The organism is Escherichia sp. KS167_9B (genome assembly GCF_030295215.1).
Taxonomy (GTDB): domain Bacteria; phylum Pseudomonadota; class Gammaproteobacteria; order Enterobacterales; family Enterobacteriaceae; genus Escherichia; species Escherichia coli_F.
On the sequence record NZ_AP025754.1, the window covers coordinates 1,721,823 to 1,775,773 of the forward strand.

69 protein-coding genes and 4 pseudogenes (2 of these 73 cut by a window edge) are annotated in these 53,951 nt (G+C 48.2%); 54 read left to right on the top strand and 19 right to left on the bottom strand.

Going from position 1 to position 53,951, the window contains the following annotated elements; genetic code table 11:
• The 3 genes in view from abgT to abgA are tightly spaced (at most 36 nt apart) and all read right to left on the bottom strand, a layout consistent with a single transcriptional unit that may run on beyond the window.
• Nucleotides 1-80, bottom strand: partial view of a p-aminobenzoyl-glutamate transporter gene (gene abgT, locus QUE34_RS08660; RefSeq protein ID WP_000062976.1) — the start only. Its footprint begins 1,447 nt before the window's first position; the window shows 80 of its 1,527 coding nt (coding positions 1-80); its start codon is at nucleotides 78-80; the stop codon falls past the left edge of the window.
• Between the two features lie 36 nt (nucleotides 81-116).
• On the bottom strand, nucleotides 117-1,562 hold the full coding sequence (abgB, locus tag QUE34_RS08665; RefSeq protein WP_032302957.1) for a p-aminobenzoyl-glutamate hydrolase subunit AbgB: 1,446 nt from the start codon (nucleotides 1,560-1,562) through the stop codon (nucleotides 117-119).
• Complete coding sequence (abgA, locus tag QUE34_RS08670) at nucleotides 1,562-2,872, bottom strand: p-aminobenzoyl-glutamate hydrolase subunit AbgA (RefSeq protein ID WP_032302958.1); 1,311 nt, start codon at nucleotides 2,870-2,872, stop codon at nucleotides 1,562-1,564. The genes abgB and abgA overlap by 1 nt, the downstream gene beginning before the upstream one ends.
• A 175-nt stretch (nucleotides 2,873-3,047) precedes the next feature.
• Here abgA and QUE34_RS08675 point away from each other — a divergent pair, with 175 nt between their 5' ends.
• Both QUE34_RS08675 and smrA read left to right on the top strand, forming a co-directional pair.
• On the top strand, nucleotides 3,048-3,956 hold the full coding sequence (locus QUE34_RS08675) for a LysR family transcriptional regulator (RefSeq protein WP_000885454.1): 909 nt from the start codon (nucleotides 3,048-3,050) through the stop codon (nucleotides 3,954-3,956).
• 329 nt (nucleotides 3,957-4,285) lie between these two features.
• Entirely contained in the window at nucleotides 4,286-4,849 is a 564-nt protein-coding gene (gene smrA, locus QUE34_RS08680) for a DNA endonuclease SmrA (protein ID WP_032302959.1), read from the top strand.
• A 20-nt stretch (nucleotides 4,850-4,869) separates the two neighbouring features.
• Here smrA and dgcM read toward each other — a convergent pair whose 3' ends face one another.
• Entirely contained in the window at nucleotides 4,870-6,102 is a 1,233-nt protein-coding gene (dgcM, locus tag QUE34_RS08685; RefSeq protein WP_001355263.1) for a diguanylate cyclase DgcM, read from the bottom strand.
• A 193-nt stretch (nucleotides 6,103-6,295) separates the two neighbouring features.
• Between dgcM and ydaN the strand changes: the two genes are divergently transcribed.
• The 4 genes from ydaN (at nucleotide 6,296) to dbpA (ending at nucleotide 9,192) form a co-directional block, all read left to right on the top strand.
• A complete protein-coding gene (gene ydaN / locus QUE34_RS08690; protein WP_211180494.1) occupies nucleotides 6,296-6,343 on the top strand; it encodes a protein YnaN in 48 nt (15 codons plus the stop codon).
• 13 nt (nucleotides 6,344-6,356) lie between these two features.
• Complete coding sequence (gene zntB / locus QUE34_RS08695) at nucleotides 6,357-7,340, top strand: zinc transporter ZntB (protein WP_000387388.1); 984 nt, start codon at nucleotides 6,357-6,359, stop codon at nucleotides 7,338-7,340.
• A 274-nt stretch (nucleotides 7,341-7,614) separates the two neighbouring features.
• Nucleotides 7,615-7,788, top strand: a complete 174-nt coding sequence (gene ynaL, locus QUE34_RS08700) for a proline-rich small protein YnaL (RefSeq protein WP_001296046.1) — start codon at nucleotides 7,615-7,617, stop codon at nucleotides 7,786-7,788.
• 30 nt (nucleotides 7,789-7,818) lie between these two features.
• A complete protein-coding gene (gene dbpA, locus QUE34_RS08705; protein WP_000123713.1) occupies nucleotides 7,819-9,192 on the top strand; it encodes an ATP-dependent RNA helicase DbpA in 1,374 nt (457 codons plus the stop codon).
• Nucleotides 9,193-9,320: 128 nt separating this feature from the next.
• Here the strand turns inward: dbpA and ttcA are convergent, their stop codons facing one another.
• From ttcA to QUE34_RS08760, 11 genes are all read right to left on the bottom strand, one after another.
• A complete protein-coding gene (gene ttcA / locus QUE34_RS08710; RefSeq protein WP_105268606.1) occupies nucleotides 9,321-10,256 on the bottom strand; it encodes a tRNA 2-thiocytidine(32) synthetase TtcA in 936 nt (311 codons plus the stop codon).
• A gap of 51 nt (nucleotides 10,257-10,307) precedes the next feature.
• Entirely contained in the window at nucleotides 10,308-11,543 is a 1,236-nt protein-coding gene (locus tag QUE34_RS08715) for a tyrosine-type recombinase/integrase (protein WP_072034645.1), read from the bottom strand.
• A 1-nt stretch (nucleotide 11,544) separates the two neighbouring features.
• Complete coding sequence (gene xisR, locus QUE34_RS08720; protein WP_000079604.1) at nucleotides 11,545-11,760, bottom strand: excisionase XisR; 216 nt, start codon at nucleotides 11,758-11,760, stop codon at nucleotides 11,545-11,547.
• Nucleotides 11,761-11,859: 99 nt separating this feature from the next.
• Nucleotides 11,860-12,048: a DUF1187 family protein gene (locus QUE34_RS08725; RefSeq protein ID WP_001356607.1), complete on the bottom strand. Its 189-nt coding sequence runs from the start codon at nucleotides 12,046-12,048 to the stop codon at nucleotides 11,860-11,862.
• A complete protein-coding gene (gene ralR, locus QUE34_RS08730) occupies nucleotides 12,041-12,235 on the bottom strand; it encodes a type I toxin-antitoxin system endodeoxyribonuclease toxin RalR (RefSeq protein ID WP_042966159.1) in 195 nt (64 codons plus the stop codon). Before ralR ends, QUE34_RS08725 begins: the two co-directional genes overlap by 8 nt.
• Before the next feature lie 63 nt (nucleotides 12,236-12,298).
• The gene (locus QUE34_RS08735) at nucleotides 12,299-13,387 is read right to left on the bottom strand and encodes a RecT family recombinase (protein ID WP_042966158.1); all 1,089 of its coding nucleotides are present in this window, start codon (nucleotides 13,385-13,387) and stop codon (nucleotides 12,299-12,301) included.
• A 14-nt stretch (nucleotides 13,388-13,401) separates the two neighbouring features.
• A complete protein-coding gene (gene recE / locus QUE34_RS08740) occupies nucleotides 13,402-16,548 on the bottom strand; it encodes an exodeoxyribonuclease VIII (RefSeq protein WP_042966157.1) in 3,147 nt (1,048 codons plus the stop codon).
• Between the two features lie 101 nt (nucleotides 16,549-16,649).
• Nucleotides 16,650-16,925: a hypothetical protein gene (locus tag QUE34_RS08745; protein WP_001358843.1), complete on the bottom strand. Its 276-nt coding sequence runs from the start codon at nucleotides 16,923-16,925 to the stop codon at nucleotides 16,650-16,652.
• A gap of 74 nt (nucleotides 16,926-16,999) precedes the next feature.
• Nucleotides 17,000-17,176 carry a YdaE family protein gene (locus QUE34_RS08750; protein WP_000258918.1) on the bottom strand — a complete coding sequence of 59 codons (177 nt, stop codon included), beginning with the start codon at nucleotides 17,174-17,176 and terminating at the stop codon, nucleotides 17,000-17,002.
• Entirely contained in the window at nucleotides 17,170-17,391 is a 222-nt protein-coding gene (kilR, locus tag QUE34_RS08755) for a killing protein KilR (protein ID WP_000560228.1), read from the bottom strand. Before kilR ends, QUE34_RS08750 begins: the two co-directional genes overlap by 7 nt.
• Nucleotides 17,392-17,437: 46 nt before the next feature.
• Entirely contained in the window at nucleotides 17,438-18,286 is an 849-nt protein-coding gene (locus QUE34_RS08760) for a Rha family phage regulatory protein (RefSeq protein ID WP_000935601.1), read from the bottom strand.
• A gap of 400 nt (nucleotides 18,287-18,686) precedes the next feature.
• Between QUE34_RS08760 and QUE34_RS08765 the strand changes: the two genes are divergently transcribed.
• Complete coding sequence (locus QUE34_RS08765) at nucleotides 18,687-18,920, top strand: hypothetical protein (RefSeq protein ID WP_001559054.1); 234 nt, start codon at nucleotides 18,687-18,689, stop codon at nucleotides 18,918-18,920.
• On the opposite strand, the gene QUE34_RS08770 is transcribed toward QUE34_RS08765, so the two are convergent.
• Together QUE34_RS08770 and QUE34_RS08775 are read right to left on the bottom strand one after the other, a co-directional pair.
• Complete coding sequence (locus tag QUE34_RS08770; protein WP_000144718.1) at nucleotides 18,882-19,187, bottom strand: hypothetical protein; 306 nt, start codon at nucleotides 19,185-19,187, stop codon at nucleotides 18,882-18,884. The genes QUE34_RS08765 and QUE34_RS08770 overlap by 39 nt on opposite strands.
• 235 nt (nucleotides 19,188-19,422) lie before the next feature.
• Nucleotides 19,423-19,887, bottom strand: coding sequence for a helix-turn-helix domain-containing protein (locus tag QUE34_RS08775; RefSeq protein ID WP_001253183.1), 465 nt, complete (start codon nucleotides 19,885-19,887; stop codon nucleotides 19,423-19,425).
• A 104-nt stretch (nucleotides 19,888-19,991) separates the two neighbouring features.
• Between QUE34_RS08775 and QUE34_RS08780 the strand changes: the two genes are divergently transcribed.
• The 46 genes and pseudogenes from QUE34_RS08780 to QUE34_RS09000 all read left to right on the top strand — a co-directional run bounded on the left by QUE34_RS08780 (nucleotide 19,992) and on the right by QUE34_RS09000 (nucleotide 52,008).
• Entirely contained in the window at nucleotides 19,992-20,267 is a 276-nt protein-coding gene (locus QUE34_RS08780; protein ID WP_000171142.1) for a transcriptional regulator, read from the top strand.
• Complete coding sequence (locus QUE34_RS08785) at nucleotides 20,251-20,673, top strand: toxin YdaT family protein (protein WP_000702028.1); 423 nt, start codon at nucleotides 20,251-20,253, stop codon at nucleotides 20,671-20,673. Before QUE34_RS08780 ends, QUE34_RS08785 begins: the two co-directional genes overlap by 17 nt.
• A 19-nt stretch (nucleotides 20,674-20,692) precedes the next feature.
• Nucleotides 20,693-21,106 (top strand): hypothetical protein, encoded by a 414-nt coding sequence (locus QUE34_RS08790; protein WP_000695003.1) that lies wholly within the window; start codon nucleotides 20,693-20,695, stop codon nucleotides 21,104-21,106.
• Between the two features lie 509 nt (nucleotides 21,107-21,615).
• The gene (locus QUE34_RS08795) at nucleotides 21,616-22,530 is read left to right on the top strand and encodes a DnaT-like ssDNA-binding domain-containing protein (RefSeq protein ID WP_042970652.1); all 915 of its coding nucleotides are present in this window, start codon (nucleotides 21,616-21,618) and stop codon (nucleotides 22,528-22,530) included.
• A complete protein-coding gene (locus QUE34_RS08800; RefSeq protein WP_000139472.1) occupies nucleotides 22,523-22,984 on the top strand; it encodes a replication protein P in 462 nt (153 codons plus the stop codon). The genes QUE34_RS08795 and QUE34_RS08800 overlap by 8 nt, the downstream gene beginning before the upstream one ends.
• 34 nt (nucleotides 22,985-23,018) lie before the next feature.
• Nucleotides 23,019-23,765: pseudogene (locus tag QUE34_RS08805) on the top strand (DUF1627 domain-containing protein).
• The gene (locus tag QUE34_RS08810; protein ID WP_122368318.1) at nucleotides 23,762-23,926 is read left to right on the top strand and encodes a hypothetical protein; all 165 of its coding nucleotides are present in this window, start codon (nucleotides 23,762-23,764) and stop codon (nucleotides 23,924-23,926) included. Before QUE34_RS08805 ends, QUE34_RS08810 begins: the two are co-directional and overlap by 4 nt.
• 4 nt (nucleotides 23,927-23,930) lie before the next feature.
• A pseudogene (locus QUE34_RS08815) lies at nucleotides 23,931-24,464 on the top strand (fimbrial protein).
• Between the two features lie 160 nt (nucleotides 24,465-24,624).
• The gene (gene paa / locus QUE34_RS08820; RefSeq protein ID WP_001815900.1) at nucleotides 24,625-25,383 is read left to right on the top strand and encodes an AcfC family adhesin Paa; all 759 of its coding nucleotides are present in this window, start codon (nucleotides 24,625-24,627) and stop codon (nucleotides 25,381-25,383) included.
• A 320-nt stretch (nucleotides 25,384-25,703) separates the two neighbouring features.
• Entirely contained in the window at nucleotides 25,704-25,859 is a 156-nt protein-coding gene (gene hokD / locus QUE34_RS08825; RefSeq protein ID WP_000813254.1) for a type I toxin-antitoxin system toxin HokD, read from the top strand.
• 250 nt (nucleotides 25,860-26,109) lie between these two features.
• Nucleotides 26,110-26,187, top strand: a pseudogene (locus tag QUE34_RS08830) (hypothetical protein); the annotation flags it as partial.
• A gap of 155 nt (nucleotides 26,188-26,342) precedes the next feature.
• Nucleotides 26,343-26,942 carry a DUF1367 family protein gene (locus QUE34_RS08835; protein ID WP_000940302.1) on the top strand — a complete coding sequence of 200 codons (600 nt, stop codon included), beginning with the start codon at nucleotides 26,343-26,345 and terminating at the stop codon, nucleotides 26,940-26,942.
• On the top strand, nucleotides 26,942-27,232 hold the full coding sequence (locus tag QUE34_RS08840; RefSeq protein ID WP_000228027.1) for a DUF1364 domain-containing protein: 291 nt from the start codon (nucleotides 26,942-26,944) through the stop codon (nucleotides 27,230-27,232). Before QUE34_RS08835 ends, QUE34_RS08840 begins: the two co-directional genes overlap by 1 nt.
• Complete coding sequence (locus tag QUE34_RS08845) at nucleotides 27,229-27,771, top strand: DUF1133 family protein (RefSeq protein WP_000640112.1); 543 nt, start codon at nucleotides 27,229-27,231, stop codon at nucleotides 27,769-27,771. The genes QUE34_RS08840 and QUE34_RS08845 overlap by 4 nt, the downstream gene beginning before the upstream one ends.
• A gap of 387 nt (nucleotides 27,772-28,158) precedes the next feature.
• Entirely contained in the window at nucleotides 28,159-28,884 is a 726-nt protein-coding gene (locus QUE34_RS08850) for a scabin-related ADP-ribosyltransferase (RefSeq protein ID WP_001355271.1), read from the top strand.
• A 67-nt stretch (nucleotides 28,885-28,951) separates the two neighbouring features.
• Complete coding sequence (locus QUE34_RS08855; RefSeq protein ID WP_042966602.1) at nucleotides 28,952-29,377, top strand: subtilase family AB5 toxin binding subunit; 426 nt, start codon at nucleotides 28,952-28,954, stop codon at nucleotides 29,375-29,377.
• A gap of 57 nt (nucleotides 29,378-29,434) precedes the next feature.
• Entirely contained in the window at nucleotides 29,435-29,827 is a 393-nt protein-coding gene (locus tag QUE34_RS08860) for a putative holin (RefSeq protein ID WP_001294583.1), read from the top strand.
• A complete protein-coding gene (locus QUE34_RS08865) occupies nucleotides 29,817-30,095 on the top strand; it encodes a phage holin family protein (RefSeq protein ID WP_001355273.1) in 279 nt (92 codons plus the stop codon). The genes QUE34_RS08860 and QUE34_RS08865 overlap by 11 nt, the downstream gene beginning before the upstream one ends.
• Nucleotide 30,096: 1 nt before the next feature.
• Nucleotides 30,097-30,642 carry a glycoside hydrolase family 108 protein gene (locus QUE34_RS08870; RefSeq protein ID WP_000836752.1) on the top strand — a complete coding sequence of 182 codons (546 nt, stop codon included), beginning with the start codon at nucleotides 30,097-30,099 and terminating at the stop codon, nucleotides 30,640-30,642.
• A gap of 88 nt (nucleotides 30,643-30,730) precedes the next feature.
• Nucleotides 30,731-31,510: an enterotoxin A family protein gene (locus QUE34_RS08875; RefSeq protein WP_001355274.1), complete on the top strand. Its 780-nt coding sequence runs from the start codon at nucleotides 30,731-30,733 to the stop codon at nucleotides 31,508-31,510.
• On the top strand, nucleotides 31,500-31,871 hold the full coding sequence (locus QUE34_RS08880; protein ID WP_000095643.1) for an enterotoxin: 372 nt from the start codon (nucleotides 31,500-31,502) through the stop codon (nucleotides 31,869-31,871). Before QUE34_RS08875 ends, QUE34_RS08880 begins: the two co-directional genes overlap by 11 nt.
• 84 nt (nucleotides 31,872-31,955) lie before the next feature.
• The gene (locus QUE34_RS08885; RefSeq protein WP_042966600.1) at nucleotides 31,956-32,327 is read left to right on the top strand and encodes a M15 family metallopeptidase; all 372 of its coding nucleotides are present in this window, start codon (nucleotides 31,956-31,958) and stop codon (nucleotides 32,325-32,327) included.
• 70 nt (nucleotides 32,328-32,397) lie between these two features.
• Entirely contained in the window at nucleotides 32,398-32,679 is a 282-nt protein-coding gene (locus tag QUE34_RS08890) for a hypothetical protein (RefSeq protein WP_000271099.1), read from the top strand.
• 214 nt (nucleotides 32,680-32,893) lie between these two features.
• A complete protein-coding gene (locus QUE34_RS28570; RefSeq protein ID WP_042971175.1) occupies nucleotides 32,894-33,361 on the top strand; it encodes a lysis protein in 468 nt (155 codons plus the stop codon).
• 379 nt (nucleotides 33,362-33,740) lie between these two features.
• Nucleotides 33,741-33,880 (top strand): annotated as a pseudogene (locus QUE34_RS28575) (GREB1-related protein); the annotation flags it as partial.
• Nucleotides 33,816-34,067 carry a hypothetical protein gene (locus QUE34_RS08900; protein ID WP_170981744.1) on the top strand — a complete coding sequence of 84 codons (252 nt, stop codon included), beginning with the start codon at nucleotides 33,816-33,818 and terminating at the stop codon, nucleotides 34,065-34,067. The pseudogene QUE34_RS28575 and the gene QUE34_RS08900, both read left to right, overlap by 65 nt.
• Nucleotides 34,068-34,070: 3 nt before the next feature.
• Nucleotides 34,071-35,162, top strand: coding sequence for a terminase small subunit (locus tag QUE34_RS08905; RefSeq protein ID WP_047085276.1), 1,092 nt, complete (start codon nucleotides 34,071-34,073; stop codon nucleotides 35,160-35,162).
• Nucleotides 35,152-36,480 carry a terminase large subunit gene (locus tag QUE34_RS08910; protein ID WP_042966462.1) on the top strand — a complete coding sequence of 443 codons (1,329 nt, stop codon included), beginning with the start codon at nucleotides 35,152-35,154 and terminating at the stop codon, nucleotides 36,478-36,480. The genes QUE34_RS08905 and QUE34_RS08910 overlap by 11 nt, the downstream gene beginning before the upstream one ends.
• Before the next feature lie 17 nt (nucleotides 36,481-36,497).
• Nucleotides 36,498-37,934 carry an anti-CBASS protein Acb1 family protein gene (locus QUE34_RS08915; protein ID WP_042966460.1) on the top strand — a complete coding sequence of 479 codons (1,437 nt, stop codon included), beginning with the start codon at nucleotides 36,498-36,500 and terminating at the stop codon, nucleotides 37,932-37,934.
• Entirely contained in the window at nucleotides 37,879-38,712 is an 834-nt protein-coding gene (locus QUE34_RS08920) for a hypothetical protein (protein ID WP_001018384.1), read from the top strand. Before QUE34_RS08915 ends, QUE34_RS08920 begins: the two co-directional genes overlap by 56 nt.
• Entirely contained in the window at nucleotides 38,693-40,015 is a 1,323-nt protein-coding gene (locus QUE34_RS08925) for a DUF2213 domain-containing protein (RefSeq protein ID WP_042966458.1), read from the top strand. The genes QUE34_RS08920 and QUE34_RS08925 overlap by 20 nt, the downstream gene beginning before the upstream one ends.
• A complete protein-coding gene (locus QUE34_RS08930; protein WP_001349881.1) occupies nucleotides 40,008-40,625 on the top strand; it encodes a hypothetical protein in 618 nt (205 codons plus the stop codon). Before QUE34_RS08925 ends, QUE34_RS08930 begins: the two co-directional genes overlap by 8 nt.
• 14 nt (nucleotides 40,626-40,639) lie before the next feature.
• Nucleotides 40,640-41,668, top strand: a complete 1,029-nt coding sequence (locus tag QUE34_RS08935; RefSeq protein WP_001272372.1) for a hypothetical protein — start codon at nucleotides 40,640-40,642, stop codon at nucleotides 41,666-41,668.
• 57 nt (nucleotides 41,669-41,725) lie between these two features.
• Nucleotides 41,726-42,196 (top strand): hypothetical protein, encoded by a 471-nt coding sequence (locus QUE34_RS08940; RefSeq protein WP_000780863.1) that lies wholly within the window; start codon nucleotides 41,726-41,728, stop codon nucleotides 42,194-42,196.
• On the top strand, nucleotides 42,196-42,636 hold the full coding sequence (locus QUE34_RS08945; RefSeq protein WP_000175376.1) for a hypothetical protein: 441 nt from the start codon (nucleotides 42,196-42,198) through the stop codon (nucleotides 42,634-42,636). The genes QUE34_RS08940 and QUE34_RS08945 overlap by 1 nt, the downstream gene beginning before the upstream one ends.
• Nucleotides 42,633-43,073: a hypothetical protein gene (locus QUE34_RS08950; RefSeq protein WP_042966457.1), complete on the top strand. Its 441-nt coding sequence runs from the start codon at nucleotides 42,633-42,635 to the stop codon at nucleotides 43,071-43,073. The genes QUE34_RS08945 and QUE34_RS08950 overlap by 4 nt, the downstream gene beginning before the upstream one ends.
• Nucleotides 43,060-44,004 carry a hypothetical protein gene (locus tag QUE34_RS08955; protein ID WP_042966456.1) on the top strand — a complete coding sequence of 315 codons (945 nt, stop codon included), beginning with the start codon at nucleotides 43,060-43,062 and terminating at the stop codon, nucleotides 44,002-44,004. The genes QUE34_RS08950 and QUE34_RS08955 overlap by 14 nt, the downstream gene beginning before the upstream one ends.
• Nucleotides 44,004-45,341 (top strand): hypothetical protein, encoded by a 1,338-nt coding sequence (locus QUE34_RS08960; protein WP_042966454.1) that lies wholly within the window; start codon nucleotides 44,004-44,006, stop codon nucleotides 45,339-45,341. Before QUE34_RS08955 ends, QUE34_RS08960 begins: the two co-directional genes overlap by 1 nt.
• Before the next feature lie 23 nt (nucleotides 45,342-45,364).
• Entirely contained in the window at nucleotides 45,365-45,796 is a 432-nt protein-coding gene (locus QUE34_RS08965; protein WP_042966452.1) for a hypothetical protein, read from the top strand.
• Nucleotides 45,793-46,410: a hypothetical protein gene (locus QUE34_RS08970; protein WP_042966449.1), complete on the top strand. Its 618-nt coding sequence runs from the start codon at nucleotides 45,793-45,795 to the stop codon at nucleotides 46,408-46,410. The genes QUE34_RS08965 and QUE34_RS08970 overlap by 4 nt, the downstream gene beginning before the upstream one ends.
• 64 nt (nucleotides 46,411-46,474) lie before the next feature.
• Nucleotides 46,475-48,553, top strand: coding sequence for a transglycosylase SLT domain-containing protein (locus QUE34_RS08975; protein WP_286338949.1), 2,079 nt, complete (start codon nucleotides 46,475-46,477; stop codon nucleotides 48,551-48,553).
• Nucleotides 48,554-48,556: 3 nt separating this feature from the next.
• Nucleotides 48,557-49,225: a hypothetical protein gene (locus QUE34_RS08980; RefSeq protein WP_000056324.1), complete on the top strand. Its 669-nt coding sequence runs from the start codon at nucleotides 48,557-48,559 to the stop codon at nucleotides 49,223-49,225.
• Entirely contained in the window at nucleotides 49,222-49,488 is a 267-nt protein-coding gene (locus QUE34_RS08985; protein WP_000209261.1) for a hypothetical protein, read from the top strand. Before QUE34_RS08980 ends, QUE34_RS08985 begins: the two co-directional genes overlap by 4 nt.
• Entirely contained in the window at nucleotides 49,488-50,495 is a 1,008-nt protein-coding gene (locus tag QUE34_RS08990) for a hypothetical protein (RefSeq protein ID WP_047085281.1), read from the top strand. Before QUE34_RS08985 ends, QUE34_RS08990 begins: the two co-directional genes overlap by 1 nt.
• Complete coding sequence (locus tag QUE34_RS08995; RefSeq protein WP_042966856.1) at nucleotides 50,495-51,208, top strand: phage baseplate protein; 714 nt, start codon at nucleotides 50,495-50,497, stop codon at nucleotides 51,206-51,208. The genes QUE34_RS08990 and QUE34_RS08995 overlap by 1 nt, the downstream gene beginning before the upstream one ends.
• A gap of 452 nt (nucleotides 51,209-51,660) precedes the next feature.
• On the top strand, nucleotides 51,661-52,008 hold the full coding sequence (locus QUE34_RS09000) for a hypothetical protein (protein ID WP_001261328.1): 348 nt from the start codon (nucleotides 51,661-51,663) through the stop codon (nucleotides 52,006-52,008).
• On the opposite strand, the gene QUE34_RS09005 is transcribed toward QUE34_RS09000, so the two are convergent.
• Entirely contained in the window at nucleotides 51,984-52,541 is a 558-nt protein-coding gene (locus QUE34_RS09005; RefSeq protein WP_000203816.1) for a phage antirepressor Ant, read from the bottom strand. The genes QUE34_RS09000 and QUE34_RS09005 overlap by 25 nt on opposite strands.
• A gap of 264 nt (nucleotides 52,542-52,805) precedes the next feature.
• Entirely contained in the window at nucleotides 52,806-53,345 is a 540-nt protein-coding gene (locus QUE34_RS09010; RefSeq protein WP_000733801.1) for a hypothetical protein, read from the bottom strand.
• Between the two features lie 21 nt (nucleotides 53,346-53,366).
• Between QUE34_RS09010 and QUE34_RS09015 the strand changes: the two genes are divergently transcribed.
• A protein-coding gene (locus tag QUE34_RS09015; protein WP_071776729.1) for a baseplate J/gp47 family protein crosses the window boundary here: on the top strand, nucleotides 53,367-53,951 show its start. 642 nt of this gene lie beyond the right edge of the window; only the first 585 of its 1,227 coding nucleotides appear in the window; it begins with the start codon at nucleotides 53,367-53,369; its stop codon lies beyond the right edge, outside the window.

Here is a 53,951-nt window from a genome sequence, read left to right on the forward strand (position 1 = left end):
GGAACCTTGTTACCAATTCTTTCGACCCAGCCATAGAGCTTCCCGGATTGGGAGGATGACGGTATGGATGACATACTCATGGGCATTCCTCGATTGTTGTGTTTGCGTTGTTGTTGTTATTTTAAAGGTGACGGTGTCACGTTTTTCGGAATAGGGCAGTGATACGGTTGCGTGTCCGTAACTTGCTGATGCTCTTGTTGGCATTCTTGCAATAGCCCTGAAACATTGAAGAGATTGAGTGTGGTTGCTGCCATAGTTTTCGCCGCCAGCAGCATTCCTTTATGAGCAATAGACGTTCGCCCCTGGCTAACCAGTTGCCACGTATGTAGCGGTGTACCGACGGCGAAACAGGGGCTGAAACACTGGGCAACAGGCAGTTTCCAACTGACGTCGCCGACATCAGTCGATGCCGCAAGCACGTTATCGGTGGCGGCATATGGAGCGACTTCATTCGCCAGTACCGTTTCACGATGACGTATTGCAAAAGCCTTGCCGTTTTCTCCACCGGTTGCGGCAATATTATTCAGACTGTTTTGCCGATCGTTGGGGGTGAGCGTAGCCTGAATTTGTTTCGCAAAAGCCAGTTCTTCGGATTTCCATTCAGGGGTTCCAAAATGGGACAGAGCCTGGTACATGACCTTTTCTAAGGTGCGATTCGGGAGATAACTGGAACAGGCTTTGTCGAAGCGGCATTCAACCGTGGTTTCGGTCATCAATGCCGCACCTTCGGCGATTTTGGCTACCCGATCATAAATATGCTGCACGTCGGTCATTTCGGGGGCGCGGATAAGATAAAGCACTTCTGCCTGCGCCTGGACCACGTTGGGCGAGATCCCGCCGCTCTCTGTGATGGCATAGTGTACGCGCGCTTTTTCAATAATATGTTCGTTGAGGAAGTTGGTGCCAGTGGTCATCAACGTTACGGCATCAAGGGCGCTGCGTCCCAAATGAGGGGAATTTGCAGCATGTGCTGCGATCCCTTTAAAGCGCCATGATGCTTGAATATTTGCCAGCGTGCGGGTATTGAACATACCGGCAAAGGCTTCCGGGTGCCAGGTGAGTGCCGCATCCACATCATCAAATAACCCCTCGCGGACCATGAACGTTTTTCCCGAGCCGCCTTCTTCGCCAGGACAACCATAAAAGCGCACCGTGCCGCCTTGCCCATATTGTTCCAGCCATTTCTTGACGGCTATTGCTGCGGCAAAAGCGGCGGTTCCCAGCAAATTGTGTCCGCAACCGTGACCATTTTCACCGGGCGTCGTGGATGTAGGCTGCGCGCAACCTGCTTGCTGACTTAAACCTGCCAGGGCGTCATATTCCCCCAGCAAGGCGATAACCGGTTTGTCTTGACCAAACGAAGCAATAAAGGCATTTGGGATATTGCCTACGTTGCGAGTCACGGTGAAGCCTGCAGATTCCAGCGCCGAAGCCAGATGTTCCGCTGACCAGAACTCTTCAAAACGTGTTTCTGGATGATCCCAGATTTGATCAGCAATATCGGTATAACGTTGGCGATCGGCTTCAATCGCATCGTCGATAAAACGATAGATTTCCTGCATCAGATACCTCGCGTCCAGGGAAAATTAAGCGCGGTGCGCGCCAGCGTTTCGACGGCAATAGCGAGAACCTGCTCGTCAAAATCGAATTTTTCGTTGTGATGACCTGCCGCCAGCTGTGTGCCAAACACCATATAGGAGGCTTGCCCTTGATGTCGCTGCACGCGGGCCATCATTAATGTGGCATCTTCGGAACCCGCAGGCGCCTCAACACGTTCAATGGCCTGATTGACCCCCGCGACCTGAGCCGCCTGGCTTTGTAACCATGCGACCCATTGCGGCGAAGGAGAACTGGCGGTAGCTGCACCCATCAGCCGAGTTTCAACGCCGACACCATACATGGCTGCTGCGCCCTGAATCGCTTGTTGTGCACGGTCAAAAACATATTGATTAATGACATCGCTGGCCCCGCGTGTTTCCACTTTCAGCAACGCCGAGGCAGGAACCACATTACGACCGCTTCCTGCCTGCATAACGCCCACGTTTACTCTGGAAGCCCCTTCGCTGTGCGGGGCGATTCCATGCAGCGCAAGAGTTGCTTGTGCTGCCGCCAGTAAGGCATTGTGACCGTCTTCTGGTTTTGCGCCTGCGTGAGCGGCGGTCCCGGTGAAGTGCGCGTCAAATTTGGTGGTTGCCATAAAATTATCACTGCCGCACACTACTGTGCCCGCAGGTACACCAGTGCCAATGTGCACAGCAGTAAAATAATCAACATCATCCACTACTCCTGCATCGACCATCGCCCGCGCGCCACGCGTACCTTCTTCTGCAGGTTGAAAAATCAGTTTGATGATGCCATGTAGTCCGGACTCGAACTGTTTAAAGGTATGCGCCAGCCCAAGCCCAATGGCGGTATGTCCATCATGACCACAGGCATGCATCATTCCGGCGTTACATGACGCAAAACCGTCGCGATAGGGGCGATGGCTGACATCCCGTTCTTCACTGAGATCCAGCGCGTCCATATCGACACGGAAAGCCATCACTGGACCGGGGCGACCGGTATCCAGGGTAGCGACGATGCCAGTGAAACCGCCTTCAAAAGCCGCAATCCATTGTTCTAGCGCCCCCTGTTGACGAGCGCGCTCGAATTCGCGTTGTAGAGTGAATTCATCAGGTAATCCCATCCGGCTACTTTCATTAACGACTTCGCGGCCCAGCGCCAGTGAATAACCGAGCTGGTGCAATTCTTCCGCAACAAGGGTAGCAGTGCGGAATTCCACCCAGCCAGACTCTGCATAGTGGTGAAAATCACGTCGCCAGTGCGATAATTTTGGGGCAAGCGAATTAATAAATTGATTCAAAGACTCCATAACCTTTCCCGTCATCAGTAAAAAGTGTGACCCGGTTCACGTAGCGATAGTTTTTACTTATCACTAACTGATTTTTCACAGTTTTAACCGTTCATAAATTACCCTGACACAATCATCTGCATTAAAGTAGATGCCAGTTTCTTTGGTCTGATAAATAACGGTTATCGGTGGCGTCATGGCTTTTCAGGTAAAAATTCATCAAATTCGGGCTTTTGTTGAAGTGGCTCGTCAGGGCAGCATTCGCGGAGCGAGCCGCATGTTGAATATGTCGCAACCGGCACTGAGTAAATCTATTCAGGAGCTGGAAGAAGGGTTAGCGGCGCAACTCTTTTTTCGCCGTAGTAAAGGCGTGACGTTAACTGATGCCGGTGAAAGTTTTTATCAGCACGCCAGTCTTATTCTTGAAGAGCTGCGCGCAGCGCAAGAGGATATTCGCCAACGACAAGGGCAACTGGCAGGGCAAATTAATATCGGCATGGGGGCCAGTATTTCCCGCAGTCTGATGCCAGCTGTCATATCTCGTTTTCATCAGCAGCATCCGCAGGTAAAAGTACGCATTATGGAAGGGCAACTGGTGTCGATGATTAATGAATTGCGACAGGGAGAACTGGATTTCACCATCAATACCTATTATCAGGGACCCTACGACCACGAATTTACTTTTGAGAAATTACTGGAAAAGCAATTCGCGATCTTTTGCCGCCCGGGACATCCCGCCATTGGTGCCCGTTCGATCAAACAGTTACTGGACTACAGCTGGACAATGCCGACGCCACACGGCAGCTACTACAAACAGTTGAGTGAATTGCTTGACGATCAGGCGCAAACGCCACAGGTCGGCGTAGTCTGCGAGACGTTTTCAGCCTGTATCAGTCTGGTGGCAAAAAGCGATTTTCTCAGCATACTACCTGAAGAAATGGGCTGCGATCCCTTGCACGGACAGGGGCTGGTGATGTTGCCGGTTAGCGAAATTTTACCGAAAGCGGCCTATTATTTGATTCAGCGGCGTGATAGTCGCCAGACACCACTGACCGCGTCATTAATCACGCAATTTCGGCGAGAATGCGGCTATCTGCAAAGTTAAAACTGCATAAAAAAATAGAGTCTGTCGACATCCGCCAGACTCTACAGTACACACAGCAGTGCATCCGCGTCTTAAATCCGGCATGGTCTCCTCTGCGCCGGTGACTGTGTTATAACGGTTTTAACCTTTAGTTGCCAATTTTCTTCAGTGACAGATTTCACGAAAATATAAGTTACATTATTAATATCGTGAATGAATAATCATGCATAAGCATTTTGCTTAAAATATCGGCAATATTTGGAACTTATTACTGGAATTTTGGGTAATACGTTGTTGGACCGACCCGGTCTGGTTATCATATCGCGCTCTTAATTGCGGGAGGATGTAACATGAACCTTGACGACAAATCGCTGTTTCTTGACGCCATGGAAGATGTCCAGCCGCTGAAACGTGCTATAGATGTCCACTGGCATCCAACGCGTAACCAACGTGCGCCGCAGCGTATCGACACGCTGCAACTTGATAATTTCCTCACCACCGGATTTCTCGACATCATCCCGCTAAGCCAGCTGCTGGAGTTTCGGCGGGAAGGGTTGCAACATGGGGTGCTGGATAAGCTGCGCAGTGGTAAATATCCGCAACAGGCGAGCCTGAATCTTTTGCGCCAGCCGGTGGAAGAGTGCCGCAAAATGGTGTTCAGTTTCATTCAACAAGCCCTGGCGGATGGTTTGCGTAATGTGCTGATTATTCATGGTAAAGGGCGGGAAGATAAATCGCATGCCAATATTGTCCGCAGCTATGTGGCGCGCTGGTTGACCGAATTTGATGATGTCCAGGCATATTGTACCGCGCTACCGCATCATGGCGGCAGCGGGGCGTGTTACGTCGCACTACGTAAAACGGCGCAGGCAAAGCAAGAAAACTGGGAGCGCCACGCTAAGCGCAGTCGTTGATCTCGAGACGCATCCGCGGCTTATGCCGCCAGCACGCGGTTGCGTCCATCATTTTTCGCCCGATACAAAGCATCATCAACGCGTTTAAACAGTTCATCGATGCTTTCATTTCCTTCGTGATGCGCCACACCAATGCTGACGGTAAAGCGTGGTAAGCCCGAAATACTCACTTTTGTCACGCTTACGCGGATAGTTTCAGCCAGCGAAAGCGCGGTATCCAGTGGGGTTCTTGGTAGCAATAAGACAAACTCTTCGCCTCCCCAACGAAACACCAAATCGCCTTTGCGAGCGCAACTTTCGAGAGTGCGGGCGAGGGCGCATAACACCTCATCACCTTTAGAATGCCCATAGAGATCGTTAATGTGTTTAAAACGATCGGTGTCGATGAGCAATAAGCTGTAATCCTGAGCGATGGCGAGGTGCTGCATTTGGCCTGGCTCGGTAATGTGATAAAACTGGCGCCGATTCAGTAATCCGGTCATCGCGTCATGGTGGGCAGCATGTTCCAACTGCTCCTCCAGCCGTTTTTGCTCAGTAATATCATGCACAATACATAACATGAGCTTGTCGCCATAAATTTCAATCGGCCCAGCATAGGTCTGCACATGACGAGTCGAACCATCCGCCAGTTTATGAACAAAATTCAAAGGCTTATGACCACCGGGTAAATGCGAGATTTCATGCATGATAGGCATGACGCGACGCCCGAGCATATTAATTTCCCAGGTATGTTTCTGGCACATCGTTTCATGGTTATAACCATAGAAATTGAGCGCGGCGAGGTTAGCATCGACGATTTGGCCATCTCGTGAGGGGTCAATCAACAACATTGGTGCAGAGTTAGTCAGAAAAAAGCGCGCATAAAAACCTTGTTTTTTGCGCTGATAATTTGCCGAGCGACTGGCTTTTAAACCCAGCGTTGCCGGCGCTTCGATGCCTTCGAAAATAATCACCGGTTCTGCTTCTGTCAGCTCTCGCAAAACAAGCCGACAGCTTAATGCTGTTTCCTCTTCTTTACGTTGAACGGTGAGGATTTCGATAATATCGTGTTGGTTTTGCAGATCGGAGAGGTATTTCGGTAGTTCTTTTTGTGAGGAGACGGAATAGGGACCGGTTCGTAGCTGACTAAACGTGAGGTCTTGCATCAACAGTCGCGCCGCGCTGTTGGCATAAATTAACTGTTCCTCAAAGGGCGAAACGATCCAGACAGGACTGGTGAGTAAGTCCAGGGTATTGAAGTTGTGCGTAATCATTGAGATCCCGTTATTTTTATCAATTTTTGTTGCTATCCGATCGCAAAAAAGCCACGTCATATGATCAGATAATTCTGATAATGATAGACGCTATTTAACACTTCACACGGTTTGTATATGGAAAAGCATTTTGCTTTTTGTATTCAATTTAGACAGAATTTTATTAATCATTTCAGGGTAATGGGGTGATGAGATGTTGCGTAACAGGGCCAGAAGGCTAGACTACAAAATAATGCGTTGATGATGGAGGCACTGTGGAAGCGATTAAGGGATCGGACGTTAATGTCCCGGATGCAGTATTTGCCTGGATGCTGGATGGTAGAGGCGGCGTTAAACCGCTGGAAAATACAGATGTGATTGATGAAGCGCATCCCTGCTGGCTCCACCTTAATTATGTACACCATGATAGCGCCCAATGGCTGGCGACAACACCGCTGCTTCCCAATAACGTACGTGATGCGCTGGCGGGCGAGAGCACACGGCCCCGAGTCAGCCGTCTCGGTGAAGGTACGCTGATTACATTGCGCTGTATAAACGGCAGCACCGATGAACGCCCCGACCAACTGGTCGCCATGCGTGTATATATGGACGGGCGGTTAATTGTTTCGACCCGACAACGCAAAGTGCTGGCCCTGGACGATGTGGTAAGCGATCTGGAAGAAGGCACTGGTCCGACCGATTGCGGGGGATGGCTGGTGGATGTGTGCGATGCGTTGACCGATCATTCCAGTGAATTTATTGAGCAGCTGCACGATAAAATTATCGACCTTGAAGATAATCTCCTCGATCAACAAATTCCACCGCGTGGATTCCTGGCTCTGTTGCGCAAACAATTAATTGTGATGCGTCGCTATATGGCACCGCAACGTGATGTTTATGCTCGTCTTGCCAGTGAACGTTTGCCGTGGATGAGCGATGACCAACGCCGTCGTATGCAGGATATTGCCGATCGCCTTGGGCGCGGGCTTGACGAAATCGACGCCTGTATAGCACGGACTGGCGTGATGGCTGATGAAATCGCTCAGGTGATGCAGGAAAATTTAGCGCGTCGTACCTATACAATGTCGTTGATGGCAATGGTCTTTTTACCCAGTACGTTTCTGACAGGGTTATTTGGCGTCAACCTTGGTGGGATCCCAGGTGGCGGGTGGCAATTCGGATTTTCAATTTTTTGTATTCTGTTAGTCGTTCTTATTGGTGGTGTTGCTTTATGGTTGCATCGTAGTAAATGGTTGTAACAACAGCAATTTTCCCTACTATCTGTATACAAAAACGCCGCAAAGTTTGAGCGAAGTCAATAAACTCTCTACCCATTCAGGGCAATATCTCTCTCGCAGGTGAATGCAACGTCAAGCGATGGGCGTTGCGCTCCATATTGTCTTACTTCCTTTTTTGAATTACTGCATAGCACAATTGATTCGTACGACGCCGACTTTGATGAGTCGGCTTTTTTTTGCCTGTTATATATCAGCGTCTACCCTTTAAGAGTCCACCCAATGACCGGAGGGAAATATGACGACACTCATTTATTTGCAAATTCCTGTCCCTGAACCGATTCCTGGCGATCCTGTTCCAGTGCCCGATCCAATCCCTCGCCCGCAACCCATGCCTGACCCACCACCCGATGAAGAACCGATTAAATTGTCGCATCGTGAGCGTAGATCTGCGAGGATACGCGCTTGCTAATTTTTGCGTCGATGACCACGAGAACAGATTGTGACCGCTTTTTCTACCCTGAATGTTTTGCCTCCCGCCCAACTCACGAACCTTAATGAGTTGGGTTATTTAACTATGACGCCGGTGCAGGCCGCCGCGCTTCCGGCGATCCTTGCCGGAAAAGATGTTCGCGTGCAGGCGAAAACCGGCAGCGGCAAAACGGCGGCTTTTGGCCTCGGGCTGCTACAGAAAATTGATGCGTCGCTATTTCAGACCCAGGCTTTAGTGCTGTGTCCTACGCGTGAACTGGCGGATCAGGTGGCAGGTGAATTGCGTCGGCTGGCGCGTTTTCTGCCAAATACCAAAATTTTGACTTTGTGCGGTGGTCAACCGTTCGGTATGCAGCGTGATTCGTTGCAACATGCGCCGCATATTATCGTGGCAACCCCAGGTCGTTTGCTGGACCATCTGCAAAAAGGCACGGTATCACTGGATGCGTTGAATATGCTGGTGATGGATGAAGCCGATCGCATGCTGGATATGGGATTTAGCGATGCCATTGATGATGTTATCCGTTTTGCGCCAGCATCTCGACAGACGCTTCTGTTTTCGGCAACCTGGCCGGAAGCCATCACCGCAATCAGCGGACGAGTTCAACGCGATCCATTGGCGATTGAAATTGACTCAACAGATGCTCTGCCTCCCATTGAACAACAATTTTATGAGACATCCAGCAAAGGCAAAATTCCGCTGTTGCAACGGTTATTAAGTTTGCATCAGCCATCCTCTTGCGTGGTGTTTTGCAATACCAAAAAAGATTGTCAGGCTGTCTGCGACGCGCTGAATGACATAGGGCAAAGTGCATTGTCGTTACATGGCGATCTGGAGCAACGTGACCGCGATCAGACCCTGGTACGTTTTGCTAACGGTAGCGCTCGTGTGCTGGTCGCGACGGATGTTGCTGCGCGTGGTCTTGATATTAAATCGCTTGAGCTGGTAGTGAACTTTGAACTGGCGTGGGATCCTGAAGTTCATGTACATCGCATCGGTCGTACAGCGCGTGCAGGAAATAGCGGTCTGGCGATCAGTTTCTGTGCCCCGGAAGAAGCACAGCGGGCCAATATCATTTCTGACATGTTGCAGATAAAACTTAACTGGCAAACGCCGCCAGTTAATAGTTCCATTGTGCCGCTGGAAGCAGAAATGGCAACGTTGTGTATCGATGGCGGGAAAAAAGCCAAAATGCGCCCGGGTGATGTATTAGGTGCGCTGACAGGAGATATCGGGCTTGATGGCGCAGATATTGGCAAAATCGCCGTGCATCCGGCGCATGTCTATGTTGCGGTGCGTCAGGCTGTTGCTCATAAAGCATGGAAACAGTTACAGGGCGGGAAGATTAAAGGAAAAACGTGCCGGGTGCGGTTATTAAAATAATGAAATGTTGAATCGCAGGGTGCAAGAGTAAACATCTTCTTCGGGATTGCCGGATGCGACGCTGGCCGCGTCTTATCCGGCCTCCATAAGAGTAGCCCGATAAGCTTGCGCATCGGGCGCTATCCGGGTTATTTCACTTCAACCACATTCAGTCGTAACTCATCCAACTGATTTTCATCTTCTTCAGGCTGCCAACCCGCCGGTTGTAGAGGGATCTCTTCGCGATCAAACGCCAGATCACCCCCGTTAACCACTTCAGAACCGTGGGTAATGCCTTTGAAATCGAACAGGTTGGTATCGCACAGATGCGACGGCACCACATTCTGCATCGCGCTGAACATCGTCTCGATACGCCCCGGATAACGTTTATCCCAGTCACGCAACATGTCAGCAATCACCTGACGTTGCAGGTTAGGCTGTGAACCGCACAGGTTGCACGGAATAATCGGGAACGCTTTTGCATCGGCAAAGCGTTGAATATCTTTCTCGCGACAGTAGGCCAGCGGACGAATCACAATATGTTTGCCATCATCGCTCATCAGTTTCGGTGGCATACCTTTCATCTTGCCGCCATAGAACATATTTAAGAACAGCGTTTGCAGGATATCGTCACGATGGTGACCCAGCGCGATCTTCGTCGCTCCCAGTTCCGTTGCGGTACGGTAAAGAATTCCGCGACGAAGACGAGAACACAGTGAGCAAGTGGTTTTGCCCTCCGGAATCTTCTCTTTCACGATACCGTAAGTGTTCTCTTCCACAATCTTGTACTCAATGCCCAGCTTTTCAAGATACTCGGGCAGAACGTGTTCCGGGAAGCCCGGTTGCTTTTGATCGAGGTTAACAGCCACCAGCGAAAAATTGATTGGAGCGCTTTGCTGCAAATTGCGCAGAATCTCCAGCATGGTATAGCTGTCTTTACCCCCGGAGAGGCAAACCATGATGCGATCGCCTTCTTCAATCATATTGAAGTCAGCAATGGCTTCGCCCACGTTACGACGCAGACGTTTTTGTAATTTGTTCAGGTTGTATTGTTCTTTCTTCGTATTCTTTTGATTTTCTTGCATTATTTCAGTTCTCTGGTACTAAATGGGGCAAATTGGGGGCAAACTTTGCAACTACGATAACCGCGCATTCAACATAGCTACCTGTTCGTCGTTCATGTCATCAATCCACATACCGTAAATTTCATACACCATTTGCGCAGTTTCATGCCCCATCTGGCTGGCTATAAATGCCGGGTTCGCTCCTGCCGTCAACAGCCAGCAGGCAAAAGTATGTCGCGTATGGTACGGATTACGGCGGCGAATACCAGCACGTTTTACTGCTGCATTCCATCTCGCACCCAAACTGCTTACCGAGTAATAAGGTTTCTGTTTTCCGTTACACACCCTGGGCATGAAAACAAAATGCAGTTTTTGCTTTTCGGTTCTGCCGTACTCCCGATGATAAAAAGTGATTTCGATTTTGCGATGATGCCCGGTCAGTTTGTATTGCTCCTTCAGTGCTTCAAGAGCCGGCTGCAGTAATGTTACCGTCCGGATCCCGGCATTTGTTTTTGGGGGACCGAACATATCAAGTATCGTCAGGTTTCTTCTGACATTCACAATTCCTTTCTCGAAATCCACATCCTCCCACGCCAGAGCTGCCAGTTCCCCGTGACGAAGCCCGGAGTAAACGGCAAATTTCCACAAGTTTTGGCTCTGTCCTTTTTCACTTTCCATTAATGCATTGAATTCTGTTTTAGATAACGGGTCAGGCTTTATTTTGTTTCGCTGTAATTTTTTTACTCCTTCAAATGGTTTGGTTGATATAAATCCCGACTGATACGCAAAACGTAACAACGAACAGAGCAGGGCGATATAGTTATCAACTGTGCGCACGGTTCTTCCTTTTTTGTTGGATCTTGGATTATCCAGGTAAAGCGTTTCTCCATGCAGCAGTTCATTTCGGTAGTTTAAGATATCGCTATAACGAATATGTGATATCGGGGTACTCTCACAAATTATTATTCTGAGTGTTTTTAATTGTGATTTCGTTTTCTTCATTGTGTTTGTTGTTAACTCTGTCTCTTTAATTTTTGTCCAGATATCACAAAGCTCCCCGAACGTTTTTATGACCCTCGTTGTCACCATTTTTGCCCCAGTGCTGGACTGGGGAAAACGTCTTAAATACTCAAATTCACCGGAGTTGATTTCATGAACTATCAACGCTCTTAAATTCCCGGCCTTTTTAATGTTACTGTTAGTAACCTCCCAGCCTTTCAATGTTTCCCGACATCGTTTTCCTCGAAACATGAACCAGATGCGAATGTATTTACCTCGAATCTCGACACCTGTTGGTAATTTAGACATATCATGAGTCTTTGATAAACTGATTTATCTTTGGATAGTTGTACCAGATAATCCCTCGCTTGCTGTCTGGCTTACCTAAAGGAGATACTCGTTTGAAGTGAAAGCCTTCCACCCAGCAATTCTGACGGTATGCTTCAATTTGTCTGGCCCCCAGACCAGTACGAAGCATCAGACCGTATTCAACCATCCACTCTTCATTAAAAATCACTTGTGCCATCGCATCACCTCTGGCGGGCGACAATATTAGACTGAAATTGACGCCCGACGTTGATTATTAATAATCAGCTATGAAGTTTTAATTTGAATACAATGCAACTCACGAGGACAGAAGTTTCTCGCAATTAAAATTTATCAGTTTTACTTTCTGCTCTCTGGAAACGCCTGCTTCTTTTTTACCTGAGAGCATTTTTTCGCATTCTGATTTCGTTAGTTTAGATTTTGAATATCTTGTCCAGTTAGTAGGAGTGCCACCTTCCTTTTCAATAGTGGCGGTAATTTTATACATGAACACCTCCATTATCATTTCCAGTGGTTCGTTTATTCCATCTTTCGAGTGCTTCTTTTTCACTTCCACCATAACCGGTTCGGGATTCGCATCCGTTACACTTCGCTCGGTAATATCCTGAAATAGCTTTAACCGTTACTGATGGACAACCACAAAACGGACATGGTTTGACTTTTTCATACCGCATTGTCTTTTCTCTCATATGATAAAATTTTGTGATGGCGGTGAGGCTACACCGCCAAAGTCAATATTAGGAGTCGATATATTTTGGTTTCATATCTGTCAGTGTCGTTTTATACGCCTCATATAATTCACCCAGATGTGGTCGAGCAGCATTCAGCGTATTTTCCAGAGCAGTAAATTTTTGTTCTGCTTCTGGATCACCTGATGAAGGCAGGTCATTTATCATCTTCTCGATACTGGCAATAGCATTGAGACGGTGATGACGCCGAACCACTTTTCCTTTAAGCTCGGCAAAGAATTCGCCGATCTGGTTTTTCTGATCCTCTATCTCTTGGCGTAATGCAGTGGTTTCCTCAGTCGTGGCCGCGCTTTCGACACGCTGCCGGAATTCATCAATCCACGCTTCGTCAATACGCTGTTCGATGGTTTCTGTTCGCTGCTCGCTTACCTCTCTATAATTCTGTACCGGCACAGGATTGATGATTTTTTCCTGTGGCTCTTCCAGTTCGTCCGGGGTATACACGCCCAGGATGACGTCAGGACAATAAAGGCGAGCCCAGTATTTCAACGCCAGATAGGCGAGCTGTTGTTTCGGGTTTGAGGTCCATAAAGGAGAATTACGCGTAATCACGCTGGAAAGAAACACCGGTTCTCCCCAGGTAATCTCACTTTCACCGCGAAGAACTGCACCAACTCGAACTGATAGACCATACTCATCTTCACTGGTCCAACATGGGATCGTTTCTTTTTTCTCATAGATTCCGCCTCCTTTGGCCGTTTTCTTAACGGTCTCCACTCGGGTGCGAGAGCATTTCTCCCAGTCTCCCTCGTACTTGTAATGGAAGCGGCCTACAATTGCACTTGAGCTAGAGATCACAGCGTTAACAAGTTGTGCTTCATAACCCAGAACTCCGTTTACCAGGTGTGTTTTCTGAGCCACAGCGTAGGGGTTCATGCCCCATTGCATGGCTTGCATGATGATTGCCATGCAGTCGGCAGGTTTTCCTCGAAGGTGATCGGGAACTGTGACGGTGGCCTGTGACATCAACCCGGCTACTTCCTGAAGTTGCGTCAACGCCTGAACGTTAAAAATAGTGTTACTGGCAGAAATGGTATTTGGTGTCTGCTCTGTCGTGATGATATTGGTATTTTGCATGGTCAGGTTCTCCATTAAGCCAGATGCAGTGCTTCAAGACGACGAAGATCAAAGTCGTTTAATTCGTCGGTATAACTTTCGGTAATCGGTGCTGGCCAGTTGTTTGTCTCTAGGGCTTCGTTTATCTGGCGTAGCGTCCGGCGATATTCCTGTCGACCAAGTTCCAGGAGTTCCTGCGAGGCTTCCACGACTGCCACCCAGTGATAGCCAACATCTTTGTTGACGAAGATCCAGAAAAATTTGTCCAGGTTTGCCACATCACAATACATTGCGGCGCTGAGGTGATAATCACGCTCAATAATTTCACGGTGCAGGCGATCTTTCAGTCGTTCCTGTCGCACATAACCGAGGCTGACTGACTTCACGTCGGCGCAAATGCTTTCGTATTGCAGCCGGATTTCGATATCAGGACGGACCCTGATTTCCAGCCCGGTTTCTTCATCAAACCCGAAATAGCTGATTTCAGATTTGCGATCCGGGTGGTTGAGTAGTCTTGCCGCGTCAGTATTGTTTTGCAGTGCCGCGTGAATATTTTTTGCCTGTTCATACATATCTGGACTGATAAACGTTTTTCCTGCATTTTCTTCTTGCTGGCGTTTTTGCCAGTCCTCCAGTGTTACCAGTTTCGGGCGAATTTTCCGGGCGATTTCGGTTAATTGCTCTTTTGTGCCACTGATGTTGTAAGGCAACGATTTAGCACGTTCTTTTTTTGCCAGTTCTGGATCTACAGTTTCAATTTGCTCCAGAAGCTGCTCCCGTGTTCCACTGGTTTTCAGCAGAGGAGGGAGGCTTGCGTTGTATTCTTTAATACAGGCTTTCATTGCTGATGCTGTGTGTTTTTCCCCCTCAGGAATACGCCGAAATTCCTCCGGAAGCGAACCGTAAAGGATGCCTGTTTCTTCGGCCCCAGCGCTTACTGACAGTGGCTGTATAAGAGTGCTGTTGTAGCTTTCGATCCACTCTTTCATCTGCTCTGGTGTCATCAGTGATGGCAGACTGGCATTGTGTTTTTTAATGATGGTGATCAGTTCGTTAGAAGTAGTAACCACATATTCAGGAACCGGTACCGGAATGGCATATTCATCAGCGAATTTATCCGTTTCCAGAACATAGCTGTGAATGATCCGCCCACGCAGCAATGCATCACTTTCCTCGTTCGGAATAGTTCCGGCAATGTGCCGCCCGTGGTAATACATCAGACTGATGCGGGCATCCTTCAGCATTGTGCTGCTTATTCCGTTGGCGGAGTGATAAACCTCGTTCGGGAGGTTTTCATAGCGGCCAGGCTCGAAATATGACGGCCACATGATTTCAGTTGCTACATGAGCTGACGCTTCACCAGTTTCATCACTGCAATCGTGATGCGGATGGTTGCCAGCGTTCTCCTTGTGCGGATGTTCAGCGCCTTCCATTTCCTCCGGATCATTTTCCTTAGCTTCAACCTGATTCTCTTCATCGAATGTTTCCTGGTATGTTGCGTCGCCCATCACCGCACCACAGTCAGGGCAGTTATCCCCGCCAGTCTGACCGCAGGCATTGCAGACTATTTCCGGTTTCTGTTGCACTACTGGTTCAGGTTGTTTCACATCCGGGCTGGTTTTTACAGTTTCTGGCGTGTTTTGTTCCGTTTCTGGCTGGTTCTGGTACACAGAGTCGCGAGTCTGGATCCCCTTTACCCATTTCGGATCGTTCGGGTCGCTAATCCCTTCAACGAACTCACCACGCGAAGCAGCCAGTAATTTGTCTGCATCGACAGGATTTTTGGGCGGAATGTTTTTCCGTGTTTCATGGAGTTCTGCCCGCAGTTTCTGATATTTTTCATCAACAGAATTTACCTGTGACTGAGCATCCAGCGGCTGCGTGTCCTGATGATGTTCAGTTGCATCCGGTTCCACTGTTTCAGCCGTTGCCTGTTCATCTGCCATTGCGCAATATGGTTGCGGTTTTTCTTCATCATCCTGTTTTTCTTCTTCTGTTACACGCTGCGGCATCGGGGCAGAGGAACGACCGCAGGCAATATCCACGATTTCCGGATCAGGGTTGGCATGATCAGTTTCAGTCAGTACTTTGTTCAGATATTCAGTGACGTGCGCGGGGATGACCTCGATCCCAATTGGTGCTTCTTTCACGGACGCAACCACGATGGCGCGGGAATAATCCAGCCCGCCAGGCATGGTGATGAATTTGTCGCGGAAAACAGAAAAGGGCGGTTTATTTTCAGCGATAATTTCCTCAATGCGTTTAGCGTGTGCCGGATGAAGGTTATAGATGTCCACGTCCATTGAACGGGCCAGAATGCCAGTGGCTACGTCGCGGGCCAGCGACGCCTGATCATGAACGAAACCTTCGCCGCGATCGGTAAGGTTCCCGCCGCCTGCATTAGCACCGGAATCTGTGCGAGTGATGCGTGAAACACGATTCCCTTTTCGCCATTCTTTTGTTAGAAGACCGCGATCAATGTGTTCGGTGTCCAGCCAGGCTGAAATGAAATTCTTAAATTCATAGGGCTGATGTTTTTTCGTGATAGAGAAAACTGCCTTAATTGCATCAGTCAGGCGGAGCAGGGCGGCATTATCCAGAGTTGTCGGTTCTGCCATGCCGCGTATGGCCAACAGCAGATTCTGGACATAGCTGTTTTCCTGATCCATCTCAAGAGCGGTAATGTGTTCGCGTTGTTTACGGGTGGCATGATGCAGGTATTTCCGATCCCCGGCCGCATACGTAAAAATGTGCAGAAGACGCTGTGTGAACCGCAAAGTGGCTACAGAGACTTCGCAATCCTGGCAATCCCCGTGGGCGTCTGCCTGCGCGTTTTCTTCCAGGCCTCCCGCCAGTTCTTTGGTTTCCTGAGCATTATCCTGGTGGTGAACGTCGTCTGGTGCTGCTCCCGGTTTTAGTTCCCAGGTCATGGAGTCTTTGCTGAGTTGATAGCGTTCACTCCAGGTAAAATCGATCTCACCTTCAGGGGGCAGGTCATTAACGACAGGAAAATTCGTGGCAACAGCTTTAAAATAGTTGCTCAGTTTTTTACCTGACTTAACGATCAGGTAGTCCAGAGTGGCACAGGTTGATTCAAAATCGTCGCTTGCCCACAGGACGACGTCAGGCTCACCGGATGATTTTTTCGCTTTCCGTAAAAGGAAGAGTGGTTTTGTGCTCATTGTTTTTTAACCTCAACTCAGATTAAAATTCGTTTTGTTCAGTGAATGATCTTGCCGGATACACACTGTTCATAGCCTGCGCCATACGCAGGCTATTTCTTTCAGATTTCACCGTTTAATTTCATTGCAATCAGAGTTGCCAGAAATCCGGCTTTTTTTTCTGCGGGCAGATTCTTTCCGATGTGAACCAGGCACATTTTTGTGACACCTTCATCAAGTGTTTTTACGTTGCCTGATGGACCATCGATATCAACCACAGTGAATGGGGTTTCTTTATTTTTTGTTTTAATTACGTAGCCAATGCGCTTTCCTTCCAGATTCACCTCGTGAACAATGTCATCGGTAGTTACAACAGTGGTTTCATAATTGGTAATCATGTTTTTCTCCTGAATTAAGGTTGAGCGAATCCCTGCCATTTCTGGCATAAATTCAGTTTCGAATAGTCAATTAATTAAAGTTCGTGTGCCATCTGGTCTTTTTCGGCACAAGCTTCACTGCAATATTTTCTCGGTTCGTCTTTTGATAAAGTCCCGTGCATGAAGTGAAGCATTCTTTCTATAGTTTTGCTTTCTTCAACGTCTTTTTTGCAAAGGTGGTAAGCACATTTTATTTTCTTAGTCGTCACCATGACTCCGCCTTTACAGGTAAACCATCACGACCGAGGAAGACTTTAATCATGCAGTCAGTAATGCATGTTTTTGTAGTTAGGCTACGAATATAAAGTTTTCGCTTTTTAATATTGTTTGCCGAGGCAATATATGTCCGGCCTTCATGAAGAACATAATCGCCAGGAGTCACGCACTGGCGTGGTATTTCATCGGTTCCGAAGTGATGAGCAATCATAATTATCTCCTTAATAAATTTGTCGTATTAAGAAAATTCCAGAAAACTATTTAATACTCAGCAACTGCTCGACGGTCATGTTTTTAATTGCGCTTCGGTTTACAAGAGTCCAGCCCTGTTTCTCCAGATAAAGGCGGAAAGTGTCTAGGGTACAGACGAGAGCGTCATCAGGAACGGTTTCAGTGAATTCGACGTTGCCGAATTTGTCGAAGCGAACAACCAGAGTGCGCCCATCGCCCGGAATGATTTTGTTTGTGGGAGTGGTATTATTCTGGCGTAGTTCTGCTTCCATGCGGTCGAACTCAGCGATGTAGGCCTCTTTGAATGCAGCGGCTTTTTTGCCAGTGAAGCCCATCACCAGGAAAACGAAGCCGTTTTTGGTGATCTGGTAGGCATTATAGGAATTGCCGCGATGTTCGAATTTAACCCGCGAAAAGTTGCTGGTTAAAAAATATTCAGAGCATTCGAGGGATTCTATTTTTTGGACAACATGATGATGTTGCTTGCCAAAAAACTCTGCGATCGCAATGGATGTAGTTACAGCGCGACCGTTTTCGATGGTTACGTCAGGGTGAGAAAGGGTAGGGATAGTAGTCATAATGACAGCCTCGATAGTCAGTTTAAATAACTCACCACCAAGGTTTTCCACGACCATAAGGGTGGTGAGACGTACAGGGGTGGAAATACCGGCGACTACCGAAACCGGCCAGCTTTGCGGCTGCCCTGCACGCCCCACCATAATCTGAATGTGGCTGTGCATTACGCATAAAAAAACCGCCTGAGCGCGGTTATGCGCGGTAATCATCATCGGGTTTCCACGCCCGGCACCCGTTTTATAAGGTGCAGGTGCACTATAATTCCACCCGTTCTGGTTTTCAATAGCTACATTCAACATTTTCTCTCACCTTTCATCACCGAAGTGAATTTTGTCGATGCGATGCCTGGTGCCTCCAGGTGACGTTAACCAGTTAACAATTAACGCCGGATAATCCACCCATAACACAGATGCTTTTAACTGTTCCGCGTGCGCTTAGCCGCATTCACCGCATCACAAAATTCACTTTAAAAAGGGCGGACATCAGCCGAACTTCAAGAAAAAAAATGATGCCGCCAAGACTACACACAGCAATGTCGTTATTTACAACCGGAGGCGCACTCCCACCATTTAAATTTCACAGACAAGACAGACTCTTTATGAATATCGGAAGTGCGCCTTCGTGTTGTATGCCTGTCTTTTTACCACTTCAGGCTCGGTGGTATACTGGAGTTCTCACACAACCAGTAAGGAATTGCTTATGCCTATTCAATCTCAACACAAAAATATTGATTATCTTTCCGCCAGATTAGAGGCTACCGCGCTTGTTCTTGAAGAACTTGTTAAACTTCTTACGCCAGAGCAGCGTGAAAAACTGAATCTGGCAATTGCGGGGCGTTGCCCGGGCGTGAAAAATGCATCTCTCAGGAATAGAAATTCTCCCGCATATCAATTATTACAGTTCATCAACGATGGCGTCGGCAGCAGCGATTAATTTTTCTAATGCCTCTTCGACATGATAATTGTATGGTTGTAGTGACCTGAGATCTGTAATTGCATCAGCCAGGTTTTGTGCCATTACGGCTGGTGCGATTTTTTTTGCTACTGATACCCGGCTGGCGAGTTCCAGTGCGAGACGTGCCTGCCTTGGAGTTAGCTCTCTTTCCTTTGCCATTGTTGATGCCTGTACAGACAATTCATACGCCAGACAAAATACAGCATTATTAGTTTCTAGCGGGTCAATACCCTGAGTAAATGTCATCTTATATCTCCCCTTAACGCCGGGTGGCGGAACTAAAACCTACAGCGCCGTGCTGCTTCTGCAATAATATTAGTTATATTCATATGAGTAATCAACACAAATATGCATTTTGTTGATAAAAATGTACTATCGTAATGAAATTTTTAGTGTTTTTTTTGATAAAAAAGTAAGGTGAGGGAGCTGAGGGGACAAAAAAACCGCCAAAAATGGCGGTTTAGTTACGAGGTTACGGGAGCTATTTCTTCATGCGTTTCTGAGCTGCCAGCATCTTTTCAAACGCTTCTTTGTAGAGTTCATTTTGACCTTTAAGCCTTTCGATTAGTTTTGCTTTTTCTGATTCGGGAAGGATTTCAAAAAGATCCAGTAAATCAGCTTGTTGCTTGTTAACCATCCGCCAACCTTCGCCTTCGAAACTTTCGTCATAAGTTCCTGAGGAACGGACGTAATTCATCAGATCAGCTAAATCAGGCCTCAACTCTTCAGGCTTAACTCTTAGTAATACAGCGAATTTTAATGCTGCATCAGTGTTTAGTGGAGCCTTTCCGTTGAGATAGTGGCTAACTGTGGATTGAGTCTCAAAGCCCATTAGCTCAGCAGCAAGCTCCTGAGTCAGTTTGAGCTCTCTTTTTTTGGCATCCCAGACTGCGCGCAGACGCTGCGTAGCTTCTGGCGATGCGATTTCTTCGCGTTTTCTTCTCATACCACCATCTTATGAACACAACTCATAAACTCAAACTGATATAGGTATTGATAATTTAAATTAATATAGTTAATATTTTGACAGGCATTACTAAGGTGACCCTTATGACATTAGATGAATATTTGAAAAAAAATCGTGTACGACAGTCTTGTTTGGCCGTACTCGCTGGTTGTTCGCAATCGATGATTAGCCTCGTAGCTACTGGCCGTAGTCAGTTAAGCCCCGAAAAGGTATTGCGTATCGCGGAGGCTACGAATTTCGAGGTTACACCTCATGAACTTCGGCCTGATATCTACCCGAATCCGACCGATGGTTTACCTGTTGGATGTAAAGCTAACACACAAAATGCACAGGAGTTGATTCATGAAAATCAGGCATGAGCACATTGAATCAGTGCTGTTAGCCCTGGCCGCTGAAAAAGGGCAGGCATGGGTAGCCAATGCAATTACTGAAGAATATCTGCGCCAGGGGGGCGGCGAATTGCCCCTGGTACCAGGCAAGGACTGGAACAATCAGCAGAATATCTATCACCGTTGGTTGAAAGGTGAAACGAAAGCGCAAAGGGAAAAAATTCAGAAACTGATCCCTGCGGTTCTGGCAATTCTTCCGCGCGAGCTGCGTCACCGACTCTGCATCTTCGATACCCTGGAACGCCGTGCATTACTGGCGGCGCAGGAAGCGTTGAGTACGGCAATTGATGCGCATGATGATGCAGTCCAGGCCGTTTACCGGAAAGCACATTTCAGCGGCGGCGGTTCGTCCGGCGATTCTGTTGTTGTTCATTAAGTGAATAGGGTAACTAACAATGAAAATCAAACCGTTTATCAATGCTGGAAATCTTACTCCCGGCGAACTACGAGACTGGATCCTGAAACTTGCAAAAAATGCAGAAATTGCGGGTTGGGGTACAGAAACTTCGGTTCGGAAGCTTCAGAGCGCAGAACTTAGCCTGCGTTCAGTTATGGACGATTTATCCCCAAGAATTAATTTTCTGGGGTCAGAGCAAATAATTCGTTCGGAAGATCACTCCAGCGAAGTTGCGGAAGTTCTGAATACTCTGAGGATAACTTTTGCTGCCGTTCGCGATATTCAACGAACCATTCTCTCATTGATTTCTCAGCTTCAAGAAATTGATAGTCGCATTCCTGATGGGGGTCATAGAGAGCGTCTTCCAGAATGTGAAGAGCAAGGACAGGGGAAACAGATAAGGGATCAGTAATACGTTTTTCACTTGCCTGGTATAGCAATCTCGCCAGCGAATCATAGCTACTGGGGCTCAGGAGAGAATCCCGTGAGTGATTTGTAAGAATCAGGTGGAAGCGGGTGAGAACTATAGCCCTGCATGTTACCAGGTTAACCATGTCGTGGTCGTGCTGGTTAATTTTGTACACAGTGCGCATGTGATTTTTAATTTTTTGGCAAACAGCCATTAAAGACATGTCGAACCTCCTTTGGTTCTGTTGCTTGGGGAATCACAGATTATATCCGGAGGAAGGTTCGACACCAGATGAGGCAATTATGGTTAAGGCTAAAAACATGCCAAATCCCATGCCAAAAACTAAGGCAAACAATGAGCCTTATCGCAAGGTAAAAATAACGATATGGGATGATCCCAAATTTAGGGCGTTATCTCCTCTGCCTCCAAGTGGACAGAGTTTGTTTATTTATCTGCTGACCAGTCCATTTACCGGGATTATTCCTGGGTTGTTTAAAGCCGGGCGGGCAGCAATGGCTGAAGAGTTGGGGTGGGATATCGAAGCCTTTGACTTAGCCTTAGGCGAAGCCATGAATCTTGGCATGGTGAAAGCAGATATCAAAGCCAGAGTTTTTTGGCTCCCGAATGCTGCGAAACACAATCCGCCAAACTCGATAAATGTCATTAAATCCTGGGCAAAGGCATTTGCTTTAATTCCTGATTGCCCTCTCAAATGGGAGGCAAGGGAATCGCTGAGAGCGGCGTCCTACGGGGTTTCTGAAGCTTTGGGGATGGCATTCGATAAGGCAATCCCTTTGCCTGAGGATAAGCCTAAGGATAAGGCTAACGCTTTGTCATGCGGTATCCAGATAACAGATAACAGATATATAAACCCCACACATAACGCGCGCGTGCGCGAGAGTGCTCCGACCAGTGAGTCGAATTGTGCGCCATCGCAGACAACGGAGCCCGAATATCTGTACGGCCTGAGCGAACCCATCGGAAAATTTCCGATGACCGATGACTGGCATCCGTCACGGGATTTTCGACGACGGGCTGCGTTGTGGGGGATGGCTCTGCCAGAGCCGGAATTGACACCAGCTGAACTTGCCGCCTTCCGGGACTACTGGGCAGCGGAGGGGAAAGTTTTCACGCAGGTTCAGTGGGAGCAGAAATTCGCCCGTCACGTAAATCACGTCAGGGCGCAGGTTAAACCAGTCAGCAAGGGGGCAAACTATGCAGCAGCACCAGGTGGCACCGCATCACGGGCAGTTCAGGAAATTCGGGCAGCACGTGAGCAGTGGGAACGTGAAAACGGATTTATCAGCGACGGAAACGGCGTGGAAGCTGTGGGAACTCATGGGGGAGGTTTATTCGAACCGCTGGACCCGGAAGAACGGGGCCGCACCATCGAAGCTCTGGATTGCACAGATTGGCGCGATGACTGAGCAGCAAATCCGGCAGGTCTGCCGCCAGTGCATGGACCGCTGCCGGGCGGGTGAAACATGGCCTCCGGACCTGGCTGAGTTTGTGGCGCTGATTTCGGAAAGCGGAGCCAATCCATTCGGTCTGACGGTGGATGCTGTGATGGAGGAGTACCGCCGCTGGCGCAACGAGTCCTGGCGATACGACGGAAGCGATAAATACCCGTGGTCTCAGCCTGTGCTGTATCACATTTGCCTCGAGATGCGTTCAAAGGGGATTGAGCGCCAGATGACCGAAGGGGAGTTAAAACGGCTTGCAGAACGGCAACTGACGAAATGGGCAAAGCATGTTGGTAACGGCCTGAGCATTCCGCCAGTCCGGCGACAGCTGGCGGCACCAAAACGCCCGTCGGGACCAACGCCAATTGAGTTGCTGAAACAGGAGTATGAACGCCGGAAAACGGCTGGTTTTGTTTGAGTTGAGAAGTAATTTTTACCGGGAGGAAATTTTAATGGAGACTGTTTTTGACGCACTGAAAGCGATGGGAAAAGCCTCGTCGGTAGAGCTGGCTGCGCGACTTGATATCAGTCGTGAAGAAGTGCTGAACGAGCTGTGGGAACTGAAAAAGGCTGGTTTTGTTGATAAAAGCGCGTACACCTGGCGTGTGGCTGATAACAACGTTCAGCAGGAACAGCCAGCGCCAGAAGAACAGCCGTAAGAAACCACCACGGCAACAGTAGCGAAAATCTCAGAGTGCGATTTAACCGCGACGATTGAACAACGCGGACCACAAACGGCGGATGAACTGGCTACGCTGTTCGGTACAACATCCCGCAAAGTTGCTTCAACGCTGGCAATGGCAATCAGCAAAGGTCGTCTGATTCGCGTAAACCAGAACGGTAAATTTCGTTACTGCATACCAGGTGATAATTTACCAGCAGAGCCGAAAGTTGAATCGGTAGCGGAAACCGATGGTAAAGCCTTTCCTCAGCCAGCCGGTGTTGCGTTACCGGTACAGAAAGATGCAACACAGGAAGATATTAAAACAGAAACTGTGGCGGACATTGTGCAGTCGCTGCCATCGTTTACTGCAACGCGAGAAGATGATTTGATTTTGCCATCGCTGCATATGGCAAATCGCGAACTGCGTAGGGCGAAGAATCATGTCCAGAAGTGGGAGCGAGTCTGCGCCGCGCTGCGGGAGCTGAACAAGCACCGGGATATGGTTGCCGGGATTTGTCGGAAGTCCGGGCAATGAGTGGATGGTGCAGGCCTGAAATCATGATACTAACAATGAAGGTAAAATGCATCGGCAGTCTGATTGGCCGTAGTGAGGCGGCGGTCAGGATGAAAGCCCGGGTTAAGGGAATAAGCCTGATTCTGCGGGGTGATTTTCACCAGTCAACAAAATATCCGTAGCGCGATAACGGTCAAAAATCATGGCGCTGACACTTTTGTGCCACTGGAGATGACTGTACCTAAGTTCAGGGGAGAAGAACACGTCCGGTGGGATGGTCGGGCCAGATTTAAAGGGCAGGTCATGGCTCCAGCCTGTACGCTGGCAATGGAGGCTGCCTGGCGGGAAATTGATATGGGAACCACGCCACTCAGGGATTTACTGCCGGTCCAGAGAATAAATTCCTGTTACGGTTACACCACTGTGATCTTGCAAGTGCAGGAAAGTAGGTCTACACGGTAACGCGAGTGCGTGTAACTTTTGATGTCATTCCCGTAGAAACACCGGACAAATTTTCGCTGACAGGTCATGCTGAAGGTATAAATCTGCAGATTATGGACAATTACGGATATCCGGCAAGAGCCGGAAAAAGCATGCCGCCTCTAATTCTCAGTGGAAGATGGACTTGATTATACTCATTGCATTGTCAGAAATAGTTATCCATTAAAGGCTGGCTATTCCAAACAGGATGTTGATTACAAAAATGTAATCAACATGTAAGGTTTATACTCTTCAATATGCGTATAATTTTCCTTATTTTGTTAACTTTAAATAACAAACTATGCACGAGGTAAAGTCGGATAAGTTTATCTGGATGTAATATATATTATTTGTAGTGTTTATAACTTTATTTCATGATAACCAATAAAAGGAGTTTTTTATGAGGAACATAATGGCAGGTTTTTTAATATTCCTGTCTTCTGCTGCTTATGCTGATATCAATCTGTATGGTCCTGGTGGCCCGCATACAGCCTTGCTTGATGCAGCCAAACTTTATGCCGAAAAAACAGGTATTATAGTGAACGTTCATTACGGCCCACAGAACAAATGGAATGAAGATGCCAAAAAAAATGCAGATATCTTGTTTGGCGCATCAGAACAATCTGCTCTGGCTATCATTCGGGACCATAAAGACAGCTTCAGTGAAAAAGATATTCAGCCTCTTTATCTGCGAAAAAGTATTTTATTGGTAAAGAAAGGTAATCCTAAAAATATCCGGAGTATTGACGACCTGACCAGACCCGGGATTGGCGTAATTGTTAATGATGGTGGTGGTACCAGTAATACATCAGGCACTGGCGTCTGGGAAGATATTGCCGGACGTAAAGGGAATATAGAAACTGTCGCCGCAATCCGAAAAAATATTATTTTATATGCGCCCAACAGCGGAACTGCACGTAAGGCTCTTGAGAATCAGCCTGAAGCAGATGTCTGGATAACCTGGGCTGACTGGGCAGCCAGTAATCCAGAAATTGGTGATGTCGTGGAAATAGCGCCAGACTACGTGATATGGCGTGATATGAACATTACAGTACGTCAGGATGCAAATGATGAAACCCGTCGATTTGCAGAATGGCTACAAACCGATGAAGCGGCGCCTGCATTCAAAAAATATGGCTGGACCAGGAAAGGCACTTGACATCCTCCACGTCCTTCAGGACGTGGATTCTTTTTCCGGATGCCGCGCCAGCGGCATGTAGGGGCAGCTCACAAAACGGAAAAAATTGTACGCTAAGCCTCGCCAGGTGAACTGAATTCATTCCGATATGGGAATTCCCATATCGGGCGAAAACGGTTTGCTGTAACGGCAGAGTTAAGTAGAATTGCTGCGGGTGCTTGAGGCTATCTGCCTCGTGTTTAACTGTCCAACTTTTTGGGGTCAGTACAAAGTGAGGCCCCTATATGCTCGTCACATATAGATTGCCTCTTACGGACCGAAAGGTCAAGGAGAAGCAGGCTATGAAGCAGCAAAAGGCGATGCTAATCGCCCTGATCGTCATCTGTTTAACCGTCATAGTGACGGCACTGGTAACAAGGAAAGACCTCTGCGAGGTACGAATCCGAACCGGCCAGACGGAGGTCGCTGTCTTCACAGCTTACGAACCTGAGGAGTAAGAGACCAGGCGGGGGAGAAATCCCTCGCCACCTCTGATGTGTCAGGCATCCTCAACGCACCCGCACTTAACCCGCTTCGGCGGGTTTTTTGTTGTGCAGCGTAGTTGATTAGCTTTTTGTGTACTCCTTTGGTTGTGGTTCTTGAGGGGCCGTTTGGAGTAAATAGAATCATATTGCTTAGTTAGCGCGCAGGGAGAAGAGGGATGGACCCCAAACAGGGGAGTGCTAATTATCCGGAAGGATTCTGCTGATGAAAATCGAAGAATTGCGTGAAATTTTTAGTGAAAATGGCCTCTATGCTGTGCGCGTTGAGAATGGGGAAGTTATCTACGCAACGTTAATTCCTGATGATCATGTAATTTTATCTATCGAGGCATTCATTGAATACCTGGAAAGGCTCGGTTTCAAGGTGGTTCGGGAATGAGTTATAATTCGTAAGCCAGCCTGAACAACTGGCAACCTACAGCGCCATTGGAGATAGCAATGGCGCATATACAACTGGTCAAACAAACTTCTTCTGGTTTACTTCTCCCGGCGACGCCGGAGAGTTGCGATTTTCTGCATCAAATCAAAATAGGCGAGTGGATACACGCAGACTTTAAGCGTGTGCGTAACTACGCATTCCATAAGCGTTTTTTCAAACTCCTGCAACTGGGATTCGATTACTGGACTCCGGCCGGTGGGGCGATCACGCCTCGCGAACGAAAACTGGTATCAGGTTTCGTTGATTACCTGTGCGAATCAGTAGGTCGGGAACATACGCCAGCCCTGAGTGATGCCGCAGAGCAATACCTTAACACCGTTGCGACTCGCAGAACCCGGGATGTGGCATTACTCAAGTCATTTGACGCTTTCCGCGAGTGGGTAACCATTCAGGCCGGATTTTACACCGAGCATTTTTATCCTGATGGTAGTCGTGGGCGTCGGGCGAAATCCATCTCGTTTGCGAATATGGACGAAACCGAGTTTCAGCAGGTTTATAAATCTGTACTGAATGTGCTGTGGAACTGGATTCTGTTCCGTAAATTTTCCTCTCCGGAGGAAGTCGAAAATGTGGCCGCGCAGCTGCTGGAGTTTGCGTAATGGTGGACTTACGTAAAGCGGCGCGGGGGCAGATGTGCACCGTCAGAATTCCTGGCTACTGCAATCACGATCCGGAAACGTCTGTGCTGGCGCATTACCGACTGGCGGGAACGTGCGGAACAGCGATAAAGCCACACGATATGCAGGCAGCGATTGCCTGTAGCTCGTGCCACGATTTAATCGACGGGCGGGTAAAAAACAGCGATTACACCAAAGAAGAATTACGCCTGATGCATGCAGAAGGTGTTTTTCGCACACAAGAAATCTGGAGAAAGGAGGGATATTTATGATTTACCCAACGAATACAGGAAAAAGCGGAGAACACCTTCGTCTCAACACGCTGGAAAGTGTCTGGATTCAGGGAAAACTACGTATGTGGGGGCGCTGGTCGTACATTGGCGGCGGTAGGTCAGGGAATATGTTCAATCAGTTGCTGGCGTCAAAAAAGTTGACGAAAACAGCCATCAATGAAGCCCTGTTCAGAATGAAAAAAGCGGGAATAGAGAAACCTGAACTGGAATCATTTTTGCGAGAAATTATCAATGGCAAGCAAAAGAGCTGGCTGGTGCATTGTACTGATGCCGAGGCGCTATGCATTGATCGGGTGATTAGTGAAGTGCTGGCAGATCATCCGGGGTTGGTTTGTATCCTCCAGCAGCGGTATGAAGGACGGGGGATGACTAAGCGCAAAATGGCTGAATTGCTGAATGATGCACACCCAGAGTGGTGTTTTAGCACATGTGAAAAGCGAATTGCTAATTGGTTGGCTGTTGCTGAGTATGCGCTATACATTCCCATGCGAGAATCACTTGCTCAAAAAATAGCTTGATTTTTTACGCACAAACTGCTTCAATTTCGCTACGCTTCGCAAAGCTGTATCGCGAGGTGAGTCTGCGCATGAACTTTAATAGAACCCGCCTTCGAGCGGGTTTTGTTTTATTCATACGTCCGTAGTATACACTTCTGATTATATTTTCACATTCTGGCTGTTCCTGTTAAACAAAGACCGTATTAATTTTAATATTTTGTTAGATACATGGTGTTTCTTATTTAATTAGCGCGAGATGTGATGGTGGTATGTTTCTGATTAATTAAATGAGTAAATAGATGTCAGCTAACCATGGAGGACAGCAACTCTCTGATTGACTTTTAATCATTCCTTACATTTATTTTGATGGAGGCGTTGTTATTATTTTTAAGTAAGAGGTGAAATATTGTGTTGAAAATGTTTATATTATTTCTTATTTCTTTCTCATGGTATGCGAATGCTACGGATTTTGTTTATAGAGTGGATTCTCGCCCGCCAGAGGAAATATTTCGTGATGGGTTTAGATCCCATGGATTTAACAGAAACTTACAGCAACATTTAAGAGGGGACTCATGTGCGGCAGGGAGTAGGGATAGTGCATTTATTGCTACCACAACCAGTTTAATTGAAACATATAACATAGCCAGACAATATTATTCAAGTTCTGGATTTCACGGTAGGTTATATCGTTACCGTATCAGAGCAAATAATATTTTTTATCCTATTCAACCGTCAGTCAATTATCTAACCCAGCGCGGTATAACCTTCTCTGGATTTGAGCGGATAATGATGAGGGAGCAGAACGAGATTGTCGCGGTGGAACATATACCTGGTGAGAATATTGTTGAGGCTGTGGAGTTGACTTATGACAGATTCAACAGCCAAGTATCTGATGGACCAGGAACCACCAATGCCAGGTATGTTCCTGGATCCACGTTTGTAAATCCAGGTGTTATACCTCAATTAGTTGTACCAACTGTGTCAGTTAGAGAAAGAATCAATGCATTTGGAAGTCTGATCAGTGCTTGTTTTGCTCTGAAGGGAGTCAGAAGAGATGGTTTAAATAAAAGAGCCACTTATTATGAACCCGAGTTTTATGATGCAAGAGGTGTGTTAAAAGAAATAATAAAATAATGCTATTGAAATGATGTGTTTATTATTTTATTTGTTGATTAACTTATTAGCGTATATAAGAGGTTTTATGAAACGGAAAATAAAATATTCCTTAATTGCTCTTTCATTGTTATCTGGTGCCAGTCATGCCGTAATGAGTGATTATGATAAGTACTTTAGTAATGTTCAGATAAATAATTTATCATATGGAGTTTACACATCCGGGGGTAAGGAAAGTCAGTTTTTTTGTATTGGTATAAAGCGTGATAATGTGACTCTTCCCATTCACAATATGTGTAAGGTGGATGTCTTTGGATCTCATAAACAAGGTTTCGATGCCATGATGGAAATGGCTAAGTATTATTATGCTACTGGTGAAAGTATAAGGGTCTATTATAAGGAGAATGTGTGGAGTGATTCCGAGTTTAAAAAGGCCTTCTCTACTAACGAACTAATTTCTTTAAGCACATGTAGTTCATCTGATTATTGTATGGGACCACAAAAAGATACTTAATCACATAATTTTATAACTTGGTATAAACTCCCATCACGCTGATTTTGAGAGGTATTTATGTCTGAACCCTTATCCGGTTCCGGTACGGCAGCGGCGCTCGGCGGGGCGACGGTATTCGGGCTGTTTACCGGAACGGATTTCGGGATTGTGTTTGGTGCGTTCGCCGGGGCGTTATTTGTGGCAACGATGCCGCAGGCGCTTTCAGCCTGGCGGGTGGCGGCGCATTTTCTGGTGTCGTTCATTGTCGGCGTGCTGGGAGCGCGTGTGCTGTCTGCCTGGATAGCGGCAAAAACAGGTTATGACGGCACATCGGCAGATGCGCTGTGTGCGGTGCTGGTATCGGTGGTGTCGGTAAAGATTCTGTCGTTCATCCACCAGCAGGATATCGCATCACTGGTGTCCGGCCTGTTCTCCCGCCTGAGGGGCGGAGGAGGCGGCAATGTTAAGTAACCTTCCCGGATTGCTGAATGTGGCGTCATGCACGGTTATAGTGCTGACGCTCTTTTTTTATCGTCGTCGTGACTCCAGACATAAGCCGCTGATGTCATGGCTGGCTTGGCTGCTGATGACGGTATATGCGCTTCCGCCGCTTGCCTTTCTCTGCGGCACCATTATTCCCGGTAACTGGCTGGTGGTGTTTTTTAACCTGCTGTTCTGCGTGCTGGTAATACGCGCACGCGGTAACGTTTCAAAAATCCTTGTATTACGAAGGCGGTGATATGAAGTCGAAAGATGAAATTTTTGACGAAGTTCTGGGAAAAGAGGGCGGTTACGTCAATCACCCGGATGATAAAGGCGGTCCGACCAAATGGGGCATTACTGAAAAAATCGCCCGCGCGCACGGATATCAGGGCTATATGCGTGACCTGACGCGCGGGCAGGCGCTGGAAATACTCGAGGCGGATTACTGGTTCGGACCACGTTTTGACCAGGTGGCAACTCTGTCGCCGGATATTGCTGCAGAGTTGTGCGACACGGGCGTGAACATGGGGCCGTCAGTTGCAACCAAAATGCTTCAACGCTGGCTGAACGTATTCAATCAGCAAGGTAAGTTGTACCCGGATATGGACACAGACGGGCGTATCGGCCCACGTACCATTAATGCGTTACGCGCCTATCTGTCAAAACGTGGTAGAGATGGCGAACTGGTGATGCTGACCGCGCTGAACTGTACCCAGGGCGAACTCTATCTGGAGCTGGCAGAGAAGCGAGAAGCCAACCAGTCATTTGTCTACGGTTGGCTGAAACAACGCGTCATTGTATAGCTGGATTTAGATAGATTATAAAAAATCACCTATGTTATAAGTTTTAATAATGTTTTTTAAAATGGATAGGGTGTTGTGAAAAATTAAAATGATTAAGCATGTATTGTTGTTTTTTGTTTTTATATCATTTTCTGTTTCAGCAAACGATTTCTTTAGAGCAGACTCCAGAACACCTGATGAAATAAGACGTGCAGGAGGGCTTTTGCCAAGGGGGCAGCAGGAGGCTTATGAGCGCGGAACGCCAATTAACATCAATCTGTATGAGCATGCTCGCGGAACAGTAACGGGGAACACTAGATATAACGATGGGTATGTATCTACAACTACAACTTTGAGACAGGCTCATTTAATCGGGCAGAATATACTTGGCAGTTATAATGAATATTACATATATGTAGTCGCACCAGCACCAAATTTATTTGATGTGAATGGTGTGTTAGGACGGTATAGTCCATATCCCAGTGAAAATGAATTTGCTGCATTAGGAGGGATTCCCTTATCACAAATTATAGGCTGGTATAGAGTATCTTTTGGTGCGATAGAAGGGGGAATGCAGCGAAACAGGGATTATCGAGGAGATTTATTTCGAGGGTTAACGGTTGCACCTAATGAAGATGGCTATCAACTTGCAGGGTTTCCGAGCAATTTCCCAGCCTGGAGAGAAATGCCATGGAGTACATTTGCTCCTGAACAGTGTGTGCCGAATAATAAAGAATTTAAAGGAGGGGTGTGCATTTCAGCGACAAATGTGCTATCGAAATATGATTTGATGAATTTTAAAAAACTCTTAAAACGCAGGCTGGCGTTAACGTTTTTCATGAGCGAAGATGATTTTATTGGTGTGCATGGAGAAAGAGATGAGCTCTAAGAAAATAATTGGTGCTTTTGTTTTGATGACTGGCATTCTGTCTGGTCAGGTATATGCTGGTGTAAGTGAACACTTCAGGAATATTTGTAATCAAACCACTGCAGATATTGTGGCAGGAGTGCAACTGAAGAAATATATTGCTGATGTAAACACAAATACTCGTGGGATCTATGTGGTAAGTAATACTGGAGGTGTTTGGTATATTCCGGGTGGACGGGATTATCCGGATAATTTCTTAAGTGGAGAAATCAGAAAAACTGCAATGGCGGCCATCCTCTCAGATACGAAAGTTAATTTGTGCGCAAAAACATCTTCAAGTCCAAATCACATTTGGGCTATGGAATTAGATAGAGAGTCATGAGTGTCAGTTGTTTTTTGATGGTGTTTATTTTCCCTGTGTAAGGAGATTTTTATTTATTGAGAAAATCTAATATGTGGATTAATTATGTCAGAAAAATTTAGTTATCGTAGTGAAAATAATCTTGATGGCGTTAAACGAGAACTGGTTGCTGTGGTTCGTCGTGCGCTGGAGCTGACGGAGGTTGATTTCGGTATTACGGAAGGTCTGCGCACGAAAGAACGCCAGAAACAACTGGTTGCAGAAGGCAAGAGCCAGACCATGAACAGCCGCCACCTGACAGGTGATGCGGTGGATGTTGTTGCTTACATGGGCAGCCAGGTGTCATGGAACTGGCCTCTGTACGAGAAAATCGCGCAGGCATTTAAGCAGGCAGCGAAAGAGCTGAATACCCCCATCGAATGGGGCGGGGACTGGCGGACGCTTAAAGACGGCCCACATTTTCAATTGAAGCGATAGCTTGCAAAACATACAGGGCCGCCATGAGCGGCTTTTTTATTGCTCAAAAAACGAAAGAACGGAGGTACGTATGTACGCACTGAAAAAAATTACCGTCACTGAAGATGGTCGCCAGGTTGAGGAAGTGCATGTCCTGGGGGATATGTATCGTCTGGAGTTCTATCCGCGTGACACTCACTTGGTAGCAAAAATTGAGTATTGCCGGGGCGGGGATATTCCATGTATTCCGGTAGAAAAAGAGGATGAGGCTTACATTACCACGCTGACCGGAGATACGGTGCGTTGTATCTGTCGCGGTGACAGTAAAGCCAGGAATGAAATAGCCAGATGCCGCACCCAGGGCAGTAAATAAAAAAACAAAACCCCGGCTGGGGGAACAGTCCGGGGTTTTTAGTTTTCACGCCTTGAAAGGAGCAAGGGAGAACCTGTGGTCGATTTTAGCAAATTGATTCGGGAGTTGCGACTAATGATTAAGCAATTACCAAACTGGAAATTCATCATGCTCTGGCTGGTGATGTTTATCGCCTCTGTTGGCTACCTGATTGGGCAGATTCGCTGGTGGTGATATGAACCGCATTCTGTATATGGTCATTATTGCCCTGCTGTTGGTTTGTGGTGCGCTGTGTCTGGCAACAAACCATTACCGCGATAACGCCATCACCTACAAAGCGCAGCGCGATAAAAAAGTCAGTGAGCTGAAACTGGCGAATGCCACTATTACTGATATGCAGCAGCGCCAGAGTGATGTTGCTGCGCTCGATGCAAAATACTCGAGGGAATTAGCCGATGCGAGAGCTGAAAATGAAACTTTGCGTGCTGATGTTACCGCTGGTCGTAAGCGCCTGCGGATCAACGCCACCTGTCCAGGCTCCGTGCGTGAAGCCACCGCCACCGCCCGCGTGGGCAATGATGCCAGCGTCGAACTCTCTTCAGTTGCTGGACGAAACGTTCTCGGTATCAGAGACGGAATCATCAGCGACCAGGCAGCATTGAGAACGCTTCAGGAATATATCCGTACTCAGTGCCTGAAATAGTTTTTTCAATGCGTTGTATCGTCGCCGTATTTCCGCATTAACAGAGACCGCAGCCCTACGGGGAGACTCCTCTGCGCGAGTGTGCGGGGATAATCAAAAACGATACACACCGGGGTTTACTGCGTTAACGGAGCGCGGCGTTGTCCCCTCATAGTCGCCTGGCCGGTGCGATGGTGGAAGAAACCGGAAATTTATTCAATAAAAAAAACTACCGGGTTGTTACGGCAGGTTATGGCACATGCAGAAGAGAATGTTGTTGTTATGACGAATTTTTTATCAGATTTTAATGCAAGTATTCAATTCGAAATAACCGAGCCTGAATTACAATATATGTTATGAATTATTCTCTTATTTTTTGAGCCATTCAACAAGACTGGCATGGAGTAACTCTGCAGTAAATTCCTTCACGAAAAATACAGGAAGAAGACACCCTGCATATCAATGGGGGTGACAAATGATTCCGTATTCGAAAGTCGAGTCTCTGGCAGCGTGCCGGATGACTGCACAACAAATCGCTGACGTTCTGGATGTTGATCTGAACCGACTGAAAGAAAATCGGGAAGCAATGACAAATTTTTATGCGTCCATCCGTAAGGGCAGAGCGAAAGGTGAAGCCGAGCTACGGGCGGCATTGTTTAAGCTTGCCAGAAAAGAGGATGCCTTTGCCCTGCGCGAACTACTCAGGGTGGATAAAAATCAGGATTAACTGATGAGCAGACCGGACTGGGGGGCGTTGCAGCAGGAATATATTGCTGAATACACCCGCTCCGGTATATCTCCGGTGGCATGGTGTGAAGCAAGGGGACTGAATTACGCAACAGCCCGTCGTTACATCAAAAAAACTCCGAAAAATGCGCAGACAGAAATGCGCAAAACTGCGCAAAAAAGTGCGCAGAAAAAATCTGCGCAGACTGAGCAAAAGCGGAACGGAAAATCTCAGATAAAAAAGTCAGTATCCGATGCGCGCCTGAATGAGGGCGACGCAGAGGAAATTTCATTCTGTCCCGATGAATTCGGCATTTCTGACCAGCAGGCTAAGTTTGCGATGCTGGTTGCCCAGGGGAAAAAACTCGTTGAGGCATATCGCCTGGCAGGATACGAGTCAGAGGGGAATGCGGCCTACGTAACCGCCAGCCAGCTCCTAAGAAATCCTAAGGTTTATCGTGCCATCAGCTACTTCCGCAATCAGTACCAGAAACGCTATACCGCAGACCTGGATTTACTGGTGAGTCAGTTGATGGCCATTGTCCAGGCCGACCCCAATCAGTTGGCACAATTTCGCCGTGTTAACTGTCGTTATTGCTGGGGCGAGAATCATCTCTACCAGTGGCGCGATATAGCAGAATTCGACAACGCAGCGGCACAGGCTTCCAGAGATGGCAAACCCGAACCGGAATATGGAGGCCTCGGCTTTGTTGATAACGCCATACCTAATCCGGATTGTCCGAAGTGCTGCGGTGAGGGAACGGGACAGCTTTATATGGCTGATACCACTCTGCTTGATGGGGATGCGCGACAATTATATGCAGGGGCAAAGCTCGGGAAATTTGGTGTTGAGATCCTGCTGGAGGATAAGGCTGCCGCCCGGCGCGAACTTATCAAGCTGATAATGGCGACGAAAGGAAGTTCTGCTGGTGGTGCAACTGACAGTCGCAATGATCTGGAGCTTGAAGGACTGAGGCTTCGCAACGAAAAGCTGCGCACTGAGATTGAAAACCTCAAAAAAGGCGTGGGTGGTGAGAATAACGAAATAATTATCCACAACTCTCTGCCGATGCCGGGAGTGGATAATGTCGATTGAAATTTACCTCCCAAAACCTCATGAGGGGCAAATAGCTGCATGGACGGCGGCAATAGAGGAACGCTTCCACGCGGTATGCTGTGGTCGTCGCTGGGGTAAAACGGTGATGCTGGTGAACATCGCTACCAGTTTCGCTACGCGGAAATTTGCCGTTCCTACCACCGGGCAACTTATCGCGGGTAGGGTGGGGATTTTTACCGCGCAATACCGCCAGTACCAGGAAATCTGGGATGAAATTAGCGCCGTTCTGCAACCGCTGATCCTCAGTCAGTCAAAAAATGAAAAGCGCATCATTCTCCGTAATGGGGGGCGCATCGACTTTTGGGTAACGGACAATAACAAACTGGCCGGGCGTGGGCGTAAATATCACGCTGTGCTGATTGATGAGGCCGCATTCACTAAATCGCCGGAAATGCTCGAGGAAATCTGGCCCCGAGCGATACGCCCGACGCTTGTCGATTACCGCGGCTGTGCGTGGGTATTTTCCACACCAAACGGTATCGACGAGAGCAATTTTTTCTACGCGATATGCCACGATGAATCCCTGGGATTTGTTATGCACCATGCGCCAACTTCATCGAATCCGTATATTCCGAAAGAAGAACTGGAGGAAACGGAGAAGAAATCCGATCCGCGCGTCTGGCAGCAGGAATATCTTGCAGAGTTCGTAGACTGGTCCAAAGACGCGTTACTCGATGTCGATAAGCTGCTGGTGGACGGTCAACCAATTGAGATGCCGCCGTACTGCGACATGATTTTCGCAGTGATGGATACAGCGCTGAAAGGCGGGACCGAAAATGATGGTACTGGCGTGGTGTATTTCTCTTATGAGTCAACGTATTCGGACGAGCCACAACTGACGATTATTGACTGGGATGTGACGCAAATTAAAGCGTCATTGCTTCCTGAATATATCCCCGGCGTTTATGACAACCTCGAGCGCCTCGCGAAATTATGCCGTCCGCGTCTGGGCAGCCAGGGAGTTTTTATGGAAGACGCCGCGATGGGGGCAATCCTCAACCAGAAGGCGGAAACCGAAGGCTGGGATATGACGCCGATTAAATCGGCACTAACCAGCAAGGGCAAAGACGAACGGGCGGTGATGGCATCCAGCTACCACTATCAGGGGATGTGCAAAATCGTCCGGGAGGCTTACGACAAGACCGTTTCATTCAAGCGCACCACCGCAAACCACCTCATAAAACAAATCGCCGGATTCCACCTGGCGGATAAAGACGCGCATAAACGTGCTGATGACCTTTTCGATTGTTACACCTATGGATTGATCATCGCGCACGGTAATTACGCGGAGTTGTAAAAATCAGGATATTTTTGATGGCAGAGATCGAGATTACTGGCGGCCTCGGTTCAGCACTGATGCATATTCTTGAGGCTGAAGAAATTCAGCCGGGAACCGACATTGGCTATGAATTGTGTAAACTGCTGTGGCAGTACCACCCGCTGGGCGGGAAACTTGTCGAAAAACCCATACTGATGGCAATGTGTAAGCCGCGTCAGTACAACGTGGAAACCGACCCTGACGAACGGGTTGTGCGGCGTTTCCAGGAGGTGTGGGAGCGCATGAAGGTGAACGAGAAGATTAAAAATCTGTTTTTTCTCTCTCGTTGCTACGGTGCTGCAGCGATTGGCGTGGGTACCGACAGTGTTTCATGCCGGGATCCGCTACCGACTTTCGGGCTCACTGAGGATGATGTGTATATCAACGCTTGGGATCCGTTGAACGCTTCCGGTTCGATGGTGACTGACCAGAACCCAAACAGTCCGTTTTTCCAGGAAGCCAATAAAAAGCTAAAGATTGGCGGAAAAGACTGGCATCCGTCACGCACGTTGAAAATTTTCAACGGCACACCGATTTATCTGGAGTTTCAGAGTTCATCGTTCGGATTCACCGGGCGAAGCGTGTTTCAGCGCGTTCTTTATTCCCTGAAATCCTATATCAACACGATGGAGGCGAATGATCTCGTCAGTCAGAAAGCGGGCGTACTGGTAGCTAAAGTTGTGCAGAACGGTTCGAAACTTGACGGGATCATGGCTGCCGCCACGGGACGAAAAAGGGAAAATGTCAAAGAGGCAAAAAATAAAGGTGTGCTTAGTATCGGGAAGGATGAGGACGTTACCTCGCTGAATTTACAAAACATCGATGGCGCGCTAAATGCCGCCCGCGACAACATTATTTCCGATATTGCATCAGGTAGCGATGTTCCCGCGATTCTCATCAAGGAGGAGGCTTTTTCGAATGGTTTCGGTGAAGGAACCGAGGACTCGAAAGCCATCAGCCAGTATATCGATGGTGTACGCCAGCAGATTGAACCTGTGATGGATTATTTCGAACGCCTGGTGCAGTACATCGCCTGGAACGAGGAATTTTATCAGTCGCTGAAAAATGATTACCCGGACATCATAACCGAGGACTATAAAACCACGTTTTACCAGTGGCGGCGCGAGTTTACCGCGACGTGGCAGGAGCTGGTGGAGGAGTCGCCGGACAAACGCCGGGAAAGCGACAGTAAAGTGATTCAACAGGCGATAGCACTTTTCTCTGCCGTGTCGCTACAGGTTGATCCTGAAAACCGTGCCGCCGTCACTGAATGGCTGGCAAGCCTTGTTAATGCCACGCAGACCTATGGCGAAGCTCCACTCATCATTGATGTGGACGCCCTGGCGAATTATGAACCACCGAAGCAGGAGACGCCTGATGGCAATTTCCAGCCGGGCGGGGAGGAAGAAGAAACGGATCAGGACGCTGTATGAGGTTCTGACGGATGCCGTTAACTACTACGTAAATCACGGGTGGGATAGCGAAAAATCATTGCTCGAATGGTGCCGGAAACTCCGTGTAGCCGCTCAGCGAGAAACCCCTGATGATACCGTAGCCAGAAAACATCTCACCGCTATCTACAGCCGTCTTGTCATCGACGGCGGGGCATTACGGGATCAGCCTCCTGACGGCCCTAAAAAAATCACTGTTGAAAAACTGAAACCTGAGTTTCGCAAGGAACTCGACAGGCGAATTTTCGCCAGTGCCAACCTGATAAAACTCAACCGCGAACAGGCTATCGAGAAAACCATACAGCGTTTTCAGGGATGGGTTACGTCCATTCCGCCTGACGGGGTGAGCGAAATTGATCGCCGGGAAGTGAAGTCCGGTTTTCAGAAGTCCGTGAAGGATATGGATTTTATCAGTCGCCGGGTGGCAATTGACCAGGGACATAAGCTGGCGAGCAACGTTAAGTATCTGCTGGCTGTTCAGAGTGGTGCGATTGCTCTGCGCTGGCATTCTAACTGGCGGCGTCCGGGCTACAAATACCGACAGGACCACAAAGAGCGCGACGAGAAAATTTATCTCCTCCGCGATTCGTGGGCGCTGGAGCAGGGGCTGATTAAGCCCGTATATGGTTTTTATGACGAAATCACTGCTGCCGGGGAGGAGGTTTATTGCAGTTGCGATGCACTGCCGATCTACGCCCCTCAGAAACTACCCGACGAATTTTTAACGGAGAAGGGCAAACGTGAGTTTAACCGAGCTTGAAGTGGCAGAACGCATCAGGGACGGAACCGTACCGTCTCCGGTGAAATTCTCCAACATGTGGCTGGTGAATTTGCGCATAACCGGAACCGGGCTTGCCTATCGCGCCGGGCTGAAAGAGCACGTCTGGCGTGATCCAAAGCTCTATCTGAACGAGGAGTTTTTAAGGCGATGCAATGGCCTTCCGGTTATCACAAACCATCCTGACGACGCAGTTCTGACGGAGGAGGATTTTAAATCGCGGATCGTCGGTAGCGTCATGCTGCCGTATATCCGGGGTGATGAGGTATGGGCGGTGTGCCGCGTTTACCTCCAGAGCATTGTTGAAGAAATCACTGAGGGGGATGTTTCGACAAGCCCGTCGGTGGTGTTCAACAGCACATCAGGAAATGTGGAAGTACAGGAAGGTGACACCAATTTTTTAATCGAAGGCGTTCCTTTCCTTGTTGATCACATCGCCCTGGTGACGAAAGACCACGGCTCGTTGGGCGTGTGGGATAAAGACCGGATCCCCGCAGGGGTTGAAGTGACAAATACAGGTGAAATTGAGATGGAAAAAGAAGAACTCCAGGCCCTGTTACAGGGGGTGGTGAATGATGCCCTGAGCGGCATTAATCAGAAAATCGATGGAGTCGTCACGCGCATGGACTCACTGGAACAGCGGGACAAAGCGCGGGCGGATGCCGAAGAGCAGGCGAAAAAAGAGGCCGAAGAAAAGGCCAAAGCCGATGAAGCCGCAGAGGAACAGCGTAAAGCTGATGAAGCTGCGGCAAAGGAGGCGGAAGAAAAAGCCAAAGCTGACGAGGCGGCAGCTAAAGACGCTGAGGAGAAAGCAAAGGCTGATTCCGAAGCGGAAGAACAGCGTAAGGCTGACGAGGAGGCAGAAAAAGAGCGCAATGACTCTGCCCTGGCAGAAGCACAGGCAAAAGCCGACTCCGCATTCAGTGCCTGCGGTAAAAACGCGCCAGCACCGTTTTCTGGTGAAAATGCGCTGGACTACCGCAAGCGTGCGCTAATCGCTATGCAGAAACACTCTCCGGCACATAAGGACGTCAATATTCGCGCGATTGCGGATTCTGCAACGCTGGCTGTGCTTGAGGACGCAATTTTCAGTGCCGCCCGTCAGTCCATCGAAAAAGAAATGATGAGTACGCAGGGGCAACTGCATAAACGTATCCGCAACGATGAAGCCGGACGTCGCATTACTGAATATCAGGGCGATCCGAACGTCTGGCTGAGTGCTTTCAAAATTCCGGGGCGTCGTCTGGCAAAAATTAACACTCAAGGGAGCCTGAACAATGGCTGATATTAACTTTCATCCGTTTAAAAACCGTGGAGCATTTGGTGGCCTTTTTAACGTCGAATCCCGTGGGCTGATGCAGGGGGATGCGCAGGATGATCCGGCAATTCGTCTGCAACTTTGCTCCGGTCGACTGGACAGCAAAATCACTGAACCGGTATGGGGTGGCGTTGGAGTTATGGAGTGCATTGCTCCCGCGAAAGACAGCGTTAACGGCGCGGTAATTAAACAAGCCACGAAGGACGCCTGTAACGCCTTTACTGTCTTTAATCAGGCATTTCATGGCATTACCACGCCGGATAATCCGGTGCCGTTATATCTCGCGGGTGGCTTTGTTCACTATTACCGCGTTGGCTCAGGTGCCCGCATTCCTCTCCCTGTCAGTGCAGAAGTTGTTGCGCTGGCTGATGGAAATAACACCGTTGCTGCCAGTGGTTTTGTGTGGGATCTGACGAAAAACATGGTTGATGTTTATTCGGGATCACCCGGCGCTAATCCGAAAGTGGATATTAAGCTGCTGATGGTTTCAGTTGACGGAAACCTGACGGTGAAAAAAGAGGATGGCGGTAACGTTGTCTGGGAAATCGGCAAACCGTGCGGCCTGTTTTTAATTTAAGGGGATATTAATTAATGAGCGCATTTACTCCTGCGACTACTATTGTGTCGCCGTCAATGGTGCTGCCGGAAATGATCGTGCAACAGAGCATGGCTTCCGGGGCGTTTGAAGTCCTGGCTGGTGGTGCTCCAGCGGTAAAAATCAGTTCCAGTGATTTGATGGTCTATCAGAAATATCTGCGCATGACCTCGCAGGCGCAGGTCAGCCAGTCTCTGCCGGGTCAGTTACCGTCTTCCAGTATCTCTGGCGGCTATGACGGAATGATGACTTACCGAATTTCTTCCCGCTCGCAATACAGCTATCTCGATACTGATGCAGCAGATCGCTGGGGCTATTCTCTGATTGAAGGCCTGCGCCTGGCTAACCGTCAGGGACACGCTCAAATGTTGCGTAATATGCTGCTGTATGGCGTGAATGCAGCTAATAACGAGGGGATCACCAACTCCCCGAACGCAGTGACGCTGAATCTGGGCAACGACAGCAAAGGGAATGATTCATATACCACCTGGGATTCCGGTGAGATGGCTAAATTTATGCTTGGCCTGATTGCTGACCAGAAAACCCGCATGTTGCTGCTGGGGCAGCCATTAACGACTGTTATTCTGAGCCCACAGCGATTCATGAAGGCGCTGGAGTGGACAGGAATTGTTGAGCTGACCAGTTACCAGCGTCCTGGTGGTGGTACCGGAACGGTGGGAACGGTGGTTAAAGACGTCGCCGATAAGGCAACAGGCGATGACATCATTTTCTGCCAGGACGACACGCTGATCGGTAAGGGAGCTGGTGGTAATGACCTGATCATCGTTACGAACCCGACGATTGAGGTGCCGGAAGCGCGTCACGCCATTAACACCAATATTTTCTCCACGCTGGTACCGAACCAACAGGCCGTCAACGTGATGTTCTGCGACATGGCAGCGCCGACGGAAATCCCGTCCCCTATGCCGGATGGCGGCCTGACCACGTTGTATACCATGCGCGCGACGCCGGGCTGGAACTTCCGCCCTGAGGGGATCACCCTGTTGTCTGCCAAATACGCATAAACGTTCAATCTGATAATGCGGGGAGCATTTAGCTCCCCTTTTTTGTGGGAAAAATTTATGAAGCTCTACATCGCTAACTGCTCACGTCAGCCGCACACGTTCAACTACAAACTCCCCGAAAAAACGCAGTCGTTCGGTGTGACAATTCCGTCCGGACGTCAGCATATGATCGAAAATCAGTCCGATATTATCGATCACATCATCCGGCAGCATGAACCTTACGGGTTCCAGCGTTGTGACAAAGTGGACAAGAATTTTTCCGGTATCTGCTATTCCATTGATAAACCTGTGAGCGTTGGCCGCATTGAAGATTGCGCGGAGCAGAAAACGGAAAATCTGGAATCCATGTCAGAGGAAATTCTCGCGGCCAGCGCCGTATCGCTGAATAACGCAGTGGATCAGGCGGTGATTCAGAGTGGTGAAAAACCTCAACCGGGCGGTATTGAGATGGAAATCACTGGAGAAGCGATCAACACCGAACAGGAAAATCCGCCCAGCACAAAGCGAAATATTAAGGTTAAAAAATAATGACCCTGCGTCCGTCACTGGAGGGATTTATTCGCTTTGTTCGTGACGATATGAAAGTACCGGTTCATGCTATTGCTGACGATGATCCGACGCTGGAATGTTGCTTTCAGTCTGCGATGGAGCTAATCCCTCACGATCAGGGGCTGGAGCGTTTACCCATCATCTATGTGCGAACGGTTTATAACGCTGCCGCCTCATTCCTCCTGAATTTCGCCCCAGGATCGTGGTTTGCCGACCTGAGAAAAAAACTCAACCTTGGGAAGCTGGCTACCGGGCTTGTCAGCGCGGCAGCAGACCAGGGAACATCGGGCTCAATCACTATCAGCGACGCGCTGAGCAATCTGTCTTTGCTGGATTTGCAGATGTTGCAGGATCCGTATGGACGACAGGTTGTTGCGGTGCTGATGCAGATGGGCACGGTATGGGGTTACACGCCATGAAACTTTGTTTTGGGGTTATCGACCAGCCGTATGACTACGGCGACGAACCGGGAAAAACCACGTTTGACGTGGCCTGTGACCTCGAGGAGCGATACGAAATTTTTACGCATTTCTGGGAAATGCATAAGGACGAGATTATCCAGGAGGCAGGGGAGATGGTTGCGTTCCAGCTCATTCGCCATCTCAAAAATAAAGTGCCGTTGCCACCTGTGCAGGTTATGGGCGATACCCGCGGGATTTTTCACCGTTTTCTGGAAGCCGAGGAAATGTCCGGGATGACGATTAACGGAAACCCTGTGCCAACTCAGGCCGCGCTACTGGGCGTTAACTCCAGGCTTAAGGACAAATATACCGGAGAGCGGCGTCCGTCATTCATAGACGGCGGCCTGTTTAAGGGCAGCTTTATAGCGTGGATAGATAATAATGCCGAGTCTTGAGGAATTAGCCGAACAGCACAGTTCGCAGCTCTCGTCCGTTCTTAAATCCGCAGTTGAAACCATCTCGTCAGACCAGGAAATCACGTTCAGGCTCTATGTCCGGCAGGTTCTGCCGCTGGATGGCTTTGTCTATTGGGTTAATGCGGAAATCATCAGTTGCGATGAACTGTGTCGCCTGAATATTGAGTCACCAACTCGTCTGAAAATCAAAGGCAGCCTGCATCGTCAGGTTATTGCGATTCAGGACGAGTCTGTCTCGAAGGATGTGAACAACATTATTTTCACGCCTGTTCAGCAGGTTGATGATTTTAATGTGGAAAATCCCGATGCGATCTATCTCGGTGAGTACGGAGGCGTCCAGTTCGCTTTTTCACGAATGGAGAGCCGTTATCAGCAGTCGGGTATTTTTCATTATCGCGGCATGGCGATTTTGCCAACCATGCGTTCCCAGATTATCGACTGCGAGGAGGATATCAGCGACGAGCAGATCATCTCCAACAGCATCCCGATCTGGCTGCAAATGAAAGATGCCGCGACCGTGTATCCGTCTTACCTGGTACCCCAGAACCTTCGTCCTCCGTATATCGCGGTGGATGTTCGCAACAGTATTCCGTTGCAGGTGGCTCCCGTTGTTTTCGGCGGTGAGCGGTTTCAGCTCGTCCAGGATTCGGTTCGCCTGACGCTTTACGGATTCAGCAACAAAATGGCGCTGGATCTTGTCGACTCGGTGGTGAACAGGGCGCTGGAGGAGGAAAAGTTTGGTGTAACCAATATTCCGGTGGTTCAGGACGCAAAGTCGGGACAGGTTGAAATCAACGCTCTGGCGAAGAAAAAGATTGTCGATTTTGACGTGAATTACTACCAGAGCACCGCCCGGAAAATATCCCGGCAGTTGATTGAAAAAGTTATTTGTAAATATGAGGTTAAATAATGGGGTTTAATATCGTCACGGTGAATGTGTCCCAGACCATCGGGGCCATTCCCTCGAATTTGCAGCAGATGTCTGCGGTTCTCTCGTTTGGCTCCACGACTCATGAGCCGGGAAAGCCTGTATTACTCACCCGTAATCAGGATATTAACGATCTGGTAAGAAATCCGATTGCTGCGTTGTCGGCGGCTGCCGCAGGAAAATCTGCGGCAAACGTCACCGTTACGATGACGCTTCCGGAAGGGAGCAACATCCGACGCGAAAACAGTTCTGAGGTGAAAATTGTTGTTTCCGGGTGTTCGCCCGACGCGTGGAATGGCGAATATACTGCTACCGTCACGGATGAAAAAACACTGACCTGGACGATTGCTGATTCTCAGCTTTCCGGTTCGCCAGTGACACTGGGGCAGTTTTCCATTGTTGGCAGTGAAAATCTGGTGACGGCAGTAAACACGTTTTTTGCCCAGGGAAATTCAGTGGGGATTTACCTGCTGGAGCTGGGAGTACAGAAAGGCGGAGTCAGTAAGGAAATCGCTGCACTGAAAGCTTATATGGAAGATCCGCTCCTGCGTTTTTATGCGTATCTGGTGCCGCAGCCGTGGGATGGTGACGCAGAGTTTATCAGTCTGGCAAAACTCCACACCGCCAACGAAGCGATGCAGTATTTTTTCGTGCTGACGAAAACGCCGGACGACACGAATTACGTTTCGCCTTATGCCGGTATTAAGTCGGTTATTGCAACGGCGGATGATACGTACCCGGCGACAAACGCGGCAGCAGCCGTAATGTGGAACTATGTTTCCGCATCACCTTCAGAAATCAACAAGGTGCCGCCGATGGCATTTCGCTATCTACAGGCGGTAAACGCCCACAAGGGCAAAAATTCAATTCTGGTCACGATGACAAAGCAGAATATTAACTACGTCGACACGGGGGCTGAGGGGGGAATTTCCAACACGATTCTGGTGAAAGGCGTTACCAGTGACGGTAACGATATGACGTACTGGTATTCCGTGGACTGGGTGCAGATTAACGTCGATATGCAGCTCGCCAACACGGTGATCAACGGTAGCAATAACCCAATTAACCCGCTTTACTACAACCAGGACGGGATCGACCGTCTACAGCAGGTCGCACAGGCGGTGTTCAATACGGGCGTATCTTACGGCCTGGTCAACGGTCAGCCTGTCGTCGATGCAGTGCCTTTCCGCCAGTATATCAACACTAATCCGAATGATTACGGTATCGGGCGTTATGCGGGCCTTTCGGCCTCCTATACGCCGATGCGCGGATTTGTCGAAATCATTTTTAACATCAATGTGACAATGCAGCTTTCGTGAGGGACTGAACCGTGCCTAATCCAATGATCCCCGTTGGCACCCTTAACCGGGTTCGCGCCAGCGTTAAATTCACCTCTCATTCCGAACTGAATGTGTCCGCCTCATTTCTGGCAAAAGAAGGCGTCGAATTGTCCTTTCAGGGCAATATCACGGAGTTTTTACCCGCTATGACGGGAGCCGTGCAGTCGCCGCAGCCATACATGATTTTACAGGCGCGTGTTCATCTGCTGCGTAGCCAGGCGCTGGGAAAACAATTCAAGGCTCAATGGGAAAAAAACGCCACGATCGGCGACGCAAAAGTGTATAGCGACAGCACGGTATTCGGTGACTTCGATATCTATAACACGGCGATCACCAACGTGCAGGATATGACCTTCGCCGGGGGCGAGCCGGGTGTGGTCATCACCATTACCGGTACCTATTACATCAACTCTGAAATGTGGGATCTGGTATGAAAATTGCGCGAAATTTAAACCTGATTATTCCTGTCCGGACAGAAAAGGGTAATGGCTGGATTCATGCCACGCCGATCAGCAAAGAGGTGTTTAAAGAGCATTTCTTCATTCTGAGTAAAACTTTTTCTGCCATTTTTTCAGAAGGTCTTGGCGTCGTTGCCGGGCCGCGCGTTGCTTTTCTGATGCTGGAGCGGATCTCGCGTGATTCCGGTATCTGGGACGATGATAAGGGAGTTCGTAATACGCTGGTGAACGAAATAATTCGCCTGGCAAACCTTGTTTATCCGGTGGAGGGCAAAGGTTACGACACAATCCCTCTTGATATGGCGCTGGAGCGTGAAATCGTTGAGCTGGATGATGTTGCGGGTGAACTCGTTTTTTTTACATGCGTCTCGTCGATAAATTCACCGGAGCAGGCGAAGGGGACTATGGATGTGGTCAATGGAATATGGAGCACTCAATGCTCGTCATTGAATCTTACGGAATGGATCGCTTCATTGCCGACATTGAAATCAGCCGCCAGTTCTGGCGCGACGGCGAACACGTCATCAGCGACATCCTCGACTACTCAGCCGGAGCCGGATTCAGAGACATCTGTGCAGATTCCGGTCTGAATGTAAAAACAGCAGCTCAGTTTCGTGAGCTGCTCAAATTCAAAAATCCCGCAGGAGTATTGTGATGGCTGGTAACCAGATGCCAGTTCTGACGCTGGATGTTAATGAAGAACACCTCAGGCGGCTTGAGGCGATATTTGAAAAGTATCGCAACGGACTGATGATTGGCCCTGCCGGTACGCCGCTTAAAATACCTTCAAATACAGGTCCGGGAGGTGGCTCCTGGCAGACAAGCACAGGCGGAGAAGCCAATCAGGCTCCCAGGAAACCATCTTCACCTGCTCCCACCGATGGACGTTTAAGGGATGAAAAAGGGCGCTTTGTCGGTAGCGGAAAAACACCTGATTCGCTGGTGAGCAACTATAAAGGTCGCGGCGAAACGATGTTTGATAAGTATCTCAGTAGTCTGGGTAAAAACGCCAAACAGACGCTGAAAACTTACAAGCAGATCAATTATACGCTACGGACGACCACTTCGAGATTAAACAACCTGTTTAAAACCACCGTATCGTGGGGGACAAAACTTGCGGTTATGGGCGTTGCCGGGCCGTTTGGCTTTGGCATGATGGCTCGTAATGTTGTAGAGAAACAGAAAAATGCTGATGAATTGCAGGCAACGCCAGGAGAGTTAAAGGCGGCAGAAAGCACTTATTCGCCTTATTTTTCCGGTGTTGGTAATTTGCTCAATACACTGGCAGCCGCGCAGAATGACACTCAGCATCCTGCCTACAACGGGCTAATTGGGTTAGGGATAAATCCTAAAAAAGGGGCAACAGAAAATCTCCCTGTGTTGTTAGAAAGAGTTGCTGCTCTTGCAAAGGAGTATGAGGGAACAGGATTAACTCAAGGGATGTTAAACGGGAGGGGGCTGGGTTGGGTTAACTTTGGCTTTGCTAACCAGTTAGTCAAATATCAGGACAAAATACCTGAACTCAATAGAGAGTTTTTATTGCGGGCTTCTCAGAATGACTCGTTGCTCACATCTGGACATACACGTCAGTATCAGAATCTTACCAGTAACTTAGAAAATAACTGGGATCGGCTTACCAGTGGATTTCAGGGGGCGCTGGCCGGGAATGCATATCCCTTAATCAGAATTTCTAATGGCACCACGAATGCTGCCCTGAATTTCATGAACGGTGAGAACTTTAAAAGGATTCTGACAGATGTAGAAACGGGGCTGGATAAACTTGGTAAGTACGTTAATGGCCCGGATTTTAATAACGACCTGAATAACTTTGCCGGAAATGTTGCAAAGGTCACTAAGGCTCTTGGCGGATTTGTTGGTTTTGCGGCGGAGCATCCCTGGCTTTTTGGGGCAGCGGTTATTGCCGGAGGAAGCGGGGCTTTCACTGGAGTGGCGAGTGCGGTTGTAACTGCGATGATGAGGCATCCGTTGATCTCTGCGGCAATGGCTTATGGTGCTTATGCGTATAAAGATCACGAGAATATCATTGCTTCGGCAAATTCATCATGGGACTACACCAAGAGAAATGTTGGTGATGCGCTTCGCTGGATAGGTATTGATACCGATCTGGGGCGCAAAAATACCGTTCAGGGAACGCCTGAAATCGCTATGGACATTCCGGGAGTAGCGACAGTAAACGGGTTGCAGGATTACGTAAGAAAGATAAACCGGGAATCATTATTACCTGAGAATATGATGGCGGCAATTGCCGAAAAAGAATCAGGATGGAATCCAAATGCAATCAGCAAAGCTGGTGCGAAAGGTTTATTTCAATTTATTCCAGAAACAGCAAAAGCTTATGGATTAGAGGGAAATGACGTTTTTGACCCAGTTAAGTCAACGCATGCCGCTGCCAGATATCTTACTGATAGCATGAAGCGTTATGGTGGTGATATAGCAAAAGTTCTGGCCCAGTATAATGGAGGCAATGTTGCTGTAGGGAAAGATAATACCCTGAGGCTCAAAAGTGAAACAGTGGACTATCTCCTTAAGCTCATGGCACAGATACCAGCTATGAGAGAGCAGAGGCCGATGCTTGAAGGTAAATTACGAAATGCTCAGCAGGTACTTGCCAGCAATCCAGGCGGGAGAGCCCTTATTCAGCTTGAGGTTCTTCAAAAACCAGGTTCGGATATTTCGGCTCAACTGGCTGGGATGCAACAAATTCCGGGGTAAACCATGTCACTTAATTACTTTGGACAAGCTTTCAAACTGGCGTTTGAAGTATCGCCCATTCTTTTAGTTGATGGCATAGCGTCGAAAATTCCTGGCGGGGTGATGCCGATTGCTGTTCTGACCGAAGGACTAAGCATCGCGAACGGTCTGCTGCATGGAGAGATTCGTACACGCTCGATGGCAGCATTCACGCCAATGGCGGGGACAACGTTAGTCCAGCAGGATATCTGCAACCTGAATTTCTATAACCAGGTAACGGCAGCGAATGCGACCGTCAGGAAGCCTAACCGGGTAGTCATGCAGATGATCCGCCCGGCATCTACGGAGGACGGTGGCTACACCACGAAGGGAATGACGTTCACGGCGCTGAAAATGGCGCTTGATATGCATAACCAGTATGGCGGTTGCTACACCGTTCTGACTCCCTCGTTTATCTACACGCGCTGCCTGATGCGGTCGTTTATCGATACATCCGGTTTCTCTGAGCAGAACAAGCAAGTGCAGCACACCTGGCAGATTGAGTTTGAGCAACCATTGTCGTCTGTCGAACAAACAGTAAAGACGCTGGCGAGCGTTCTGGATAAATTTGATAAAGGGATGCCGTCAGACGGGCCGCTATCGTGGTCAGGTATTAAGAACCAGGTCGTGCAGGAGTTTGGTATTGGCTTATGACAACGTTAATTCCTTTCAAACCGGACGGGCGAGGTCCGTTTCAGTTCACGGCCAGAATCGGAGAATATGAAACATTCGCCCGCGTTCCGTTTAATCTGTATGCAAATCGTTACTACCTGGAACTGAAAGACAGTTCTGGCGACGTGATTGTGTACATGCCGTTGATCGCGTCACCTGACAATTACGACATCAATCTGGCGCTGCCTTGTTCACCGGGGAAACTTGTTTTTCGCGAAAGTACGAATCAGTTTGAGGTTTCGTAATGCGTTATTATCGATTAGAAATTATTAACCCTAAAACTGGAAAGCCACCTGTATGTCGGAATGGAAAGCCCATTGGACCTTTTGATACCAGTGAAACACTAGGATGTGGGTTGCATGTCGAATTTGACTTTGAAGTAACCGCTCTGGATATAGTCAGAGCGGGAACGATGTTGACGATCTACGGACTGCCAATCGACATGCTGGAGCAAAGCGTGAATTTGCAGGGATGTTTAGTTCGTATGAAGGCCGGATTTGTTAAGGGATTACCTTTGGCAAATCCACTGCAACAGGGGGAAGTAATTTATGGCGAAATTTATTTTGCCTACGCCAACTGGATAGGCACAAACCAGACATTAAATCTGGTAATAAACCCCACCATACGTAAAACCGATGATGGAAAACCTTTCATCTTAGAATTTGATGGTAGAACAGGTGAGAAACTGGGAGATGTTATATCCCGTGCTTTAAAAAAGGCATTTCCGAATAAATTGATCGATTGTACCGTCAGTGACAGTCTCGTTTTGCCTGAGCCGTGGAAGGGAACCTACGAAGATATTGGCTCGTTAGCGATGGTCCTTCGTAGTGCTTCGATTGCCATGATTCGCAGCGAAAAATACTGTGGTGTTGGTATTAGCATTCTTTCCGACAGGGTACGGGTTTACGACAACGCATCAGCTGACTGGGGAAAACCGAAGAAAATTGAGCTTTATGAACTTGTCGGTCAGCCTACCTGGATAGCCCCTTTTACCGTCAGTTTTAAATGCCCGTTGCGGGGAGATATTCGATGCGGCGATGTGATCGAACTCCCGGAGGGGCTATATTCAGGCGCAGCGTCGATTGTGATGGCTAATACAACGGCACCCAGCGTTATCGCAAAAAATTCGACCACGTTTACCGGGAAATTTCTTGTGAAATCAGTCAGACACATTGGTTCGTATCTGACAGCCGATGGCGATGCCTGGGTGACGGTATTTGAGGCATATGCTGAGAACTGGGCGAGGGTGTAATGTCAAACGCTCAAAAATTACCGTTTCTCCGAACGCTGTCGGAGATGATGACCAGTTCTGGCAACCAGCAAGCCGAGCTTAAAGGCCGTGAATTGCCCTGCCATGTTGTCGATGTCAGTGGGCAGATAGTGACCGTTCAGTTTGATATGTTGCCAGAGGGGATCAACTTTCCGCAGATAACAATCCCTGTCGCCACATTCCCGTATATTCGTTACCCGATACAGCCGGGCGATCGAGGAGTAACAATTGCCGCTGATGTATCCCTGCGCGGTGTGTCCGGATTGGGAACCGGTATGGCGACGCTCTCTTACTCGATGTCGCTCACTCCACTGTTTTTCGTGCCTCTGGCAAACAAGGACTGGTCCGACGAAGATCCGCAAAAAATCGTTTTGTACGGTCCGGATGGCGCGATCCTCAAAACAGAGGACGGCAGTAGCTCGGTAACGGTGGCACCGGAAGAAATCAGGCAAAAGTCGAAAGCTGTTTACCTTGAGGCCGAAGATATTTTCCTGAACGGGAAAATTCACCTCAACGGTCCAATCGTCCAGGACAAAGCCCAGATGAAGGATACAACCGCTTCGCTGATTGGTCCTCTTAAGGTCGAGAAAGATGCAGTTATCAACGGCGTGAGCGCCAGCAGCCACAGTCACGATGTGACTGGTGTTCAAAGCGGTGGCAGTACGATCACGTCGAAGAAACCAAATCCGGGTTAATACCGGTTCATTTCACTTTAAATACTACCCATAAAACGAAACCCCGACTGTTGGCCCAGTCGGGGTTTTCTGTTTCTGACCTTGAATAAGGCAAGGGATAATTACGTATGTTTGGAGGTCTTCCGTGATTAATTTTAGCGGAGGAGACTGGATTGTGGAAGCTCTAAAATTGCTCGAAAGAAGTCCGGTTCTGAGAAGAATGTTTTATGCAGTTCTTATAGTTATCGGAGGGTTTGCTGTTGCTAAATCTCTTCCGGGAATCGCAGAGATCATAAAGGTTCTAAATGGATAGCGAACTGATTCTTAAGTCTGAGACAACCCCACAAGGGGCTGATAAGGCTGCGAGAATAATCGCAGTATGTCGGGGTATTCGGCATATTCTGACTCCAGTAGCGTGGATCATTTGTACCGCTCTGGTTACCGGTACCCTAATTTACTTGAAAGGTTGACGCATGAGAACATGGGGCCGCGTCACCGACGCGAACGGCAACAAAAAATGGGTTGCCGTAGAATCTGACGCCAACGGCGATTTTTCTTACGGCTGGCTGACGACGCTCATTCAGACGTTAAAGCTGGGGTTGGGGGAGTCGCCGTTTTACGCGAACTACGGTATTCCCGCGCAGCAGTGCATCGTGCAGCAAATTTACCCGGACTACTATGTGAACATGGTTCAGCAACAGTTTGCCGGGTATTTTGCATCGCTGGCAATTTCAAAGGTAGATGGGGCAGAGAACCCCACCTATAACATCGATGTTGTGTTTTTTAATGGGACCAGTTACCGGACGCAGGTTCCGGTTTGAGGCAAGTTTTCGGGCATCAGTTGGGCCAGTGGCGTGTTAAGAAGTTCATCGCGTGGCATGACAATCCATCCACTTTTGCGTAGTAAGTGAATTGCCCATTCTGTGGTTATAACTGAGCCTGATTTGTGGTGCTCAATGTGGGTAACAGAACCGTTTCTGACGCGCATGATGATGTCAACATTCAGAGGGGATTGTGTGCTGGTGGTATCTTCGCGCAGCTTCTTCTCGCATTCGATAAAGTATCGGCGGATTTGGCGGCCTTTTTCGTTGCGCTCGACCATTGCCAGCTCTTTGGCAGTGTCTAGGGTGAGGTGGTAGTCCTTTTTCCCTCGTCCGTGACCTATTTCCCGTTTTTGGGAAATAGCTATGTAGTCCTGATTTTCTATGAATTCATACTCGCCGATTCGCTCGGTGATCCAAGTAGCAAAGCGTTTACCTACTTCGAGAAAGGTGTGCAGATCGCGAGCGTTGCAGAGAAGGGTAGTTTCGTTTGAAACAATGCCGTTGAATACGGGAATTAATTGGCTGGTCATAGAAACCTCGTGAAATTTTTTCGAAATTGTGGTGCCAGGAGGTTCGAAACGGCTTCACGAAACCGCGGACTTATTTCCCTTTCGGGTGTTGTATTCGTCGCCCTCCCGACATTGATCGGGGATGTGACCGCACATTGTGCCATCACTGAATTGTAGGCATAAAAAATCCAACACTGACGGGGTTGGTCTAGGCCGCGTGAAAGAGGTTTCGACGCCTCATTCGCCCAATCATACTCAATTGGGCGCGGTTGTAAAGTCCAACAACTACTTATTTTCAGCTACACATTTTTCAAAATTTTTTATCGAGTCATTGAAAACTGAATTCATTATCTCATAAGTTTTATGATCTATCTTTTTGTCTAGATAATCTTTATTGTTTTTCTTTATTTTCTCCTTGGTATCTGTAATGGCTTTTTTACAAATTTGATAATTTATTTGCTGATCGTTTAAACCGCCCCCATTGACAATTAAAGAAATGGCCGTATTCATGTCTTGTATATTGTAGGAATAATGTAATGTGTCATGGGTTGGATGGCTGGGATTATCATAATAAACATTACCGAATTTCATTAACATTATTCCCGATTTCCCATAAACAGAATCAGATAAGTATGCGGCATTCATATTTCCGGCAGTAAAATTATCAGTATGGCATATAAAACGCCGACCATATTGAAGCTGTAATTTATGCATGGCATCGTTGCAGGCAGCTCTTATTAGACGGGTATGATAATTGTCTTCTTCTTGAGCGCATACTGAAAATGAAAGAGTGGATGCAATTAGCAATGAAATTAATTTCTTCATAACTTATCCTTGAGATTAACTATGTCAGAAATACCAATTACTATGACCAGTGCGGGTGCGCAGCCTACGCCACCCAATGATTTGCTCGCGAATCTTATCACCAGAGTTGCTGAAAAAGTACCTGGATATACAGCCAACCTTCCGGCAGGACTTATTACAGACCTTGCCAGCACGGCAGTAGGGGCGCTGGCATTAATAGACCAGGCGCGGGTGGACCTTATTAACTCTGTAAGCCCATACGGCGCGAATATTCCGTTACTGATGCAACTCGGAAACATTTATGGAGCACAGAAGGGATTAAGTACAAATACGGCGGTATACGTGGTGTTTGAGGCGTTGCCGGGATTTGGTATCCCTAAAGGATTTGTGGTTGGAGACGGTAACTACCAGTATGCAGTTTCCCGCGATACGGTGGTGCCGGAAAGTGGGCAGACTGAGCCAGTTTACTGTGTGGCCACAACGTCAGGCTCATGGGCTGTACCGGAAGGGACCGTGACGCAGGTTATTACATCAGTACCCAAAGACCAGCCTGTAAAATGCACGAACCTTACCGCAGGGATGCCAGGTCAGGAGGCGCAGACGTGGGCATCTTACCGCGCCGAAGTC

What these genes read in the sequence shown, in the direction of transcription:
- QUE34_RS08970 (WP_042966449.1), top strand. Translation starts at nt 45,793, where the DNA reads ATGAAAATTGCGCGAAATTTAAACCTGATTATTCCTGTCCGGACAGAA.
- QUE34_RS08880 (WP_000095643.1), top strand. Translation starts at nt 31,500, where the DNA reads ATGAGCTCTAAGAAAATAATTGGTGCTTTTGTTTTGATGACTGGCATT.
- kilR (WP_000560228.1), bottom strand. Translation starts at nt 17,391, where the DNA reads ATGATTGCTCATCACTTCGGAACCGATGAAATACCACGCCAGTGCGTG.
- QUE34_RS08915 (WP_042966460.1), top strand. Translation starts at nt 36,498, where the DNA reads ATGGCAGAGATCGAGATTACTGGCGGCCTCGGTTCAGCACTGATGCAT.
- QUE34_RS08945 (WP_000175376.1), top strand. Translation starts at nt 42,196, where the DNA reads ATGACCCTGCGTCCGTCACTGGAGGGATTTATTCGCTTTGTTCGTGAC.
- QUE34_RS08745 (WP_001358843.1), bottom strand. Translation starts at nt 16,925, where the DNA reads ATGATTACCAATTATGAAACCACTGTTGTAACTACCGATGACATTGTT.
- QUE34_RS08725 (WP_001356607.1), bottom strand. Translation starts at nt 12,048, where the DNA reads ATGTATAAAATTACCGCCACTATTGAAAAGGAAGGTGGCACTCCTACT.
- recE (WP_042966157.1), bottom strand. Translation starts at nt 16,548, where the DNA reads ATGAGCACAAAACCACTCTTCCTTTTACGGAAAGCGAAAAAATCATCC.
- ralR (WP_042966159.1), bottom strand. Translation starts at nt 12,235, where the DNA reads ATGCGGTATGAAAAAGTCAAACCATGTCCGTTTTGTGGTTGTCCATCA.
- QUE34_RS08900 (WP_170981744.1), top strand. Translation starts at nt 33,816, where the DNA reads ATGATTCCGTATTCGAAAGTCGAGTCTCTGGCAGCGTGCCGGATGACT.
- QUE34_RS28570 (WP_042971175.1), top strand. Translation starts at nt 32,894, where the DNA reads ATGAACCGCATTCTGTATATGGTCATTATTGCCCTGCTGTTGGTTTGT.
- QUE34_RS08965 (WP_042966452.1), top strand. Translation starts at nt 45,365, where the DNA reads ATGATCCCCGTTGGCACCCTTAACCGGGTTCGCGCCAGCGTTAAATTC.
- QUE34_RS08795 (WP_042970652.1), top strand. Translation starts at nt 21,616, where the DNA reads ATGGCTGAAGAGTTGGGGTGGGATATCGAAGCCTTTGACTTAGCCTTA.
- QUE34_RS08875 (WP_001355274.1), top strand. Translation starts at nt 30,731, where the DNA reads ATGATTAAGCATGTATTGTTGTTTTTTGTTTTTATATCATTTTCTGTT.
- QUE34_RS08960 (WP_042966454.1), top strand. Translation starts at nt 44,004, where the DNA reads ATGGGGTTTAATATCGTCACGGTGAATGTGTCCCAGACCATCGGGGCC.
- QUE34_RS08800 (WP_000139472.1), top strand. Translation starts at nt 22,523, where the DNA reads ATGACTGAGCAGCAAATCCGGCAGGTCTGCCGCCAGTGCATGGACCGC.
- xisR (WP_000079604.1), bottom strand. Translation starts at nt 11,760, where the DNA reads ATGGCACAAGTGATTTTTAATGAAGAGTGGATGGTTGAATACGGTCTG.
- QUE34_RS08940 (WP_000780863.1), top strand. Translation starts at nt 41,726, where the DNA reads ATGAAGCTCTACATCGCTAACTGCTCACGTCAGCCGCACACGTTCAAC.
- QUE34_RS08920 (WP_001018384.1), top strand. Translation starts at nt 37,879, where the DNA reads ATGGCAATTTCCAGCCGGGCGGGGAGGAAGAAGAAACGGATCAGGACG.
- paa (WP_001815900.1), top strand. Translation starts at nt 24,625, where the DNA reads ATGAGGAACATAATGGCAGGTTTTTTAATATTCCTGTCTTCTGCTGCT.
- abgA (WP_032302958.1), bottom strand. Translation starts at nt 2,872, where the DNA reads ATGGAGTCTTTGAATCAATTTATTAATTCGCTTGCCCCAAAATTATCG.
- QUE34_RS08930 (WP_001349881.1), top strand. Translation starts at nt 40,008, where the DNA reads ATGGCTGATATTAACTTTCATCCGTTTAAAAACCGTGGAGCATTTGGT.
- QUE34_RS08775 (WP_001253183.1), bottom strand. Translation starts at nt 19,887, where the DNA reads ATGAGAAGAAAACGCGAAGAAATCGCATCGCCAGAAGCTACGCAGCGT.
- QUE34_RS08985 (WP_000209261.1), top strand. Translation starts at nt 49,222, where the DNA reads ATGACAACGTTAATTCCTTTCAAACCGGACGGGCGAGGTCCGTTTCAG.
- QUE34_RS08780 (WP_000171142.1), top strand. Translation starts at nt 19,992, where the DNA reads ATGACATTAGATGAATATTTGAAAAAAAATCGTGTACGACAGTCTTGT.
- QUE34_RS08995 (WP_042966856.1), top strand. Translation starts at nt 50,495, where the DNA reads ATGTCAAACGCTCAAAAATTACCGTTTCTCCGAACGCTGTCGGAGATG.
- QUE34_RS09000 (WP_001261328.1), top strand. Translation starts at nt 51,661, where the DNA reads ATGAGAACATGGGGCCGCGTCACCGACGCGAACGGCAACAAAAAATGG.
- QUE34_RS08905 (WP_047085276.1), top strand. Translation starts at nt 34,071, where the DNA reads ATGAGCAGACCGGACTGGGGGGCGTTGCAGCAGGAATATATTGCTGAA.
- QUE34_RS08935 (WP_001272372.1), top strand. Translation starts at nt 40,640, where the DNA reads ATGAGCGCATTTACTCCTGCGACTACTATTGTGTCGCCGTCAATGGTG.
- QUE34_RS08715 (WP_072034645.1), bottom strand. Translation starts at nt 11,543, where the DNA reads ATGTCTAAATTACCAACAGGTGTCGAGATTCGAGGTAAATACATTCGC.
- QUE34_RS08950 (WP_042966457.1), top strand. Translation starts at nt 42,633, where the DNA reads ATGAAACTTTGTTTTGGGGTTATCGACCAGCCGTATGACTACGGCGAC.
- smrA (WP_032302959.1), top strand. Translation starts at nt 4,286, where the DNA reads ATGAACCTTGACGACAAATCGCTGTTTCTTGACGCCATGGAAGATGTC.
- QUE34_RS08860 (WP_001294583.1), top strand. Translation starts at nt 29,435, where the DNA reads ATGTCTGAACCCTTATCCGGTTCCGGTACGGCAGCGGCGCTCGGCGGG.
- QUE34_RS09005 (WP_000203816.1), bottom strand. Translation starts at nt 52,541, where the DNA reads ATGACCAGCCAATTAATTCCCGTATTCAACGGCATTGTTTCAAACGAA.
- QUE34_RS08785 (WP_000702028.1), top strand. Translation starts at nt 20,251, where the DNA reads ATGAAAATCAGGCATGAGCACATTGAATCAGTGCTGTTAGCCCTGGCC.
- QUE34_RS08955 (WP_042966456.1), top strand. Translation starts at nt 43,060, where the DNA reads ATGCCGAGTCTTGAGGAATTAGCCGAACAGCACAGTTCGCAGCTCTCG.
- QUE34_RS09010 (WP_000733801.1), bottom strand. Translation starts at nt 53,345, where the DNA reads ATGAAGAAATTAATTTCATTGCTAATTGCATCCACTCTTTCATTTTCA.
- ynaL (WP_001296046.1), top strand. Translation starts at nt 7,615, where the DNA reads ATGACGACACTCATTTATTTGCAAATTCCTGTCCCTGAACCGATTCCT.
- dgcM (WP_001355263.1), bottom strand. Translation starts at nt 6,102, where the DNA reads ATGATTACGCACAACTTCAATACCCTGGACTTACTCACCAGTCCTGTC.
- QUE34_RS08735 (WP_042966158.1), bottom strand. Translation starts at nt 13,387, where the DNA reads ATGCAAAATACCAATATCATCACGACAGAGCAGACACCAAATACCATT.
- QUE34_RS08770 (WP_000144718.1), bottom strand. Translation starts at nt 19,187, where the DNA reads ATGACATTTACTCAGGGTATTGACCCGCTAGAAACTAATAATGCTGTA.
- QUE34_RS08675 (WP_000885454.1), top strand. Translation starts at nt 3,048, where the DNA reads ATGGCTTTTCAGGTAAAAATTCATCAAATTCGGGCTTTTGTTGAAGTG.
- QUE34_RS08865 (WP_001355273.1), top strand. Translation starts at nt 29,817, where the DNA reads ATGTTAAGTAACCTTCCCGGATTGCTGAATGTGGCGTCATGCACGGTT.
- QUE34_RS08990 (WP_047085281.1), top strand. Translation starts at nt 49,488, where the DNA reads ATGCGTTATTATCGATTAGAAATTATTAACCCTAAAACTGGAAAGCCA.
- QUE34_RS08975 (WP_286338949.1), top strand. Translation starts at nt 46,475, where the DNA reads ATGGCTGGTAACCAGATGCCAGTTCTGACGCTGGATGTTAATGAAGAA.
- QUE34_RS08835 (WP_000940302.1), top strand. Translation starts at nt 26,343, where the DNA reads ATGGCGCATATACAACTGGTCAAACAAACTTCTTCTGGTTTACTTCTC.
- QUE34_RS08760 (WP_000935601.1), bottom strand. Translation starts at nt 18,286, where the DNA reads ATGTTGAATGTAGCTATTGAAAACCAGAACGGGTGGAATTATAGTGCA.
- QUE34_RS08870 (WP_000836752.1), top strand. Translation starts at nt 30,097, where the DNA reads ATGAAGTCGAAAGATGAAATTTTTGACGAAGTTCTGGGAAAAGAGGGC.
- QUE34_RS08890 (WP_000271099.1), top strand. Translation starts at nt 32,398, where the DNA reads ATGTACGCACTGAAAAAAATTACCGTCACTGAAGATGGTCGCCAGGTT.
- QUE34_RS08750 (WP_000258918.1), bottom strand. Translation starts at nt 17,176, where the DNA reads ATGGTGACGACTAAGAAAATAAAATGTGCTTACCACCTTTGCAAAAAA.
- ttcA (WP_105268606.1), bottom strand. Translation starts at nt 10,256, where the DNA reads ATGCAAGAAAATCAAAAGAATACGAAGAAAGAACAATACAACCTGAAC.
- abgB (WP_032302957.1), bottom strand. Translation starts at nt 1,562, where the DNA reads ATGCAGGAAATCTATCGTTTTATCGACGATGCGATTGAAGCCGATCGC.
- QUE34_RS08840 (WP_000228027.1), top strand. Translation starts at nt 26,942, where the DNA reads ATGGTGGACTTACGTAAAGCGGCGCGGGGGCAGATGTGCACCGTCAGA.
- QUE34_RS08765 (WP_001559054.1), top strand. Translation starts at nt 18,687, where the DNA reads ATGCCTATTCAATCTCAACACAAAAATATTGATTATCTTTCCGCCAGA.
- QUE34_RS08810 (WP_122368318.1), top strand. Translation starts at nt 23,762, where the DNA reads ATGAGTGGATGGTGCAGGCCTGAAATCATGATACTAACAATGAAGGTA.
- QUE34_RS08855 (WP_042966602.1), top strand. Translation starts at nt 28,952, where the DNA reads ATGAAACGGAAAATAAAATATTCCTTAATTGCTCTTTCATTGTTATCT.
- hokD (WP_000813254.1), top strand. Translation starts at nt 25,704, where the DNA reads ATGAAGCAGCAAAAGGCGATGCTAATCGCCCTGATCGTCATCTGTTTA.
- QUE34_RS08980 (WP_000056324.1), top strand. Translation starts at nt 48,557, where the DNA reads ATGTCACTTAATTACTTTGGACAAGCTTTCAAACTGGCGTTTGAAGTA.
- QUE34_RS08910 (WP_042966462.1), top strand. Translation starts at nt 35,152, where the DNA reads ATGTCGATTGAAATTTACCTCCCAAAACCTCATGAGGGGCAAATAGCT.
- QUE34_RS08845 (WP_000640112.1), top strand. Translation starts at nt 27,229, where the DNA reads ATGATTTACCCAACGAATACAGGAAAAAGCGGAGAACACCTTCGTCTC.
- QUE34_RS08885 (WP_042966600.1), top strand. Translation starts at nt 31,956, where the DNA reads ATGTCAGAAAAATTTAGTTATCGTAGTGAAAATAATCTTGATGGCGTT.
- QUE34_RS08790 (WP_000695003.1), top strand. Translation starts at nt 20,693, where the DNA reads ATGAAAATCAAACCGTTTATCAATGCTGGAAATCTTACTCCCGGCGAA.